Annotated in this window: 47 protein-coding genes (2 of these 47 cut by a window edge); 28 read left to right on the top strand and 19 right to left on the bottom strand. The window is 67.5% G+C overall.

Features of this window, described 5'->3' with window-relative positions; all coding sequences use genetic code 11:
• Positions 1–1389, bottom strand: the 5' portion of a protein-coding gene (locus K2X73_RS02270) for a serralysin family metalloprotease (RefSeq protein ID WP_294108201.1). The gene continues 171 nt to the left of window position 1, outside the view; 1389 of the gene's 1560 nt are visible here — the first part of the coding sequence; it begins with the start codon at positions 1387–1389; its stop codon lies off the left edge, out of view.
• Positions 1390–1527: 138 nt separating this feature from the next.
• Between K2X73_RS02270 and K2X73_RS02265 the strand changes: the two genes are divergently transcribed.
• The 10 genes from K2X73_RS02265 to K2X73_RS02220 all read left to right on the top strand — a co-directional run bounded on the left by K2X73_RS02265 (position 1528) and on the right by K2X73_RS02220 (position 14403).
• Entirely contained in the window at positions 1528–1911 is a 384-nt protein-coding gene (locus K2X73_RS02265) for an AprI/Inh family metalloprotease inhibitor (RefSeq protein ID WP_294108200.1), read from the top strand.
• A 164-nt stretch (positions 1912–2075) separates the two neighbouring features.
• Entirely contained in the window at positions 2076–3806 is a 1731-nt protein-coding gene (locus K2X73_RS02260; RefSeq protein ID WP_294108199.1) for a type I secretion system permease/ATPase, read from the top strand.
• Positions 3803–5161 (top strand): HlyD family type I secretion periplasmic adaptor subunit, encoded by a 1359-nt coding sequence (locus tag K2X73_RS02255; protein WP_294108198.1) that lies wholly within the window; start codon positions 3803–3805, stop codon positions 5159–5161. Before K2X73_RS02260 ends, K2X73_RS02255 begins: the two co-directional genes overlap by 4 nt.
• A 134-nt stretch (positions 5162–5295) precedes the next feature.
• A complete protein-coding gene (locus K2X73_RS02250) occupies positions 5296–6183 on the top strand; it encodes an alpha/beta hydrolase-fold protein (protein ID WP_294108197.1) in 888 nt (295 codons plus the stop codon).
• 186 nt (positions 6184–6369) lie between these two features.
• Entirely contained in the window at positions 6370–7176 is an 807-nt protein-coding gene (locus tag K2X73_RS02245) for a hypothetical protein (protein ID WP_294108196.1), read from the top strand.
• Positions 7076–8623 carry a DNA polymerase Y family protein gene (locus K2X73_RS02240; RefSeq protein WP_294108217.1) on the top strand — a complete coding sequence of 516 codons (1548 nt, stop codon included), beginning with the start codon at positions 7076–7078 and terminating at the stop codon, positions 8621–8623. The genes K2X73_RS02245 and K2X73_RS02240 overlap by 101 nt, the downstream gene beginning before the upstream one ends.
• A 77-nt stretch (positions 8624–8700) precedes the next feature.
• Complete coding sequence (locus K2X73_RS02235; RefSeq protein WP_294108216.1) at positions 8701–12048, top strand: error-prone DNA polymerase; 3348 nt, start codon at positions 8701–8703, stop codon at positions 12046–12048.
• A 62-nt stretch (positions 12049–12110) separates the two neighbouring features.
• Positions 12111–12776 carry a pyrimidine 5'-nucleotidase gene (locus K2X73_RS02230; protein WP_294108195.1) on the top strand — a complete coding sequence of 222 codons (666 nt, stop codon included), beginning with the start codon at positions 12111–12113 and terminating at the stop codon, positions 12774–12776.
• Positions 12773–13594: a 2,3,4,5-tetrahydropyridine-2,6-dicarboxylate N-succinyltransferase gene (gene dapD / locus K2X73_RS02225; RefSeq protein ID WP_294108194.1), complete on the top strand. Its 822-nt coding sequence runs from the start codon at positions 12773–12775 to the stop codon at positions 13592–13594. Before K2X73_RS02230 ends, dapD begins: the two co-directional genes overlap by 4 nt.
• Positions 13594–14403, top strand: coding sequence for a glutaminyl-peptide cyclotransferase (locus K2X73_RS02220; protein ID WP_294108193.1), 810 nt, complete (start codon positions 13594–13596; stop codon positions 14401–14403). The genes dapD and K2X73_RS02220 overlap by 1 nt, the downstream gene beginning before the upstream one ends.
• Before the next feature lie 150 nt (positions 14404–14553).
• Here K2X73_RS02220 and K2X73_RS02215 read toward each other — a convergent pair whose 3' ends face one another.
• Positions 14554–15732, bottom strand: coding sequence for a DNA sulfur modification protein DndB (locus tag K2X73_RS02215; protein ID WP_294108192.1), 1179 nt, complete (start codon positions 15730–15732; stop codon positions 14554–14556).
• Positions 15733–16252: 520 nt separating this feature from the next.
• On the opposite strand from K2X73_RS02215, the gene glpX reads away from it, so the two are divergent.
• Positions 16253–17221, top strand: a complete 969-nt coding sequence (glpX, locus tag K2X73_RS02210; protein WP_294108191.1) for a class II fructose-bisphosphatase — start codon at positions 16253–16255, stop codon at positions 17219–17221.
• Between the two features lie 10 nt (positions 17222–17231).
• Here the strand turns inward: glpX and K2X73_RS02205 are convergent, their stop codons facing one another.
• Positions 17232–18095: a LysR substrate-binding domain-containing protein gene (locus tag K2X73_RS02205; RefSeq protein ID WP_294108190.1), complete on the bottom strand. Its 864-nt coding sequence runs from the start codon at positions 18093–18095 to the stop codon at positions 17232–17234.
• A 95-nt stretch (positions 18096–18190) separates the two neighbouring features.
• Here K2X73_RS02205 and K2X73_RS02200 point away from each other — a divergent pair, with 95 nt between their 5' ends.
• The 6 genes from K2X73_RS02200 to K2X73_RS02175 all read left to right on the top strand — a co-directional run bounded on the left by K2X73_RS02200 (position 18191) and on the right by K2X73_RS02175 (position 24519).
• On the top strand, positions 18191–19573 hold the full coding sequence (locus K2X73_RS02200; protein WP_294108189.1) for a proton-conducting transporter membrane subunit: 1383 nt from the start codon (positions 18191–18193) through the stop codon (positions 19571–19573).
• A gap of 17 nt (positions 19574–19590) precedes the next feature.
• On the top strand, positions 19591–22110 hold the full coding sequence (locus K2X73_RS02195) for a putative inorganic carbon transporter subunit DabA (RefSeq protein ID WP_294108188.1): 2520 nt from the start codon (positions 19591–19593) through the stop codon (positions 22108–22110).
• A 12-nt stretch (positions 22111–22122) separates the two neighbouring features.
• On the top strand, positions 22123–22449 hold the full coding sequence (locus tag K2X73_RS02190; RefSeq protein WP_294108187.1) for a P-II family nitrogen regulator: 327 nt from the start codon (positions 22123–22125) through the stop codon (positions 22447–22449).
• 37 nt (positions 22450–22486) lie between these two features.
• Entirely contained in the window at positions 22487–23278 is a 792-nt protein-coding gene (locus K2X73_RS02185) for a DUF6671 family protein (protein ID WP_294108185.1), read from the top strand.
• Between the two features lie 79 nt (positions 23279–23357).
• Positions 23358–24182 (top strand): TIGR00266 family protein, encoded by an 825-nt coding sequence (locus tag K2X73_RS02180; RefSeq protein WP_294108183.1) that lies wholly within the window; start codon positions 23358–23360, stop codon positions 24180–24182.
• Positions 24175–24519, top strand: a complete 345-nt coding sequence (locus K2X73_RS02175) for a DUF393 domain-containing protein (protein ID WP_294108181.1) — start codon at positions 24175–24177, stop codon at positions 24517–24519. Before K2X73_RS02180 ends, K2X73_RS02175 begins: the two co-directional genes overlap by 8 nt.
• Before the next feature lie 107 nt (positions 24520–24626).
• Here the strand turns inward: K2X73_RS02175 and K2X73_RS02170 are convergent, their stop codons facing one another.
• Positions 24627–25484, bottom strand: a complete 858-nt coding sequence (locus tag K2X73_RS02170) for a hypothetical protein (RefSeq protein WP_294108178.1) — start codon at positions 25482–25484, stop codon at positions 24627–24629.
• A gap of 119 nt (positions 25485–25603) precedes the next feature.
• Between K2X73_RS02170 and K2X73_RS02165 the strand changes: the two genes are divergently transcribed.
• Positions 25604–27163, top strand: a complete 1560-nt coding sequence (locus K2X73_RS02165) for a peptidase S10 (protein WP_294108176.1) — start codon at positions 25604–25606, stop codon at positions 27161–27163.
• Positions 27164–27225: 62 nt separating this feature from the next.
• Here the strand turns inward: K2X73_RS02165 and K2X73_RS02160 are convergent, their stop codons facing one another.
• Positions 27226–27600, bottom strand: coding sequence for an SMR family transporter (locus tag K2X73_RS02160; protein WP_294108174.1), 375 nt, complete (start codon positions 27598–27600; stop codon positions 27226–27228).
• A gap of 63 nt (positions 27601–27663) precedes the next feature.
• On the opposite strand from K2X73_RS02160, the gene K2X73_RS02155 reads away from it, so the two are divergent.
• Together K2X73_RS02155 and K2X73_RS02150 are read left to right on the top strand one after the other, a co-directional pair.
• On the top strand, positions 27664–28881 hold the full coding sequence (locus tag K2X73_RS02155) for a glycosyltransferase family 39 protein (protein WP_294108172.1): 1218 nt from the start codon (positions 27664–27666) through the stop codon (positions 28879–28881).
• On the top strand, positions 28878–30305 hold the full coding sequence (locus K2X73_RS02150; protein WP_294108170.1) for a UbiA family prenyltransferase: 1428 nt from the start codon (positions 28878–28880) through the stop codon (positions 30303–30305). Before K2X73_RS02155 ends, K2X73_RS02150 begins: the two co-directional genes overlap by 4 nt.
• Positions 30306–30346: 41 nt before the next feature.
• Here the strand turns inward: K2X73_RS02150 and K2X73_RS02145 are convergent, their stop codons facing one another.
• From K2X73_RS02145 to K2X73_RS02135, 3 genes are read right to left on the bottom strand one after another with little or no spacing between them, the layout of a single operon-like run.
• Positions 30347–30961, bottom strand: coding sequence for a DUF4893 domain-containing protein (locus tag K2X73_RS02145; RefSeq protein WP_294108168.1), 615 nt, complete (start codon positions 30959–30961; stop codon positions 30347–30349).
• Positions 30939–31724, bottom strand: a complete 786-nt coding sequence (locus tag K2X73_RS02140; protein WP_294108166.1) for a 3-hydroxybutyrate dehydrogenase — start codon at positions 31722–31724, stop codon at positions 30939–30941. The genes K2X73_RS02145 and K2X73_RS02140 overlap by 23 nt, the downstream gene beginning before the upstream one ends.
• 12 nt (positions 31725–31736) lie before the next feature.
• Positions 31737–32906 carry a patatin-like phospholipase family protein gene (locus K2X73_RS02135; RefSeq protein ID WP_294108164.1) on the bottom strand — a complete coding sequence of 390 codons (1170 nt, stop codon included), beginning with the start codon at positions 32904–32906 and terminating at the stop codon, positions 31737–31739.
• A 142-nt stretch (positions 32907–33048) separates the two neighbouring features.
• Between K2X73_RS02135 and K2X73_RS02130 the strand changes: the two genes are divergently transcribed.
• The gene (locus tag K2X73_RS02130) at positions 33049–33960 is read left to right on the top strand and encodes a neutral zinc metallopeptidase (protein WP_294108162.1); all 912 of its coding nucleotides are present in this window, start codon (positions 33049–33051) and stop codon (positions 33958–33960) included.
• Positions 33961–34571: 611 nt separating this feature from the next.
• Here the strand turns inward: K2X73_RS02130 and aceA are convergent.
• Positions 34572–35855 carry an isocitrate lyase gene (gene aceA, locus K2X73_RS02125; RefSeq protein WP_294108160.1) on the bottom strand — a complete coding sequence of 428 codons (1284 nt, stop codon included), beginning with the start codon at positions 35853–35855 and terminating at the stop codon, positions 34572–34574.
• A gap of 186 nt (positions 35856–36041) precedes the next feature.
• On the opposite strand from aceA, the gene K2X73_RS02120 reads away from it, so the two are divergent.
• The 3 genes from K2X73_RS02120 to K2X73_RS02110 all read left to right on the top strand — a co-directional run bounded on the left by K2X73_RS02120 (position 36042) and on the right by K2X73_RS02110 (position 39431).
• Positions 36042–37427, top strand: coding sequence for a helix-turn-helix transcriptional regulator (locus K2X73_RS02120; RefSeq protein ID WP_294108158.1), 1386 nt, complete (start codon positions 36042–36044; stop codon positions 37425–37427).
• Positions 37428–37514: 87 nt separating this feature from the next.
• On the top strand, positions 37515–38924 hold the full coding sequence (locus tag K2X73_RS02115) for a globin-coupled sensor protein (protein ID WP_294108154.1): 1410 nt from the start codon (positions 37515–37517) through the stop codon (positions 38922–38924).
• Positions 38925–39077: 153 nt separating this feature from the next.
• Positions 39078–39431 carry a tetratricopeptide repeat protein gene (locus K2X73_RS02110; RefSeq protein ID WP_294108152.1) on the top strand — a complete coding sequence of 118 codons (354 nt, stop codon included), beginning with the start codon at positions 39078–39080 and terminating at the stop codon, positions 39429–39431.
• A 51-nt stretch (positions 39432–39482) separates the two neighbouring features.
• Here the strand turns inward: K2X73_RS02110 and K2X73_RS02105 are convergent, their stop codons facing one another.
• Together K2X73_RS02105 and K2X73_RS02100 are read right to left on the bottom strand one after the other, a co-directional pair.
• Positions 39483–41582 carry a bifunctional (p)ppGpp synthetase/guanosine-3',5'-bis(diphosphate) 3'-pyrophosphohydrolase gene (locus tag K2X73_RS02105; RefSeq protein ID WP_294108150.1) on the bottom strand — a complete coding sequence of 700 codons (2100 nt, stop codon included), beginning with the start codon at positions 41580–41582 and terminating at the stop codon, positions 39483–39485.
• A gap of 91 nt (positions 41583–41673) precedes the next feature.
• Entirely contained in the window at positions 41674–41979 is a 306-nt protein-coding gene (locus tag K2X73_RS02100) for a hypothetical protein (RefSeq protein WP_294108148.1), read from the bottom strand.
• Positions 41980–42140: 161 nt separating this feature from the next.
• Here K2X73_RS02100 and K2X73_RS02095 point away from each other — a divergent pair, with 161 nt between their 5' ends.
• Positions 42141–42644 carry a helix-turn-helix domain-containing protein gene (locus K2X73_RS02095; RefSeq protein ID WP_294108146.1) on the top strand — a complete coding sequence of 168 codons (504 nt, stop codon included), beginning with the start codon at positions 42141–42143 and terminating at the stop codon, positions 42642–42644.
• 58 nt (positions 42645–42702) lie between these two features.
• Here K2X73_RS02095 and K2X73_RS02090 read toward each other — a convergent pair whose 3' ends face one another.
• Genes K2X73_RS02090 through K2X73_RS02080 form a run of 3 tightly spaced genes read right to left on the bottom strand, consistent with a single transcriptional unit; the run spans position 42703 to position 44634 of the window.
• A complete protein-coding gene (locus K2X73_RS02090; RefSeq protein ID WP_294108144.1) occupies positions 42703–43143 on the bottom strand; it encodes a thioesterase family protein in 441 nt (146 codons plus the stop codon).
• A 34-nt stretch (positions 43144–43177) separates the two neighbouring features.
• Positions 43178–43429 (bottom strand): DUF2061 domain-containing protein, encoded by a 252-nt coding sequence (locus tag K2X73_RS02085; protein WP_294108142.1) that lies wholly within the window; start codon positions 43427–43429, stop codon positions 43178–43180.
• The gene (locus K2X73_RS02080) at positions 43429–44634 is read right to left on the bottom strand and encodes an LL-diaminopimelate aminotransferase (protein ID WP_294108140.1); all 1206 of its coding nucleotides are present in this window, start codon (positions 44632–44634) and stop codon (positions 43429–43431) included. The genes K2X73_RS02085 and K2X73_RS02080 overlap by 1 nt, the downstream gene beginning before the upstream one ends.
• Before the next feature lie 96 nt (positions 44635–44730).
• Between K2X73_RS02080 and phaC the strand changes: the two genes are divergently transcribed.
• The 3 genes from phaC to clpS all read left to right on the top strand — a co-directional run bounded on the left by phaC (position 44731) and on the right by clpS (position 48086).
• Positions 44731–46473 (top strand): class I poly(R)-hydroxyalkanoic acid synthase, encoded by a 1743-nt coding sequence (phaC, locus tag K2X73_RS02075; RefSeq protein WP_294108138.1) that lies wholly within the window; start codon positions 44731–44733, stop codon positions 46471–46473.
• A gap of 120 nt (positions 46474–46593) precedes the next feature.
• A complete protein-coding gene (locus K2X73_RS02070; RefSeq protein WP_294108136.1) occupies positions 46594–47382 on the top strand; it encodes a phasin family protein in 789 nt (262 codons plus the stop codon).
• A gap of 380 nt (positions 47383–47762) precedes the next feature.
• Positions 47763–48086, top strand: coding sequence for an ATP-dependent Clp protease adapter ClpS (gene clpS, locus K2X73_RS02065; protein ID WP_294108215.1), 324 nt, complete (start codon positions 47763–47765; stop codon positions 48084–48086).
• Between the two features lie 76 nt (positions 48087–48162).
• Here the strand turns inward: clpS and K2X73_RS02060 are convergent, their stop codons facing one another.
• The 5 genes from K2X73_RS02060 to K2X73_RS02040 form a co-directional block, all read right to left on the bottom strand.
• Complete coding sequence (locus K2X73_RS02060; RefSeq protein WP_294108134.1) at positions 48163–49971, bottom strand: DUF885 family protein; 1809 nt, start codon at positions 49969–49971, stop codon at positions 48163–48165.
• Positions 49968–51869 carry a CocE/NonD family hydrolase gene (locus tag K2X73_RS02055; protein WP_294108127.1) on the bottom strand — a complete coding sequence of 634 codons (1902 nt, stop codon included), beginning with the start codon at positions 51867–51869 and terminating at the stop codon, positions 49968–49970. Before K2X73_RS02055 ends, K2X73_RS02060 begins: the two co-directional genes overlap by 4 nt.
• 142 nt (positions 51870–52011) lie before the next feature.
• The gene (locus K2X73_RS02050; RefSeq protein ID WP_294108125.1) at positions 52012–52314 is read right to left on the bottom strand and encodes a hypothetical protein; all 303 of its coding nucleotides are present in this window, start codon (positions 52312–52314) and stop codon (positions 52012–52014) included.
• An 11-nt stretch (positions 52315–52325) separates the two neighbouring features.
• Positions 52326–55133 carry a pitrilysin family protein gene (locus K2X73_RS02045; protein WP_294108121.1) on the bottom strand — a complete coding sequence of 936 codons (2808 nt, stop codon included), beginning with the start codon at positions 55131–55133 and terminating at the stop codon, positions 52326–52328.
• A gap of 50 nt (positions 55134–55183) precedes the next feature.
• Positions 55184–57216: the 3' portion of a penicillin acylase family protein gene (locus tag K2X73_RS02040; RefSeq protein ID WP_294108119.1), read on the bottom strand. It continues 124 nt past the right edge of the window; only the last 2033 of its 2157 coding nucleotides appear in the window; the start codon falls outside the window, past its right edge; its stop codon occupies positions 55184–55186.

Raw genomic sequence — 57216 nt, 5'->3', positions numbered from 1 at the left:
GTCTCCGGTCACATTGGTCCGCGCGTCGATCCGCGATAGGTCGATCCGGTCGCTTCCCGAGGTGAAATCGAAGATGCGATCGATCGCGGTGGGCGACGAGTCCGAGAGCTGATCGAACAGGAAGGTATCCGCCCCGGTGCCGCCATAGAGCGAGTCCGCGCCGGCATTGCCATCGATCACGTCATTGCCAGCGCCGCCGCGGATCGTGTTGGCGGCTTCGTTGCCGATGATCGTGTCCGCGCCCGACCCGCCGATCGCATTCTCGATGGTGACGCCCACCGCGATCGCGACATTGCCGATCAGCCCGCCGACATTGGAGAAATTGCCGTCGTTCAGATCGATCCGCTGGTTCTGGGTATAGCCCGAAAAGTCGAACGTGTCGTTGCCGCCGGCGTCCCATACCGCGAAAATCACCGGCGTGGTCGCCGACGTGGCCGAGTAATAGTCGCGGCCCGTGGTCGAGTTGAAGCCGTAAACGTCGTTGCCAGTGCGCGTGGTGGTATTGGCCCCGTAGAGACGCTGGATCGCGGCGATATCGTCGAGCAGCGGCGCGGCCGAGTAATAGCCGCCATTATTACCGCCCGTGTTCGCCTCCGACCAATAGCTCATGATCGTGTACTGCCGCGTATCCTCATAATAGACGGCGCTGTTGGCATAGGTCGGGGTGCCGTTGCCGGCGTTATAGTCGCCCGGATGATTGAGGCCGAGCGCGTGGCCGATCTCGTGCGTCACCGTCTGGCGGCCATAGTTGAGATTGGCCGGGCTGACATTGTAGCTGAGGGAGCTGTTGATCCACACATCGCCGCCGATCCCGGTGCCGGGGAAATAGGCGAAGGCGGCGGCGCCCGCCGCGCCCGTCGCGTAATTGCCGAACAGGATCTGGGCGGAATTGCTGTAGCCGTCGGCGTTGCTCACCCGGCTGAAGGTGATGCGCGCGACATCGGACCAGCTTTGCAGCGCGCGCTCGGCCTGGGTGATCTGGGTCGCGTTGAAGCGGCTGAAACCGGCGGTGTCGTCCGGCATCGTCGTCGGCGCGGTGGAGCGGAAGGCATAGGTGACGCTCGCCGCCTGGCCCAGCACGCCCGAGCCGTTCCAGGTGATGTTGTTCCGCCCGATCTGCGCCCCGGCCTCGGCGTTGGTGAGCGACGGCTTGTTGTTCGGCCCGACGCCGCCCCGCTGATCCTCGTTCAGCGCGGCGAAGCCGGTGACCCCGCCGCCCGCGCCACCGCCACGCCCTGGCGCGGCGAAACCGAACAATGTATCGGCGTGAAACGTGCCAGAATCGATCGTCGCAAATCCCATATTATTGGCGAGCGATCCTGAAAAGCCGTTCAGCTGGCCGAAACCAGCGTCAAACGAAAAGTTATAGTCTTGATCAGTTCCGATCAATCTAGCAGGTCTCATATACAGCTCCACATGGTTAGGACGACAACGATGCTCCTTGGACCTCAGGTTAATCGCATTGTAATTAAGGACCGGAAGGGATTATCGCGTCGCCATTGTGAAGGGATCATAATGAGCCTTATGGTGGCAATCATCGATCAGCCGCTCATGGCACGAGGAGCCGAAATGCAAGACGAAACGCCCCGAATTAGCGCCAGCCTGCGGCTCGCCGAACCCAAAGAGATTGCCGGCATGTGGAAAATCAGTGGTTCAGGTCGATCGGATTGCCTTTTACGATTGGAGGCGAAACGAATTGATTCGGTAAATGCGTATAGCCTGAGCGATCCTTCGGGCTGTTTGACCGCGCTCGTCGGCACCGCGATCGCCGGCTGGCGCCCGTCGCCGGAGGGCATCGAACTGGCGGGGAGCGACCGTCTCACGGTGTTGCTGTTCGCCTATGGCGACAACGGCGCGGCACAGGCGACGGCGGCGGACGGCACGCTGCTCCTGCTGACACGGGTAAAATAGGTTTTTCCGATGCCATGAAAAACCGTTCTTATTTCACCTGGTGTGCCAATAATGATATTAAACCTAAGGTAAAGCGACGATGAACTTCAAATTCATCTAGACTTATCGCGCGTTACCCAATTAAAGAAACGAGCTTATGTCTTCGCCCGCTTTGGAGTATTTTCATGAATAACGCTCCCGCGGCCGATGTCATGAGAGTCGCGCTGCGCCAGTGCCGAAGGCATTTGCTGGCGGCGGGGTTGTTCAGTGCGCTGATCAATCTGCTCTATATCGCGCCGACGCTCTACATGCTGCAGGTTTATGACCGTGTCGTCCCGACCCAGGGGTTGCGGACGCTGCTGTTCCTCACCCTCGCGCTGTTGTTCGCGCTGGCGACATTGGCGTTGCTCGATCGGGTGCGCAGCCGCTTGCTGGTGCGCGCGGGCGTGCAGCTCGATCGGACGCTCGCGCCGCTGATCCTCGATGCGGCGATCGAGCGGCCCGATCTGCCGATCGCGCGCCAGGCGCTGCGCGAGTTCGATACGGTCCGCGGGGCGCTCACCGGCGGCGCCGCGCTCGCCTTGTTCGACGCGCCCTGGTTTCCGCTCTACATTCTGGTCTGCTTCCTGGTGCATCCATGGATCGGGCTGGTGGCGCTCATCGGCTGCACCGCGCTGCCGCTGCTTGCCTGGGCGACCGAGCGCGCGATCCGCCAGCGGCTCGACCGTGCGCAGGCGAGCGCCGCCGCCTCCTACGCCAACCAGGACGTGCTGCTCGCCGCGAGCGACAGCGTGCGCGCGCTCGGGATGCGCCGGGCGATGGTGGCGCGGCAGCGCCGCCAGCGGGGGGCGATGCTGATCGCCCAGACCGAGGCGAGCTTCGCGGCGAGCGGCTATCTCACCGTCACCAAATTCACCCGGCTCGCGTTGCAATCGCTGGCGCTGGGGCTGGGGGCGTTGCTCGCGGTGGACAATCTGATCTCGGCCGGCGCGATCTTCGCCGCGTCCTTCCTGATCGCCCGGGCGCTGGCGCCGATCGAGCAGCTGGTCGGCACGTGGAAAACGATCGTCCAGGCGCGGCAGAGCTACCGCGCGATCGCCACGCTGGTCGAAGGCGCCGCCGCCACGGGCGAGCCGACCCGGCTGCCCCGCCCGCGCGGGGCGGTGACGCTCGATGGCGTGACGATCCTGAACGACACCCGCGACGGCGCGATCCTGAACGGCATCGCGCTGCGGATCGAACCCGGCGAGGTGGTGGCGGTGATCGGGCCGAGTGGGGCGGGCAAATCGACCCTGGCGCGCGCCATCGCCGGCGCCCAGCGTCCCGATCGCGGCGCGGTGCGCTTCGACGGCGCGGATGCGCGCGACTGGAATGCCGAGGAGCTGGCCACGCATATCGGCTATCTGCCGCAGGACGCGGTGCTGTTCGCCGGCACGGTCGCCGAAAACATCGCCCGGTTCGAGGGCGAGCTTGGCACGCCGCGCGCGGCGATCGACGCGGGGGTGGTCGCCGCCGCCGAGAAGGTGGGCGCGGACGCGCTGATCCGCGCGCTGCGGGGCGGCTATGATCATGAGCTGAAGCTGGGCGGGCGCGGCGTTTCGGCGGGGCAGGCGCAGCGTATCGGCCTGGCGCGCGCGTTCTACGGCGATCCGGCGGTGCTGATCCTCGATGAGCCCAACGCGCATCTCGATCAGGAAGGCGATCAAGCGCTGATCGCCGCGATCGCCGCCGCCAAGGCGGAAAAGCGCACCGTGCTGGTGGTGTCGCACAAGCTGGGCATCCTGCCCGTGATCGACCGGATCCTGGTGCTGCGCGACGGGCGAGTCGAGATGTACGGCCCGCGCGACGAGGTGTTGGCCAAGATCATGCCCCAGAATTTGCGTCCCGTGCCGGCGACCCGGGAGGCGGCGCGATGAACGCGACGATGCTTGCCCCGACGGACGCACCCGATTTCGACCTTCCCGCCGTCGCCGATCCGGGGCGCGAGATCAGGACGGGCACGATCGCCGCGCTGCTGTTCTTCGTGCTGTTCCTCGGCTGGGCGGCGATCGCCCGGCTCGATGCCGCGGCCTTCGCGCCCGGGCAGCTCGCCGTATCGGGCCAACGGCAGACGGTGCAGCACCGTGACGGCGGCGTGGTCGCGCGGATTCTGGTGCATGAAGGCCAGCGCGTGGCGCGCGGCCAGCTGCTGATCGAGCTTGGCGGCGCGGAGGTGCGCGCGCAGGAACGCGCGCTCGCGGCGCAGGCGATCCGCCTGCTGGCGCAGCGCGCCCGGCTGGAGGCCGAGCAGCTGGGCGCGCAGCGGATCGTGCCGCCGGCGCAATTCGCGTCCCTTACCCAGGAGGATCGGCGCGAGGCCGAGCTCGCCCTGAAGCTTCAGCAGACCGAGTTGACCGCGCGTGCCGCCGTGCTCGCCGCGCAGCGCGGGGCGTTGGGCGAGCGCGCGGGCCAGTCCGCCGAACAGGGGCGCGGCTATGGCGAACAGGCGGCGGCGGCGCGCGAACAGCTGCAATTGATCGACCAGCAGATCGCGATGATGCGGCCGCTCGCCGAAAAGGGCTTCGTCTCGAAGACGCGGATGCGCGAGCTGGAGCGCGCCCGGGCCGAGGTGCAGGGGCAGGGCGGCCAATTCAGCGCGAGCGTCGCGCAGATGCAGGGCGCCCGGCGCGAAAGCGCGCTCCAGGCGCTCGAAGCCGAGCGTAGCTTCCGCGAGCGGATCGCCGCCGATCTGCGCGAGGTCGAGGTGCGGCTGGGCGAGGTGATGCCGAAATGGGTCGCCGCGCGCGACCAGCTCGCGCGCACCGCCATCCTCGCCCCGGCGACGGGGGCGGTGGTGGGACTGTCCGTGTTCACCCCCGGCGGGGTGATCGCGCCGGGGCAGAAGCTGATGGACATCGTGCCCGAACGCGCGCCGCTGGTGATCCAGGCGCGCTTCCTGCCCGACGAAGCGGATGACCTGGCGGTGGGGCAGATCGCCCAGGTGAAGCTGACCGGCCTGCATGAGCGCAACCTGCCCGATCTGCGTGGCCGGCTGACGCATCTTTCCGCCGATAGTTTCACCGACGAGAAGAGCGGGCAAAGCTTCTTCACCGCCGAAATCACGGTTCCTTATGATCAGCTGCGGCTGATTCGAAACGTGCGCGGGCCGCGCTTCGCCTTGCGCGCCGGGATGCCGGTGCAGGTGCTGATCCCGCTGCGCCCGCGCACCGCGCTCGACTATGCGCTCGAGCCGCTCGTCGGCAGTTTCTGGGCGTCGTTCCGCGAGCATTGAGGGCGGGCACTCGATCGTCCCGGGCGAGCAACCGAAGCGGCCCGAGCGAGAATGGCGTCAGCCCGCGAACGGGCAGGGCCGGCGCGCGCGAAGGCGATTGACGGTTGGGCACCCCCGGCAGCTATGGTGGCCCGATGAGATATGGGGTGCGATCGGTCGGCTTCCTCGCCCTGCTGGCGCCGGCCGCGCTGGCGGCGCCGTCGTCCCCGCCACCACCACCACCGCTACGACCACCAACGGCGCCGATCGAGCAGCCGGGCGATGTGCCGATCACGATCGGCTTTGGCCGCGATCTGCCCTCGCGGGTGCTGGGCGGGACGCGGCGGATCAATGTGCATGTGCCCGAAGGCGCCGATCAGCCGGGGAGTCGCCCCGTGGTCCTCGTGCTGCTGGACGGGGGCGTGAAGGAGGATTTCCTCCACATCGCCGGGCTGACCGACCTGATCGGCGCCTATGGCGCGGGGCCGCGGATCGTCGTGATCGGGATCGAGGGGGTCGATCGCCGCCACGACCTGACCTCCCCGTCGTCGGTGCCTTCGGATGTGAAGGCCGCGCCGACGTCGGGCGGCGCCGATGCCTATCGGCGCTTCCTGGCCGAGGAACTGAGGCCTTGGATCGACACGCGCTTTCCGGGGCATGGGCGCGTCGCGCTGATCGGTGAATCGCTCGCCGGCCTCTTCACGCTCGAAACTTGCCTCAAGGGAGGTGCGGGCTTCGACGACTTCATCGCGGTGAGCCCGAGCCTGTGGTGGAACGATGGCGGCCTCGTCCGCGCGGCGCCCGCTCTGCTCCGCGCGAAGGGCGCGGCTGATCGGCGGTTGTGGATCGGCTTCGACACGCCTGCGCCGCCACCGAATCTGGCCAGGCGGGAACGCGCGCTGCAGGACGCGCTGGTCGGTGCGCTGCGCGCCGCGCCAAAGGGCATGGTTTGGAGCGCGCGGCGGCTGCGGGAGGGGCACGCGACCGTTTATCACCCGGCCGCGCTGAAGGCGTTGCGCCAGCTCTACCCGGCCGCTCCTTAGGGCGATGTCGAGGCAGGCGGAGTCACCTGCCGGCTTGGAAATCGCGTGGGAGTGGGCTGGCGCCGATCCGGCGAAGCTGAAACCGACTCTAGCCGCATCGGCGGGCGGTGCCGTGGCCGAACAGCGTCGAGCGGGCCGCCTTCGTAACCGTTGACGGAAAAGACCAACGGAACATAATAGGAACATATGAGCGAGTCGCTGCGCCTCGTCCGGCATCGGATCGGCTTGATCGAACGTCACGCCACGGCGGCGGTCCCGCCCGCCCACGCGCTCGCCCCGTCGCTCGTGGCGACCGGGCATGGGGCGATCGACCAGGCGCTTGGCGGCGGGGTGATGCGCGGACGGGTGCATGAGGTGCTCGGCGAGAATGGAGAGGCGGGCAGCGCTTCGGGCTTCGCGGCGCTCCTCGCCCGGCTGATCGGGGGCGAGATGCTGTGGCTGGGCGAGGAAGCGGCCTGGCGCGGGGCGGGCGCGCTTTGCCCCGCCGGGCTCGCCGCGATCGGGCTCGATCCGGCGCGGCTGATCGTCGGCGTGCTGCCCGATGCGGTGGCGGTGCTGCGCGCGGCGGTGGACGGGTTGCGCTGCCCGGCGCTGGGCGGGGTGGTGATCGCGCTGGCGGGCGATCCGCGCGCGCTCGATCTCACCGCGAGCCGCCGGCTGGCGCTGGCGGCGGAGGCGCATGGGGTAACCGCGATCCTGCTGCGGCTGGGCGGCCAGGCGACGCCCAATGCCGCGCAGACGCGCTGGCGGGTGGCGGCGGCGCCCTCGCTGCCGCGCGCCACCAATGCTCCCGGCGATCCGGCCTGGGAGGTGGAATTGCTTCGCCAGCGCGGGCGCCCCGATGGCGGCCGCTGGCGCGTGGAGTGGGACAGTGAGCAGGGACGATTATGCGATCGGCACGAAACCGGCGGGGCGGCGCTTCCTGGCGCTGTGGCTGCCCTTCCTGTCGACCGACCGGCTCGTCCGCGCGCAACCTTGCGCCAGGCGGGATGATGGCCCGCTCGTCCTGACCGACCGCCAGCGCGGCGCGATCCGGCTGGTCGCCTGCGATGCCGAGGCGCTGTCGCTCGGCCTGTCCCCCGGGATGACGCTGGCCGACGCGCGGGCGCGGGTGCCGGCGCTGATCGCGGTGGAGGCCGATCCCGCCGCCGACCGCCACTGGCTGGAACGCATCGCCGATGCGTGCGACCGCTTCACCCCGCTGGTCGAGACCGAGCCGCCCGATGGCCTGGTGCTCGACATGACCGGCTGCCTGCATCTCCACGCGAGCGAGGCGGATTTGATCGCCGCGGTGGAGGCGGCGATGCGGCGCTGGGCGAGCCGGTTGCGGCTGGCGATGGCGGCGACGCCCGAGGGCGCGCGCGCGCTCGCCCGGTTCCAGTCCGCCCCGGCGCGCGACGAGGCGGCGGCGCTGCGCCGCCTGCCGGTCGCCGCGCTCGAACTCGAGGCGGAGGCCGAGCGGGCGTTGCGCCGCGCGGGGCTGAAGACGCTGGGCGATCTCGCCGATCGCCCCTCGGCCCCGCTCGCCGCGCGGTTCGGGGCCGAGGCGACCGACCGGCTCGACCGCGTGCTGGGGCGCAGCGACAGCCGGATCACGCCGCGCCGCGCGCTGCCCGCGCTGATGCTCGAACGCCGCTTCGCCGAGCCGATCACCACCGCCGACACGGCGATGGCGGTGATCGGCGATCTGGCGGGCGCTGCGGCGGGGGTGCTGGAGGAGCGCTGCCGGGGCGGGCGCCGCTTCGTCGCGCGGCTCTATCGCAGCGACGGGCATGTGATCGATCTGGCGGTCGAAAGCGGGCTGCCGCTGCGCGATCCGGCGCGCATCCAGCGCCTGTTCGAGGAGCGGGTGGGGGCGCTTGCCGATCCGATCGATCCCGGCTTCGGGTTCGACATGATCCGGTTGGCGGTGCCGCGCGACGAGCCGCTGGCGGCGGCGCAGCTCGCATTGGAAGGGGGCGCCGCGCGCGAGGAGGCGGTGGCGGCCCTGATCGACCGGCTGAGCACCCGCGTCGGGCGCCGCCGCGTCCGCCGCTTCGTGCCGCGCGACAGCCATTTGCCCGAACAGGAATCGCTCGCGCTGCCCGCGATCGACCTGCCCGATCCCGCCCCCTGGCCGCCGGCCGAAGCGGGTGAGCCGCCGCCGCGCCCGATCCATCTGTTCGATCCGCCCCAGCCGATCGAGGTGATCGCGGGCCTGCCCGATGGCCCGCCCCAGCGCTTCCGCTGGCGGCGCACGCTGCACGAGGTGCTCCGCGCCGAAGGGCCGGAGCGGATCGGCGCGCAGTGGTGGCGGCGTCCGCCGGGCGATCCGGGGCTGACGCGCGATTATTACCGGGTGGAGGATGTGCGCGGCCGCCGCTTCTGGCTGTTCCGCCACGGCCTGTACGGCGATGAATGCGCCGATCCGCGCTGGTACATGCACGGCCTGTTCGCATGAGCGACGCGCGCTCGGAGACCTGCGATCCCCGTATCGTCCGCCTGGTCCGCGCGGACCCGGCGGACCCGCGCGCGGACATGGCCCCGCCGCCTTTCGCCGAACTGGTCGCCGCGACCCATTTCTCGTTCCTGCGCGGCGCCTCGCACCCCGCCGATCTGATCCTGCGCGCGGTCGATCTGGGGCTGGCGGGCATCGGCATCGCCGATCGCAACACCGTGGCGGGCGTCGTCCGCGCGTGGAGCGCGCTGAAGCGGGTGCGCGAGGCGCAGGCCGAAAGCGGCGATCCGCGCCCGTTGCCGCGCTTCGTCGTCGGCGCGCGGCTGGTGTTCGCGGATGGCACGCCCGACATCGTCGCCTATCCGGTCGATCGCGCCGGCTGGGGGCGGCTGACCCGGCTGCTCACCACCGGCAATCTGCGCGCCGAAAAGGGCGATTGCATCCTGCGGCTCGCCGATCTGCTCGCCTTTCAGCAGGGGTTGCAGCTGATCGTGCTGCCCGAAACCACCGCGACGCCGCAGCGCCTTCGCCCCAACCCGGTGGCGCATGACAGCGCCGATCCGGTGCCGCCGCTCGCGCTGGTCCAGCCCGAGGGGCTGGCGGTGCTGCTCGCCCGGTTGGGACGGATCGCGCCCGGCCGGGTGTGGCTCGGCGCGGCGCTGCACCGGCGCGGGCGTGACGCGCAGCGGCTCGCGACGCTCGCGGCGCTGGCGGCGCAGGCGGGCGTGCCGCTGATCGCCACCAACGACGCGCTCTACGCCGCCCCGCACGAGCGCGCGCTGCACGATGTGCTCACCTGCATCCGCGAAGGCGTGACGATCGCCGAGGCGGGCCGCCGGCTGCAGGCGAACGCCGAGCGCCATCTGAAGCCGCCCGCCGAAATCGCCCGCCTGTTCGCCGATCACCCCCAGGCGCTGGCGGAGACGATCCGCTTTGTGGAGGGGATCGCCTTCGATCTCGGCCAGCTCGCTTATGAATATCCGCACGAGCCGGTGCCGGCGGGGTGGGAACCCCAGGCCTGGCTGGAGCATATCGTGCTGGCGGCCGCGCATGAGCGCTATGGGCCAAATCTGAACCCCGATGTCCGCCGCCGGCTGGACGAGGAATTCGCGCTGATCCGCCAGCAGAATTTCGCCTGCTATTTCCTGACGGTGCACGATCTGGTGGCGTTCGCGCGCCGGCAGGCGCCGCCGATCCTGTGCCAGGGGCGGGGGAGCGCGGCCAATTCGATCGTCTGCTTCCTGCTCGGCGTCACCTCGGTCGATCCGAGCGAGCATGACCTGCTCTTTTCGCGCTTCGTCTCCGAGGAGCGCGGCGAGCCGCCCGACATCGATGTCGATTTCGAGCACGAACGGCGCGAGGAGGTGATGCAATATGTCTATCGCCGCTATGGCCGCCACCGCGCCGCCATCGCCGCGACCGTGATCCATTACCGCCCGCGCAGCGCGGTGCGCGAGATCGGCAAGGCGCTGGGGCTGAGCGAGGACATCACCGCGCGCATCGTTGCGACGGTGTGGGGCAGCTTCGGGCGGGAGATGCCCGAACAGCGCTTCGCCGATGCGGGCTTCGATCCCGACGCGCCCGAGATACGCCGGCTGATCGAGCTGACCCAGCAGCTGCTCGCCGCGCCGTTCCCGCGCCATCTGTCGCAGCATGTCGGCGGCTTCATCCTCACCCAGGACCGGCTGGACGAGACGGTGCCGCTGCACAACGCCGCGATGGCCGACCGCACCTTCGCCGAATGGGACAAGGACGATATCGACGCGCTCGGCATCATGAAGGTCGATGTGCTCGCGCTCGGGATGCTGAGCTGCATCCGCCGCGCCTTCGCGCTGATGGCGGCGCACGGGCTGGGCGAACAGACGCTGGAAATCGACATCAAGGCCGACGACCCCGCCGTTTACGCGATGCTGGAAAAGGGCGACAGCATCGGCGTGTTCCAAGTGGAAAGCCGGGCGCAGATGAACATGCTCCCCCGGCTGAAACCGCGCTCGCTCTATGACCTGACGGTGCAGGTGGCGATCGTGCGCCCGGGGCCGATCGAGGGTGACATGGTCCACCCCTATCTGCGCCGCCGCGCCGGGCTGGAGCAGCCGGACTATCCCTCGCCCGGGCCGGGGCATAATCCCAACGAACTGAAGGAGCTGCTCGGCCGCACCTATGGCGTGCCGATCTTCCAGGAACAGGCGATGAAGCTCGCCATCACCGCCGCCGGCTTCACCCCGTCGGAGGCGAACCAGCTTCGCCGCGCGATGGCGACTTTCCGCAACCGCGGCGGCATCGACAAATTCGCCGAAAAGATGATCGGCGGCATGGTGGCGCGCGGCTATGATCGCGCCTTCGCCGAGCGTTGCTACAAGCAGATCGAGGGGTTCGGCAGCTATGGCTTTCCCGAAAGCCACGCGCTTTCCTTCGCGCGGCTGGTCTATGTCTCGGCGTGGATCAAATGCCACCATCCCGGCATCTTCGCCTGCGCGCTGCTCAATTCGCAGCCGATGGGCTTTTACGCCCCGGCCCAGATCGTTCGTGACGCGCAGGCGCATGGCGTGGCGGTGCGGCCGATCGACATCAACCATAGCGGCTGGGATTCGCACATGGAGCCCGATGCGGACGGGCGGCTCGCGCTGCGGCTGGGGCTGCGCCAGATCGACGGGTTCCGCGCCGACTGGGCCGATCGGCTGGTCGCGGCGCGCGCGGCCGGGCGCTTCGGCGCGACCGAGGATCTCGCCCGCCGCGCCGATCTGCCCGCGCGGGCGCTGCGCCTGCTCGCCGATGCCGATGCGTTCGGCTCGCTCGGGATGCGCCGGCGCGAGGCGCTGTGGGAGGCGCGGCGCACGCCCCCGGGGGAATTGCCGCTATTCGCCGCCGCCCGCGCGCGCGAACTGGGCACCGAGCCCGCGCTCACCCTGCCGCCGATGCCGATGAGCGAGGAAGTGGCGACCGATTATCAAAGCTTCCGCCTGTCGCTGAAGGACCATCCGATGACCTTCATCCGCCCGGTGCTGGCGGCGGAAGGGGTGCTGACCTGCGCCGAGACCAGCGCGGCCAAGGCCGGTGCCTATGTTCGCACCGCCGGCGTGGTGCTGGTCCGCCAGCGACCGGGCAAGGGCAACGCCATCTTCATCACCCTGGAGGACGAGACCGGCATCACCAACGTGCTGCTGTGGGCGCGGCTGTTCGAGCGCTTCCGCCGCGCGGTGATGGCGTCGCGGCTGATGCTGGTCGGCGGCGCGGTGCAGCGCAGCCGCGAGGGCGTCGTCCACCTGATGGCGAGCCGGGTCGAGGATCGCAGCGACCTGCTCGGCCTGCTCGCCGAGGAAGCGCCGCGCCCGCCGCTCTGCCCGGTGGACGAGGTGGCGCGCCCGGTGGCGCAGAACCGCCACCCGCGCGACGTGCGCATCCTGCCGGGATCGCGCGATTTCCACTGATCGCGCGCGCCAGCGGCCATCACGTCTTGCTCCGCGCCCGTGCCCGTGCCTAAGGCGGCGCCATGCTCGCGGCGCTCGCCCATGTTCGCAACTGGATCTTCGATCTGGACAACACGCTGTACCCCGCCAGCGTCAACCTGTTCCCGCAGATCGACGCCCGCATCGGCCGCTATGTCGCCGACAAGCTCGCTTTGCCGCTCGACCAGGCGCACGCGCTGCAGAAGCGCTATTTCCATGAGCAGGGCACCACGCTCGCCGGGCTGATGGCCGAGCATGGCGTCGATCCGCACGACTATCTGGGCTTCGTCCACGATGTCGAGATGGACGTGCTCGAGCATGACGCCCCGCTCGTCGCCGCGATCGCGCGGCTGCCGGGGCGCAAGCTGATCTTCACCAATGGCGACGCGCCCTATGCGCGCAAGGTGCTTGGGCGCTTGGGCCTGGGCGAGGCGTTCGAGGCGATCCACGACATCCACGCGACCAACTATGTCCCCAAGCCCCAGCCGCAAATCTATCGCGGCCTATGCGAGGCCTATGATCTCGCGCCGCAAGAGTCGCTGTTCGTCGAGGACATGGCGCGCAACCTGGCGCCGGCCAAGGCGATCGGGATGACGACCGTGTGGGTGAACAACGGTTCGGAGCAAGGCCCCGGCCCGGCGCATGACTATATCGATTACACCGTCACCGATCTCGCGCGGTGGCTGCATCAGGTGATGGAGGACGCATGAGCGATTTGGAAACCGCGATCGAACGCGCCTGGGACGCGCGCGACAGCCTGAGCGCCGATACCGAGGGCGAGGCGCGCGATGCCGTCGAACAAGCGCTGTCCCTGCTCGACAGCGGCGCCGCGCGGGTCGCCGAGCCCGATGGGGAGGGCTGGCGCGTCAACCAGTGGCTCAAGAAGGCGGTGCTCCTCTCCTTCCGCCTGAACGACATGGCCGAGATCGCCGGCGGCCCCGGCGGCGCGAACTGGTGGGACAAGGTGCCGAGCAAATTCGCCGGCTGGGGCGCGGGGGAGTTCCGCCAGGCGGGATTCCGCGCGGTGCCGGGAGCGATCGTCCGCCGCGGCGCGTTCATCGGCAAGGGCGCGGTGCTGATGCCGAGCTTCGTCAACATCGGCGCCCATGTCGGTGAGGGAACGATGGTCGATACCTGGGCCACGGTCGGCAGCTGCGCGCAGATCGGCGCGAACGTCCATATCTCGGGCGGCGCCGGGATCGGCGGCGTGCTCGAACCGCTCCAGGCCGGCCCCGTCATCATCGGCGACGGCGCGTTCATCGGCGCGCGCGCCGAAGTCGCCGAGGGCGTGCGCGTCGGCGAGGGCGCGGTGCTTTCGATGGGCGTTTATCTCGGCGCCTCGACCAAGATCATCGACCGCGCGACCGGCGAAGTCCATCGCGGCGTCGTGCCGCCCTATGCGGTCGTCGTCCCCGGTTCGATCGGCGGGGGAGAGGGGAAGCCGGCGCTCTACTGCGCGGTGATCGTCAAGCAGGTCGACGCGCAGACCCGCGCCAAGACCGGCATCAACGAATTGCTGCGCGACTGATGCGTATACGCGTGTTTCCGTTGCCCCGCCTTGCCCCGCGCCGCACCGCGCTGCGCCGCGCGGGTTTGGCGCTGCTCGGCGCGGTCCCCGCGCTGCTCGGCGCTGCCCCGCCGGGGCCGCCGCTGCCGATCACGCGCGCCGTCGCGGTAGCCGAATACCCGCACGACACCGGCGCCTATACCGAAGGCCTGTTCATCGATCGCGGCGAGCTGTGGGAATCCACCGGCGAGGTCGGCCATTCCTCGGTCCGCCAGGTCGAGCTGAAGACCGGCCGCGTGCTGCGCCAGGTTGCGGTGCCGCGCCCCTATTTCGGCGAGGGGATCGTGCCGTGGCGCGACCAGATCCTGAGCCTGACGTGGCAGCACCATCGCGGCTTCCGCTGGTCGCGCGCCGGGCTCAAGCGGCTGGGAACGTTCGGTTATTCCGGCGAGGGCTGGGCGCTGACCAGCGACGGCACCCGCCTGATCATGTCCGACGGCACCCCCGAGTTGCGCTTCATCGACCCCGCCAGCTTCAAGGAGCTGGGCCGGGTGCGGGTAACCGCGAACGGCCAGCCGGTGCCGCGCCTGAACGAGCTGGAATATGTGAACGGCGAAGTGCTCGCCAATGTGTGGCTCACCGACCTGATCGTGAAGATCGACCCCGCGACCGGCGCGGTAACCGGCGTGATCGACCTAAGCGACCTCCACGCCAAGGCGGGAACCGACGGCCGCGACGATGTGGCGAACGGGATCGCCTGGGATGGGGTCGCTAAGAAGCTGTACGTGACGGGGAAGAGGTGGCCGGTTTTGTTTGAGGTGGGGGTTTGAAGGGGGGGGCTGCTGTCAGAGCGGCTTGTCCGGCTGAAATGAGGCCGGTTGAAGTCACGCAGTCAGCACGCTTGTACACTTTGGTTGAGCAGGTAAATCTCAGGAGTTATCCCAATAGTCGGGGGAGATTTTACCCTCCCCCGACTTATCTCAAGCTGCCTTCGCGACAGGCTGAAGATGGCGAATCTGACGGAAGTTGTGCTCCGAAGCGTCAGTCAACGCTTTATAAGCGATAGAACCGGAATCCTTCGCGCCGCCCGCAAAGCTATAACCGCCATCGTTGGTTTGCTTAACAGCAATCCCAATCCAATGACCGCCCTTCTTCCAGTCCACGCCATCAAGCTTAGCTAGGAGACCGTCAGCAACGTTCTCCAGCATAGTAGTGTCCATCACCTGTGGGTCGCAAACCGGTTTACCGAGGGCTCCAAGCGCTGCCCAAATCGCTGGGGAACTTGCGACGTAGTTTTCCCGATCCTGCATATAGGGGCCGACCTTCTCGATCAGTCGACCAAACCAAATCTGGGTTCGCCGCGCAAAATCTTCCTCGGAGATCCCTTCGGGAAGCGAAGCTTGTGGCATTTGAACGCCTCCGATCCCGTGAGCGAAGCACGCGGTTGCCGTTCGCAGGAACGAGGCTGTTGCCACATGATCCTTCCCCTTCTGCGGCATCTGACGCGACCGCCAAAGTATCTTGCCGCGGACGTTAGTGTCGGCTTCTTCAAGCTTCCGAATTGCCGTGATAAACGGATCACGAGTATCCATTGCCATAGCGACCCCTACAGCCGCCCGACGCTGGAACGCGTTGCGATCATGGAAGCACTGACGGGCGTGTTCTACGGGCTTGCCGTGAGTGATTGTAACGATCACTGGCATTGCCTTGGTTTCGATATCGCTGTTGGCCGCAAGAAAACGAGCAGCCAACTGCGTTTCTCCATCGAAGGGAACCGCGACCAAGTCGTAGGGCCACAGAATTTTATTTTTACCCTGATGGAGCGGGAGCTTTTTTGGACTGTATAGATCAATTGTCGGTGTATCGCCGTTTGCTCCCCCTTTGAGGCGGATGATATAATCCGAATAGCTGACGGCATTGTCCTTCTTACCTTTGTCAAATGCACGCTGAATTTCTTCGTGCAGCTTAAAATATTCAGACAGGGTGGAGTTGGACTCGCGGAGCTTTGGATTCGATGCCAACATCGGATTCGTCACTAGCCGCTCCAATCTTGAAAACGGCATGACGGCAACAAACCGGTTCTCGTCAACATACAAGCCTGAAACGACCTGTCCGTAAGACTCAGTGTCATCCCAATTAATTGTTTCCTCAGTAACCATCTTCAGGTCCTTTTCATGGTTGGACCCTCGAACCGTTTTGCCTTATAAAAGCTGGTGTCCGGGCGCTTTGAAAGGCGTTCGAGGGGCCGACTGTTTAATCAGTCGGCCCCGTCCATATACATAACCGCGGATAAGACGGCAATACCCGCGGCTGCGTTTGTCACTACCGCGGTGATAGCTTTCGTATGCCGCGGAACTTATTGGAAATTCCGCGGGTTGCGGTAGGTCTGCTAAGGCTTTCTCATCCACATGTTTTTGTACCCGCGGGTACTGCAGCGACGTTATTTTAGCTCCACTCTGAGCGTCGCTTACCCGATTCGTTCTCCTCGAGTCCCAAGCGCACCACCTTCAGGAAGAATTGATGCGGCGTTTGCATGTTGTGATAGGGCAATGCGTCTCCAACACCCCAGCCACTCCAACCCCCCCGCCACCCCCCGCCTAGGCAACCTTCGCAACCTTCCCCCACCCTCGACAATCCCCGCACCACCCCCTATCGCCGCCGCAAAACAGGGGAGTAGCCATGCCCAAGGCCAGCAAAGTTCTCGATCGCGTGCTCGTGCTCGAAATGGTGCGCGTCACCGAGGCGGCCGCGATCGCCGCCGCCAAGCTCATCGGTCGCGGGGACGAAAAGGCCGCCGATGCCGCCGCGGTCGAGGCGATGCGCGAGGCGCTCAACGGGCTCTACATGGACGGCACCGTCGTGATCGGCGAGGGCGAGCGCGACGAGGCGCCGATGCTCTATATCGGCGAGAAAGTGGGCTCGGCGATCGGCAAGGGGCCGGCGATCGACATCGCGCTCGATCCGCTGGAGGGCACGACGATCACCGCCAAGGCCGGGCCGAACGCGCTCGCGGTGCTGGCGATCGCCGAGCAGGGGTGCCTGCTCAACGCGCCCGACGTCTATATGGAGAAGATGGCGATCGGCCCCGGCTATCCGGCCGATCTGATCGATCTCGACGCCCCGATCGCGACCACGATCAAGAAGCTCGCCAAGGCCAAGGGGGTGAAAGCCAAGGACATCATGGCGTGCGTGCTCGATCGCCCCCGCCACGAAAAGCTGATCAAGGAACTGCGCAAGCTCGGCTGCGGCATCACCCTCATCCCCGATGGCGACGTGGCGGGCGTGATCGCGACGACCAATCCGGAGACGGGGATCGACATCTATATCGGCCAGGGCGGCGCGCCCGAGGGCGTGCTCGCGGCGGCGGCTTTGCGCTGCGTCGGCGGGCAGTTCAAGGGCCGGCTGGTGTTCCGCAACGATGACGAGCGCGCGCGGGCGCGCAAATGGGGCATCGCCGATCTCGACAAGCAATATGATCTGAAGGAACTCGCGCGCGGCGACTGCATCTTCGCGGCGACGGGCGTCACCGATGGCTCGCTGCTCGCGGGCGTGAAGCGGCAGGGGACGCGGCTGACGACCGACAGCGTGGTGATGCGCGCGAGCTCGGGCACGGTGCGCTGGGTGAAAGGCGAGCACCGGCTGGGGTGACGCTGGAGGTTCAGAGCCGCTCCAAAGCCGCGGCGATGTGCTGGGCGAAGCGGTGCGCGGTCACCGAGGCGCCCGGCGCCTCGATCAGCGCGATCTCGGTGTCGGCGAGCGCGGGGAGAGCGATGTCGGCGCCGACCGGCTTCAGCCCCGGCGGGCACATCTCGCGTGGCAGCACCGCGACGCCGAGCCCCGCGCGCACCGCCGCCTGCGTGCCCGCGAGCGAGGTCGAGGTATAGGCGATCCGCCAGCGCCGTCCCTGCCCCTCCAGCGCCGCGACCGCGCGGCTGCGATAGACGCACGGATCGGGCGAGACGATCAGCGGCAGCGGTCCCTCGGCGGGCACCGAGAGCGCATCGCGCGCGACCCAGATCAGCGGTTCGCGCCACACCCGCATCCCCTCCACGACGACGCCCGGCTCGCGCTTCAGCAAGACGAGGTCGAACCCGCCGCCGCGGAACTTGGCCTGGAGATTGAGCGTCAGGTCGCAGGTCACCTCCAGCTCGACCTTGGGGTGCGCGTCGGTGAACTCGGCGAGCACCGTCGGCAGATGCGCGGTCGCGAAATCCTCGGGCACGCCGAGGCGGACGAGCCCCGCCACCTCGGGCTCGGTCAGTTCGGCGAGCGCGGCGTCGTTCAGCCGCAGCATCGCCCGGGCATGGTGGAGCAAGGTCTGCCCCTCGCTCGTCAGCCGCAGGTGGCGCGGGGTGCGCTCGAACACCGGCCGGCCGCCGAGCGAGTCCTCCAGCCGCTTGATCTGCAGCGAAACCGTCGACTGGGTGCGGCCGAGCAGCGCGCCCGCGCGGGTGAAGCCGCCGCAATCGGCGACGGTGACGAAAGCGCGCAGGAGGTCGAGGTCGAGCGTACGGTGCGGCATATCACCATTGTGATTATCAATCGATAAGATTGCAACTACTCGTTTTGCAAATGATCCTCCAATCGTCATGGGGCGTGGAACGATTGGAGGATGGAATGATCTTGCTGCTTCCCGCCCTGATGGCCGTGCTCGCCGCGCTCGCCGCCACGCAGGTGCCCGCCTCGCTCGCGATTGGGCGCGCCGCGGGTGGCATGGGCGTCGCGTTCGCGATCAGCCTGGCGCTCGCCATCGCCGCCGGCACGGGGGCGATCGCCGCCCCCGGGCTGAGCCTGGCGCTGCTGGTGCTGACGAGCTTCGTCGCGACGATCGTGCTCGCCTTTTCGCAGCGTTATCTGCGCGCCGACCGTGCCCCGCGCCGCTTCGCCGCGATGGTGGCGGCGCTGGCCGCCAGCGTGCTCGCGGTGGTGGTGCTCGACAATGTCATCGCCTTCGCCGCAGCCTGGCTGCTGAGCGGGCAGTTGCTCGCGCGGCTGATCGGCCATGTTGATGGCTGGGCGGAGGCGCGCGCCGCCGCCGCCCGCGCCCGCCGCGCCTTCATCTTCGGCGATGTCGCGCTGCTCACCGCGCTGGCGCTCGCCGCCGCGCACGCCGGCAGCCTGAGCCTGGGCGTGATCGTCTCCGCCGAGACCAGCTTCGAACCCGAAGTGCTGATCGCGATCGCGGCGCTGGTGCTGGTCGCGGCGATGGCGCGCTCGGCGCTGCCACCGTTCGAAAGCTGGCTGATCGGCTCGATGACCGCGCCGACCCCGGTTTCGGCGCTGATGCACGCCGGGCTGGTCAACGCCGGCGGCTTCCTGCTGATCCGCTTCGCGCCGGTGATCGAGGCCGCGCCGGCGGTGCAGCTCGCCGCGATCATCGCCGGCACGAGCGCCGCCTTGTGGGGCACGGGCATCGCGCTGGTGCGCCCCGATATCAAGCGCGCGCTCGCCGGATCGACCGTCGCGCAGATGGGATTCATGATCCTGTCGTGCGGCCTGGGCGCCTATGGCGCGGCGCTGTGGCATCTGATCGCGCATGGCCTGTTCAAGGCGTGGCTGTTCCTCGCCTCGGGATCGGCGATCGGTACCCCGAGCGCTCCGGCGCTGCGCCGCCCCGATGCGACGGTGGCCGGCGCGGTCGCGGTGCTGGTGCTTGGCCTGGGCGGGGTGATGCTGTGGACCGGCGGGGCAAGCGCGACGCTGCTCCCGCTGATGCTTGCAACCGCGACCGGCGTGATGACGCTGGTGAGCGCGGCCAACGCCACGACGCCGCGCTGGCCGCAGCTGATCGGGCTCGGCGCGCTGCTTGCCGCCGGCCATGCCGCCGGGCTGCTGCTGATCGAGCGGGCGGTGCCGCAGATCGGCACCGCGCCCGTTACCGGCCCGCTGGTGCTGGTGCTCGCGCTGCCCTTCCTCATCCTCTGGGTGTGGCAGGCGCGCCGCGCGACGCTGCCGCCATCGCTCTACGTCCGCCTGCTCAACGCCGGCCTCGCCGCCTGATTTAGGAGCTGCTTGCCATGACCATCGCTTTCCCCCCGCTGCGCGTGCAACCGCAGCAGCAGCGCGCCGAGATCGAGCTCGCGATCAACCTGGCCGAGGGCATCGTGCCGCCGCTCTGGCCGCTCGACGGCGCGATCGCGGTCAACCCGCTCGCCGGGTTCGAGGAACTGGCCTTCGAGCAGGCGCTTGAAGAAGGCGCCGCGCTGTTCGACGCGCGGACGACGCTGCCGGTGTCGATCTGGCGCAAGCTGCTCGCCGCCGGTCGGCTGACGCGCGAGGCGCTGCGGCGCGCCGCAATCGAGGCGCTGGGTGGCTATAGCGAAGCGTTCGTGATGGTCGGCCCCGATGTCTCGCGGCTGGATTGCCTGATGGCGCGCCTCACCGAGTTGCCGCCGCCGGTGCCCCACGCGACGCCCGAGGATCCGGCGATGGACCTGGTCGCCAAATGGTGCGCGGCGTTCTTCGATGGCGGCACCGCGTCGGTCACTATGCCGGGGCGGGCCAAGGGGTTGTATCGCGCGGTACTCGCGCTGATCGGGCATGACGCGCAGCTGACCGCGCTCGCGCAAGGGACGCCGCGCGCGCTGCTCGCCGAGGTGCCGCGCGATCCGATCGACGCAGTGGCGCAGGGGCTCGACGTGCTCGCGGTCGCGGAAGGGGAGCGGATCGCATTCCTGCGCGGCCTGATCGCGCGGCTGCCAGGTTGGGCGGGGCATATCCGCTGGCGCCAGCACCATGCCGATGCCGCGCTGGTCGAAGCTGCCCCGGCGACGATGGCCGACCTGCTCGCGCTGATGCTGCTCGTCGTGCGCGCGGCGCCGGCGACGCGGGCGCGGCCGCGTGTCGCGCCGGTCATCGCCGATGTCACGGGGCAGCTCGCGCGGCATTTCGCCCTGGAACGCGAGCGGTTCGATACTGGCCTCGAAGCGGTGACGACCGCCGACGAAGCCGCGCTGTCGGCGATTTTCCAGCGCGCGGCCGAAGTCGTCTATCGCGACACGCTGGTACCGCGGCTCACCCCACCCGCCCCCGCCGCCGAGGATCGCCCCGCGGCGCAGCTCGTGATGTGCATCGACGTGCGCTCCGAACCTTATCGCCGCGCGTTCGAGGCACAGGGTCGGTACGAAACCTTTGGCTATGCCGGCTTTTTCGGGCTGATGATCGCGGTCCATACCCCCAATCAGCCGCGTCAGCGGATGCTGCCGGTGCTCGTCGCGCCGCAACAGGATCTGACGATGGTCGCCGCGCCGGGGCAGGAGGCGCAGGCGGCCGAGGCGATCGCGCTCGAGCGCCGCGCCGCCGCCACGCGCGATCTGTTCGGCACGCTGAAAGGGGGTGCGGCGACCGCGTTCAGCACCGCCGAGGCGGTCGGCCCGCTCGCCGGCGCGATGATGGTCGCGCGCACGCTGTTTCCGCGCGCGGCGGAAGCGGTCGGGCGGCGGCTAAAGGGTGATCCGAGCGCGCTCGCCCCCTCGCTCGACGCCGATTTGCCGGGGCGTGGCCTCGCCTTCGCCGAGCGGCTCGCTTATGCGCGCGCGCTGTTCGCGCTCACCGGCATGAAGCGCCACACCGCGCGGCTGGTGGTGCTCGCCGGGCACCGGGGGCAGACGGTCAACAACCCCTATGGCGCGGCCTATGATTGCGGCGCGTGCGCGGGGCATGGCGGGGCGGCGAACGCGCGGGCGATGGCGGCGATCATGAACGATCCGCAGGTCCGCGCCGCGCTCGCCGAGGATGGCGCGGGCGTGCCCGAGGACACGATCTTCGTGCCCGCCGAGCATGACACCACGCTCGATGAAGTGACGCTGTTCGACACCTGCTGCCTGCCCGCGAGCCACGCCGAGGATCTCGGGCAGCTCAAGGCTGCGCTGGCACGCGCGGGCGAGGCCAATCGCGCCCGGCGCGCGGGCCTGCTCCACCGCCCGGCGGCGGACCTGGAGATCGGCGCCAAGCATTGGGGCGAGGTGCGCCCCGAATGGGGCCTGGCGGGCAACGCCGCGTTCATCGTCGCCCCGCGAGCGCTCACCGCGCCGGTCGATCTGGAGGGGCGCGCCTTCCTCCACAGCTATGACTGGACCGGCGACAAGACCGGCGAAGCGCTGGCGACGATCCTCACCGCGCCGATGGTGGTCGCACAGTGGATCAACTGCCAGTACAACTTCTCCACCGCCGACAACCGCCGCTTCGGCGCGGGCGACAAGACGGTCCACAACCCAGTCGGACGGCTGGGCGTGTTGCGCGGCAATGGCGGCGATCTCGCAGTCGGCCTGCCGCTCCAGGCGCTGTTCCATGACGATGGCACCCCGGCGCATGTGCCGCAGCGGCTGCTGACGATCGTCTATGCACCGTTCGCGCTGGTCGAGCAGGTGATTTCGACGCAAGCCGTGTTGCGCCGGCTGTTCGGCAATGGTTGGGTGCAATTGGTGGTGATCGATCCCGATACCGGCGCCGCGCGCCGCTGGCGGGGCGATCAGGAGATGCAGCGCGACGCGAGCGGATGCTCGGCGTTCGAGGCGCTTGAAGAAATCATGGCTTAACAGGGGACTGACATGAACGAGTTTCTGCACAAGATGCGCAAGATCGAAATCGTCGTCGAAGCCGAGGACGTGAAGCTGGTGGAAGACGCGCTGCGTGACGCGGGCCTCGGCGGTTGGACGATTTTGCGCGATGTCGCCGGCATGGGGCATGGCGGTTTCCACCAGGCGCGCACCATTTTCAACGACCAGACCGGGCTGGTGATGTTCGTAGGCGTCGGCCCCGCAGAGGCGATCACCGCCGCGACCCAGCGCGTTGGCAGCATCTTCCGCCACAAGCCGGGCGTGCTGTTCGTGTCGGACGTCGAGGTGCTGCGTTCTGACTATTTCGTCGCCGCCTGATTTCGATTGGCACGGGCGGCGCGCGGTCGCCGCGACGATGCACGCCAAGGAAGCGGCGCTGGCCGAGGGGCTGGCGCCGCTTTGCTTGACTTGGCTGGCCACGCCTACGCTCGACACCGATCGCTTCGGCACCTTCACCCGCGAGGTGCCGCGCGCCGGCACCCAGCTAGAGGCCGCGCGGGCGAAGGCGCTGGCGGCGCTTGCCGCTTGTCCCCAGGCCGAGCTGGCGGTGGCGAGCGAGGGTGCGTTCGGGCCGCATCCCGCGCTGCCGATCGTGCCCGCCGGGCGCGAGCTGGTGCTAGTTCTCGATCGGCTCGGCGGCGAGCTGGTGGGCCATGATCTGACGATCGATACCAACTATGCCCAGGCCGAGGTCGAAAGCATTGGCGAAGCGCTCGATTTCGCCGCGCGCGCCGGTTTTCCCGAGCATGGCGTGTTGCTGATGGCGCCGGGAGGGGGGCCACCGGTAACGCGCGACCTGGGCGACGTGGCGGCGCTCGTGGCGGCGGTCGAGGCGCGCTTGAACGAAGCGGGGCGGCTTTGGATCGAGACCGATATGCGCGCCCACCGCAACCCGCGGCGTCAGGCCGCGATCGCGCGTGCCGCCGCCGACCTCGCCCGGCGCTGGGCGGCGCGCTGCCCGGCCTGCGCGCGCCCCGATTTTACCGCGCGAACCGCGCCCGGGCGCCCTTGTGCCTGGTGCGGCGGCGCGACCGACGAAGCCTGGCGCGCGGTCGCCCGCTGCGCCGGTTGTGGCCATGAACATGTCGCGCTGATCGACCCCGAGCGCCGCGCCGATCCGGGGAGCTGTGCGCACTGCAACCCGTGAAGCGTAACGCTGCGCGCAACGCTTGGCTTTCCGCGCGCCAAGCCTAGAACAGAGCCGACCGAGCGAGGGAGAGCCGACCATGCCCAACAGCCCCTGGAGCCACAGCCGCAGCGGCGCCGATGACATCGATTTCGAGATCAAGGGTCAGGAACTGCAATTCGTCGAGATCGAGCTCGATCCCGGCGAAAGCGCGGTCGCCGAGGCTGGCGCGTTCGTGTGGAAGGACGCGAGCATCGAGCTCACCACCGTGTTCGGCGACGGCTCGGGCGGCGGTGGCGGCGGGCTGATGGACAAGCTGATCGGCGCGGGCAAACGCCTGCTCACCGGCGAGGGGCTGTTCATGACCCTGTTCACCCATCGGGGTCAGGGCAAGGCGCGGGTCGCCTTCGCGGCGCCCGTGCCCGGCGCGATCCTGCCGATCCGTCTCGCCGATGTTGGCGGGACGCTGATCTGCCAGAAGGATGCCTTTCTCGCCGCCGCCAAGGGCGTGCAGGTGGGCATCGCCTTCCAGCGTCGGGTGATGACCGGGCTGTTCGGCGGCGAGGGCTTCGTGATGCAGAAGCTCGATGGCGATGGCTGGGTGTTCGTGCAGATGGGCGGCACCGTGGTCGAGCGCGAACTGGCGCCGGGCGAGGTGCTGCACGTCGATACCGGCTGCCTCGCCGCCTATACCCCCAGCATTGATTTCGATCTGGAGATGGTGCGCGGGGTGAAGAGCATCATCTTCGGCGGCGAAGGCTTGTTCTTCGCGCGGCTGCGCGGGCCGGGCAAGGTGTGGATCCAGTCGATGCCGTTCGCGCGGCTCGCCGGGCGGGTGCTCGCCAATGCCGCGGGCGGGGGGCAGAATCGCGGCGAGGGATCGCTGCTCGGCCAGCTGGGGCATTTCATCGACGGCAATGAATAGGCTGACGGTCTGGTATGATGGCGCTTGCCCGCTGTGCACCCGCGAGATCGCGCTGATCCGCCGGCTCGATCGGCGGCGCGCGATCGAGTTCATCGATGTCGCCGGCGAAGACGCCGCCTGCCCGATCGATCGCGCCATGTTGCTCGCGCGTTTCCATGCGCGCGAGGGCGGGGTGCTGCTGTCGGGCGCGGCGGCGTTCGCGGCGATGTGGCGCGCGGTGCCGCTGCTCCGCCCCTTGGGGCTCGCCGCGCGCCTGCCGGGCGCGTTGTGGCTGCTCGAGCGCGCCTATCGCGGTTTCCTGCGCGTGCGCCCCGCGTTGCAGCGGCTCGCACGCTAGAGCGGCGATCCGATTGCATCGGATCGCCGCTCTAGATTGTTGGTTTGCCGCGATTTCCGAGCCGGCAGGTGATTCCACCTGCCTCGAAATCGCTCTAGGCCAAGGGCTTACTTGCCCTCCAGCCGCGCCGCGAGCGCGTTGGTGACGGCGATGCGATGATAAAGGCCATCACGTTGGTCCTCGGTCTTGTAAACGGTTTCCAGCAGCGCCGCGTCGGTGAAGCTGGGCGCGACCGGGCAACTGCTCTCGTCGCACAAGGCAAGCACCGAATAGGGCGGCGCCTGTTTGGGTGCCACGATCTCCGCGAGCCCGACAAAGGCGGCATAGGCGCTGAGCGTATCGTACGGCACGCCGAGCAGCTTGCGGCGGTCGATCACGATCAGCGCCGCGCTGATCGAGCGCACGGCCGGTACCTTGATGCGCGGCGTTTCATTTGGCTGGAAGACGATCGGTTGGCCGTCACTCGCCCCGACCGGCGACGGTAAGAAGCCTCCCCCAGGCGCGCTGATGCCAAACCTGTACCACCAGCGGATCGGAGCGTCGTCATGCAGCAGCTTACGAAACGCGATCGGATCGAGCGTTGAGGGCGGCGCAGGAACGTTGCGCTCGATCTTGTCGATCAGTTTAGTCGAATCGTCTGTCAAGATGACGATGAAATTGGCGTTACAGTTAGCGAACTGTGCCGCCACCCCAAGCGGCCTGGCGATCGCTGCGATCCGCCGCATAAAGCGTTTGGCTTCTTGCTCGGGCGCACCAATGACTTTCGGGCAGATCGGGCCATGCCAGCGGCCAAGCTGCTTGCCTGAATTCGCGATCTGGAGCTGGCGGACAAAGCTGTCCGCCCGTTCGCGCGCTGCCTGTTCGGTGAGCTTGGTCCCGGTAACCGTGACATCGTCAGTCGTCGCGCGGGCCGCGCCGACACCGGCGAGCATTGCCGCCGCAAACACCAGGATCAACGCGCGCATCGGCACCTCCCTTGCTTGATGAATACCAATATATCTTGACGCCGCCGCACCGTCTATTGCGCACGGTGCGCCGGGCGCCATAATCGGTGTCGGAAAAACGATAAGGGGGAAGCCGTTCCATGCTGAAAACACGCTCGTCTCTTGCGCTCGCGCTGCTCGCTACTTGCGCCACGCCTACGCTCGCGCAGGAGAAGAAGGTCGATCCGCCCAAGCTGCAGGGGCACCGCGAGGCGATGGCGGCGGAGGCCGATGCCGGCTGGCCCAAGCCTCCGGTCGAGGAGCAGGCCTTCACCAGCAAGGGCAGCGTCACCGTGAAGGGCGCGCCGATCGCCTATACCGCGACCGCCGGGACGCTGACGATCCGCGACGATGACGGCAAACCGACCGCGAGCGTGTTCTACACCGCCTATACCAGGGATGGCGGTGGCAAGCGACCGGTGTCGTTCCTGTTCAACGGCGGCCCCGGCTCGGCGAGCCTGTGGCTGCATATGGGCAGCTTCGGCCCCGTCCGGGTGCAGACCACCAACCCGGAATATGTCGCCCCCGGCGCGGGCGGCATCGCGCCCAATCCCTATTCGCTGCTCGACAAGACCGACCTCGTCTTCATCGACGCGATCGGGGCGGGCTGGTCGCGGCCGCTCGGCGACAAGACCGGCAAGGATTTCTGGGGGGTCGACCAGGACGCCGACGCCTTCGCCCGCGCGATCATGCGCTATGTGACCAAGTATAACCGCTGGGGTTCGCCCAAAATCCTGTTCGGCGAAAGCTATGGCACGTTGCGCTCGGGGGCGGTCTCCGCGCTGCTCGAACAGCGCGGGATGAGCCTGAACGGGGTGGTGCTGCTGTCGACCATCCTCAACTACGGCGTGCGCCAGCCGGGCTATGACCAGAATTACATGGTGCTGTTCCCGGGCTTCGCCGCGACCGCCTGGTATCACCAGCGCGTGCCCAACCGCCCGGCGGACCTGAAGGCGTTCCTCGCCGAGGTGCGGCAATGGGTGAGCGGGCCCTATGCCGCCGCGCTCGCCAAGGGATCGGCGCTGCCGGCGGCCGAGGCGCAGGCGATCGCCAAGCAGATGGCGGCTTATACCGGCCTGTCGGAGGCGTTCATCCTGCGCGCCAATCTGCGGATCGATCTCGGCCATTTCCAAACCGAGTTGCTGCGCGACCGCCGCGTCGCGACCGGGCGGCTCGATTCCCGCTATCTGCTGAACGTCGCGGACGCGAACGCCGATTCGCCCGACGATGATCCCGCCTCGACCGCAATCACCGGTGCCTATGTCTCGGCGTTCATGGACTATGCGGCGCGAACGCTCGGCTACAAGACCGAACTGCCGTATAAGGTTTCGGCACGCGAAAGCGGCTTCGATTGGGATTGGCGCCACCGCGCCCCTGGCCAGCGCGGCGCGCAGACCAGCCCCAACACGGCGGTCGATCTCGCGTACACGATGCGCACCAATCCCTATATGAAAGTGCTGTTCCTGAACGGCTATTACGACATGGCGACACCTTTCTACGGCGCCGAGTTCGATGCCAACCACATGCTGTTGCCCGAAAACCTGCAGAAGAATGTCAGCTTCACTTATTATGAAAGCGGACACATGATTTACCTGAACCCGCAGGCGCTGGCGCAACTGCACGACGATCTGGCGCGCTGGTATGACGAGGTGGCGCGGTAAGCGTGCTTCACCCAACGCCGCCATTCCTGCCTGCGCGGGGATGGCGGCGTCGCGGGGTTCGACTACCCGCGCGCGACCAGCACCGCGCCGCCGGCGATCAGCAAGGTTCCCGCCAGCCGCCCCGCGCTCGCGGGCTCACCCAGCAGCAGGACCCCGATCAGGAAAGTGACGACGAAGCCGAGCCCGACGAACGGATAGGCGAGCGACAGATCGAGCTTCGACAGCACCACGATCCACGCCGCCGCCGACAAAGCATAGACCATCAGCCCGCCGACCAGCGCCGGGGTGGTTGCAAGCGCGAGCAGCCGCTCGCCCGGCGCGCCGCCGGCGATCGCGCCGCGCACCGCGGGTGCGCTCGCCCCCAGCTTCAACAGCAATTGCCCGCTCGCGCTGAGCGCGACGCTCACCAGGATCAGCGACAGGTCGGAAAAGCGCATAGCCGCGCTCTAGCAGCTCCAGCTTAAGCCAATCTCAACGCCGATCGGGCATGGCGCTAAGCCATGACGCGCCGGCATTTTCTGTTGCTGACCATCCTGCTCGCGGGGCTGTTGCTGCGGCTCGCGGCGATGGCGGTGCAGCCGTTCGATCTGAGCGACGCCGATGCGCACAGCTATGCGCTGATGGCGGCGACCGCGTTCGAGGCGGGCGGGATGCGCGACATCTGGGGCAACCATGCCTTTTACAGCCCCGGCTATCCGCTCGCGCTCGCGCCGCTTTTCGCGCTGTTCGGTGCGAACGCGGGCGTGGTACTCGGCGCGAACCTGGTGCTGGCGGCGGCGGCGATCCTGCTCGCCGAGCTGCTCGGGCGGCGCGTGGGTGGCGAGGGCGTCGGCTTGGTGACGGCGGCGTTCACCGCGCTGCTCGCCCCCGCCGCGCTCGCCACGGCGTTGGCTGCGCGCGAAAATCTGTCGGTGCCGCTGCTGCTGGGCTTCGCCATTGCCTGTGTCGCGCTGCTGGAAACGCGGCGACCGCGACTGTGGAGCATCGGCGCCGGGCTCGCTTATGGCGCGGGGCTGCTCGCCGGCGCCTCGGTGATCCTGACCGGCGCGGCGCTGCCGCTCGCGCTCTGGTGGCGGGGCGAGCGTCGGGCGATGCTGCCCGCGCTGGCGCTGTTCGCCGGGGCAACCGGCGCGGTGCTGCTCCCTTGGCTGTGGCACACGCAGGACGTGCTCGGCCGCCCCGTGCTGACGACCAACGCGCCGTTCAACCTGTATGTCGGCAACAACCCCAACGCGACCGGGCGGTTCGTCAGCATGCGCGACAGCCCGCTGGGGGCCGAATGGAAGCGGATGCACGCGCGGCTCGGCGAACTGGCTTCGACCGATGAACTCGGCCGGCTCGCCCGCGCGCATATCGCCGCGCATCCGGGGCAGACGGCGGCGCTGAGCGCGACGAAGCTGCTGCTGTTCTGGCTGCCCGATCCGCCGGGGGCAGGCGATCGGCATGGCGCGCTCGTCACGCTGTTGCGCTGGGGCGAGATTGCGCAGCATCTGCTGCTGCTCGCGCTCGCCGGGGCAACGCTCGTGCGCTGGCGGGGGTTGGGGCGAGGGGCGCGATTGGTCGCTGCCATCATCGCTTTGTTCTGGGCGGTCCATGCCGCCGCCTATGTGATGCCGCGCTACCGGCTGCCGGCGATGCCGCTGGTCGGCGCGCTCGCCGCGCTCGGCCTGGTGCCGCTGCTCGAACGGCGCGCGCCGCGGCGGGAGGTGCTCGCATGAACCTGCACGCCCCGATCGCCACCACCCGGCCGCTCTACGTCGATCTCGATCGCACGCTCACCCCGGCGGACGTGTCGCTGGAAAGTTTCGTGCGCTTCGCCCGGCGCGGATTGTGGCCGGCGCTGCTGTTGGTCTGGTGGCTGCTGCGCGGGCGCGCCGTCGCCAAGGCGATGGTCGCGCGCGCCTGCCCGGTCGATCCCGCGCGGCTGCCTTATCGCGCCGAAGTGCTCGCGCTGATCGCCGAGGCGCGCGCACAAGGACGCCGGGTGGTGCTGGCGAGCGGATCGCACCAGCGCAACGTTGCCCGCATCGCCCGGCATCTGGGGCTGTTCGACGCGGTCGCGGGGGCAAGCGCGCGAGTGAACCTGAAAGGACGGCGCAAGCTCGCCTGGATCGTGGCCGATGCCGCCGGCCCGTTCGATTATCTGGGGGACGCCCCCGCCGATCGCCCGATCTGGCAAGCGGCGACGGGCGCGCTCAGCGTCGATCACGCCCCGGCCGGCGTGCGCCGCATCGCCCCGCGCCCGCGCCCTGCACGCGCGCTGGTGAAGGCGATGCGCCCGCACCAATGGGCGAAGAACGCCTTGGTGTTCGTGCCGCTCGCGACGTCCGGGCTGTGGAGCGATCCCGCGCTGATCGTGCGGGCGGTGGGCGCCTTCCTGTTCTTCTCACTCGCCGCTTCGGGCGTATATCTGGTCAACGATCTGCTCGATATCGAGTCCGACCGCGCGCACCGCACCAAGCGCCACCGCCCGCTCGCGAGCGGCGCGCTGCCGATCCCGCACGCCATTCTGGCCGCCGCGCTGCTGCTGGTCGCGAGCCCGATTGCCGCCTGGGGCACGCTCGGCCCCCGCTTCGCGCTGGTGCTTGCGGGCTATCTGGTGCTCACCAAGGCGTATAGTCTCAGGCTGAAGGCGGTGGTGACGCTCGACGTGATCGTGCTCGCCTGCCTCTACACGCTGCGCATCTTCGCCGGCGCGGTGGCGATCGCGGTGCCGGTGAGCAGCTGGTTGCTGACCTTTTCGATCTTCCTGTTCCTCAGCCTTGCTTACCTCAAGCGTTATGCCGAGCTCGCCCAGCCGAGCGAAGATCCTCGCCGGCTGCTCGGCGGGCGCGGCTATGCCCCGGCGGATGTCGAGGTGGTGATGATGATGGGCGTCGCCGCGGCGATGACCTCGATCCTGGTGCTCGCCCTGTTCATCAGCCATGTCAGCGAGGTTTACGCGCATGGCACGCCGCAACTGCTCTCGGGCCTGTGCCTGATCCTGCTCTACTGGCTCACGCGGCTGTGGACGATGGCGCGGCGCGGCGAGGTGTCGGGCGATCCGATCGCCTTCGCGATCACCGATCGGCGCAGCCTGGCGCTGGGCGCGCTCGCGGCGGTGCTGGTGATCGTCGCGCAGCGCGTCCAGCTCGGGCTTTGACCACTCTTCCCCGGCGCCTCGCCACGCGCAACCGGCCCGCCCTACCCCTCCGGCACCAGCTCGATCACGTCGAGGATCGATTCGAACCGGGGATAGGGCAGCACCACGCGCCAACGCCGCTCGCCAACGCGCTCGACGAACCCCGCCAGGTCACGCTTGGCGTCGGTGCCATAGTCCATCGGGCGCTGCTCCATGCCGAGTTCCAGCGCGCCGAGGAACACGCCGCGCGCGGGCTCGCGGGCGTAGAGCGTGCCCGCTGGACGCTGCTCACCGTCGAGCTTGGCGAAGCCGCGCGCGTCGCCCTGGCCGGTCACCGCGCAGCGCGCGGCCGGATAGGTGGTGAATTCGGCCATCGCGGTGCCGTTCGCGCCGAGCTTGAACACGCGGCAGCGATAAGCGCCGGCGGGCGGCAGCGCGCCATCCTCGAACGCGCGGTCGGCATCGAACAAGGCGCCCTCGGCATCAAGCGTGGCGGCGTTCGCGGGCCGCACGCGCGCGAGCGCTTCCACCCAGGCGTTATGCGCCGAGCGCAGCCGGTCGCGATCGGCGTCGGTGATCAGCTGGTCCCAGCGCGGCACGCTCGCGGCGAGCAGCAGCCCGCCGACCAGCGCCAGGCCAAGCGCCGCGCGGCGCCTATTGCGCGGTCCAGCCGCCATCGATCGACAAGTTGGTGCCGGTGATCGACTTGGCCTCGTCCCGGCAGAGATAAAGCGCGAGCGCGGCGACCTGCTCGCTGGTGACGAATTCCTTGGTGGGCTGGGCATCGAGCAGAACGTCGTTGATTACCTGCTCGCGCGTCAACCCCCGGGTCTTCATCGTGTCGGGAATCTGGTGCTCGACGAGCGGGGTCCAGACATAGCCCGGGCTGATCGCGTTCACGGTGATGCCATGGGTCGCGACTTCGAGCGCAATCGTCTTGGTGAGGCCGGCGATGCCGTGCTTGGCCATCACATAAGCGCTCTTGTTCGGGCTCGCGACGAGCGAATGGGCCGAGGCGGTGGAGATGATCCGCCCCCATTTCTTCGCCTTCATGCCCGGCACCACCGCGCGTGTCAGGTGCCACGCGGCGCTCATGTTAATCGCGATGATCGCGGCGAACTTCTCCGGCGGGAAATCCTCGATCGGTGCGACATGCTGGATGCCGGCATTATTGACGATGATGTCGACCCCGCCGAACTCGGCCGCGGCGCGCTCGGCCATCGCGGTGATCGCCTCGGGCTTCGACATGTCCGCCGCGTCGTACAGCGCCTTGCCGCCGCTCAGCGTGGCGAGGCCCGCGCGCTCCTTCTCGATCGCGTCCGCGTCGCCAAAGCCGTTGATCATCACCTGCGCGCCCTCGGCGGCGAAAGCCTTGGCGATATCGAGCCCGATGCCCGAGGTCGATCCGGTGACGATCGCGCTTTTGCCTTTGAGGAACATGCAGGTCTCCCTTTACTTGCGAACGATCGGTTGGTGCGCGGCGCGATAGGGGCAAATATCGAAGGCCGCGCTGGTTCCGGTAAGGATGTTCTCGGCGATCAGCTGGGCATTGCTCATCGCGTCGTCGATCGCCTTGCGCCCGGCGGCCCAATGCTCGGCCATGGTCCGTGCCGAGAATTCATAATCCCGCGACCCGCCTTCCCAGGCATTGGCGCGGTGGATCAGCTGGACGATGTTGAGCGGCTTGTCCTCGGCGATCGCGGCGAGCCGGGCAACGTCGGCATCATGGCGCAATGCCTCGGGGAGTTTGTCGAGCACGCGGCGGATCGCCTCATGCTCGCGCCGCTTGCGCATCGCCTGGTCGGAGATGAGGCGGGTACGGCTCGAATAGCGGATTTCCTTTTCGCGCGCCTCGACATCGGCCATCGTTTTGGGCCGCGTGTTCGAGGCGGGGAACAGATCGACCTGGAAGGCCAGCATCGATTCGGTCTGATTCTCAAGGATGTGGCTGAGCGGGGTGTTCGAGACGAGCCCGCCGTCCCACCACAGGCAGCCATCGATCTCGACCGGCGGCAGCCCCGGCGGCAGCGCGCCCGATGCCATGATGTGCCGCGCGTCGATCCGCTCTATACTGGTGTCGAAATAGCGGAAATTGCCGCTTTCCAGGTTCACCGCGCCCACCGACAGCCGCACCGCGCCGCTGTTGAGCAAGTCCCAATCGACCAGCGCGTCGAGCGTTTCGATCAGCGGACGCGTGTCGTAATAGCTGAGCGCGTCGGTCGATCCGGGCGGCGCCCATTGCGGCGGCACCAGCCGCGGCGTGAAGAAGCCCGGAACCCCGGCCGCCAGCACATAGCTCGCCGACCAGTCATGCACCCATTCCCGCACCCGGTCGTTGGGGAAGATCGGGAAGCTGGGGAGCGCGCTCGTTACCTTGTCCCAAAAGGCGCGCAGTCGTTCCACTCGGCGCTCGGGCGGGTTGCCGGCGAAGATCGCGGCGTTGACCGCGCCGATCGAAATGCCTGCGACCCAGTCGATCTCGATCGCCGATTCGGCGAGCCCGTCGATCACGCCCGCCTGATAGCTGCCGAGCGCGCCGCCTCCTTGGAGCACGAGCGCGACTTCCTTGGGTAGCGGCATGGCGTTGCCGGCACGGCGCGGGGACGAGTCAAGATCGGCCATGGCGCCCAGATGGGCCGCTTCGCTCCAGCGATCAACGACAGTTTGATGACGCGGCCGCAGTTTGCGGCAGCAAGGCGATACCGGCCTTGCAACAAAGCGCTGGTTTCGCACATTCAGCCAGCGGCCAGGCGAGGGACGGACGATGCGGCTTGATGATTATGATCCCGATATCGAGGTAGGCGATCAGCGCGGCCAAGGCTTTGGCGGCGGCGGCTTCTCGCTAGGCGGCGGGGGCGGTGGGTTGCTGTTCAGCTTACTGCCTTTCGTCATGGGCCGGTTCGGCTGCCTTGGCGTGGCGGTGCTGCTCGGGCTGATGTTTTTCTTTGGCGGGGGACTGCCGATGCTCGCTGGCGGCGGCTCGGGCGGGCTGCCGAGCACGCGCACCGAAACTAGCGCTGCCAAGACCGCCTGCCAGGTGGACGAGGCGAGCTTGGAGGCATGCAAGGCGTTCAGCTCCGCCAACCGCACCTGGCGCCAGTTGTTCCAGCAGGCGCGCGCGCGCTATGACCCGCCGTCGCTGCAATTCTATGGCGGCTCGGGCCGTTCCGGCTGCGGTGCGGCCCAGGCGGCGATGGGGCCATTCTATTGCCCCAGCGACGAGGGGATTTACCTCGACACCAGCTTCTTCAACGAGCTTGCCGGGCGCTTCGGCGCGGGCGGCGATTTCGCGCGCAATTATGTGATCGCGCATGAATTTGGGCATCATATCCAGCATCTGCTCGGCACTTCCGAACGGGTGCAACGCCAGATGCAGGCCTCCGGCGAGCGCGAGGGAAATGCCCTGTCGGTGCGTTTGGAATTGCAAGCCGATTGCTATGCCGGTGTGTGGGGCGCGCAGAACCGCGCCCGGCTCGATCCCGGCGATGTCGAGGAAGGGCTGCGCGCGGCGCAGGCGATCGGCGACGACACGCTCCAGCGCGAGGCGCAAGGCCGGGTGGTGCCGGACAGCTTCACCCACGGCACCTCCGCCGAGCGTATGGCGTGGTTGAAGCGCGGGCTGCAGACGGGCGACCCGAACCAGTGCGACACGTTCAACGGGAGTATCGATCGGTAAGGCAGAGGCGTTCCCACCCTCGCCCTCACTCCGCAGGTGCTGCGAATCTTGGGGGCGTGCCGAGCCTTGCCCGGTGAGGCGTGGGAGCGCGGCGGGTACCCAAACAGGTCTGACAAGACGACGGCGACTGAATCGGCACTGAGATCAAGCAGTGTTATAATGCAAACACGCCTATGGTGATGAAGATCTAAGCGCGCTCGCCGACGCTTATTGCTTTGGTTTGGCGCGCAACCATATTTTGTTGACGGCAAAAAGCGCGCCGCTTGGGTGCTCAGGCGCCTATTCCTTGACATGAATACGGTCGAGCTGGCATTTCAAAAGAAGGAAGCAATCATTATAATAATCGCGCTTGCAGCCGGCGAGCTGAGCGAGGCCGAGGTCGCCGCCTTGCTTCGTGCGTATCTGGTCCCAACCTAGTTCCTCCCCCGCGAAGGCCGGGGCCCAGCGGCGTGGCGCTGCGGCGTTGTACCACCGGATAAGCGACGGGGATGCTGGACCCCGGCCTTCGCCGGGGAAGGGCGGATGTAGGAAGGGCGCTGGCAGGCAGGATAGCACGAAAATGCCCGCCCCCGCGCGCGGCGAGGGCGGGCACCTTTCCTCCCCAGGAACTGTTAGGCGTTCACCGCTTCCTTGATGAACTGCGCGGCTTCGGTCGATTCGGCGAGCGCGGTGGTCGAGCTTTCGCCACCGGCCAGCGTCGTCGCGACCAGATCGAAATAGCCGGTGCCGACCTCGCGCTGATGGCGAGTCGCGGTGTAGCCATTGGCCTCGGCGGCGAATTCGGCCTGTTGCAGCTCCGAATAAGCCGCCATGCCGCGATCCTTGTAACCGCGCGCCAGCTCGAACATGCCGTAGTTGAGCTGGTGGAAGCCGGCGAGCGTGACGAACTGGAACTTGTAGCCCATCGCGCCGATTTCGCGCTGGAACTTGGCGATCGTGTCCTTGTCGAGATTCTTCTCCCAGTTGAAGCTCGGCGAGCAGTTATACGCCAGCATCTTGTCGGGATATTGCTTCTTGATCGCCTCGGCGAAGCGGCGCGCGTCGTTGAGATCGGGGTGGCTGGTTTCCCACCACAACAGATCGGCGTGCTCGGCGAAGGCAAGGCCGCGCTTGATGCAGTGATCGACGCCGGTGCCATCCTTCAGGCGGAAAAAGCCTTCGGCGGTGCGCTCGCCGGTCAGGAATTCGCGGTCGCGCTCGTCGATGTCGCTGGTGATGAGCTTGGCGCTCTCTGCATCGGTGCGCGCGCAGATGATCGTCGGCACGCCGCAGACATCGGCGGCGAGGCGCGCGGCGTCGAGGTTGCGGATGTGCGCCTGGGTCGGGATCAGCACCTTGCCGCCGAGATGGCCGCACTTCTTTTCGCTCGCCAGCTGGTCCTCATAGTGCACGCCCGCGGCGCCGGCGGCGATATAGGCCTTCATGATCTCGAAGCAGTTGAGTGGGCCACCAAAGCCGGCTTCGGCGTCGGCCACGATCGGCGCGAACCAGTCGCGCGTCGCGCCGCCTTCCGAATGCTCGATCTGGTCGGCGCGCTGTAGCGTCGCGTTGATCCGGCGGGCGAGTTCTGGCCCGGCATTGGCGGGGTAGAGCGACTGATCGGGATACATCTGCCCGGCGGTGTTGGCGTCGGCCGCCACCTGCCAGCCGGAGAGATAAATCGCCTTCAGCCCGGCGCGCACCATCTGCATCGCCTGGTTGCCCGACAGCGCGCCGAGCGCGTTGATGTAATCCTCGCTCTTGAGCAGCTCCCACAAGCGGTTGGCGCCTTTGCGCGCCAGCGTATGCTCGATCGCGATCGAGCCGCGCAGCTTGGCGACATCCTCGGCGGTGTAGGGGCGGGTGATGCCGTTGAAACGGCCGGTCGGCGCGGGGATCAGCTCTTCGAAAGTCATTGTCTTATCCTTTACAAACAGTGCCGTGGGGAGGAACGGCCTCACGACGAGGGTGTTGCATCGCAGCAGCGCCAAAAGCGACGGGCGCGGTCGATAAAAGATGTGGTGGTGTCGTATGGCCTTCGGTTAATTTCGGTCATTCTGTAAACAACTTTACATATTGCGGGTGTGGTGCAAGGGAGCGTCATGGCCGAACCCAAACTTCTGGCGGGACTCAAAATTCGCCGATTGCGCCGGCAGACCGGGCTAACCCAGGCGGCGATGGCCGAGGCGCTGGGCATTTCCGCGAGCTATCTCAACCTGATCGAGCGCAATCAGCGCCCCGTGAGCGCGGCGCTGCTCGTCGCGCTGGCCGATCGCTTCGATTTCGACCCCCGCAGCCTGGCCGCCGCTGAGCCGGGCGGGGGCGAGGCGGCGCTGCGGCGGCGGCTGGCCGACCCGATCTTCGCCGATCTCGAGATCGACCGCGCCGAACTCGCCGAATGGCTCGCCGCCGCGCCCGGCGGGGCGGAGGCGTTCGCCCGCGCTTATGATCGCCTGGCCGGCGCCGTCCCCGCCGCGGCGGCGCCGGGTGATCCGATCAGCGCCGTGCGTGCCGAAATCGAGCGCTGGCGCGGCCATTTCGCCGATCTCGACGCCGCCGCCGAAGCGCTCGCCGACGAACTCCGACTCGGCGCCGCCGATCTCTATGGCGCGGTCGCCGAGCGGTTGCGGGTGAAGCACCAATTGTCGCTCCGCATCCTGCCGGTGGAGGTGATGCCCGACGCGTTGCGCCGGCTCGATCTCCATGCGCGGCAGCTGCAACTCTCCGAACTGCTCGATCCTGCCTCGCGCGCGTTCGCCGCCGCCTATCAGCTCGCGTTGATCGAGGCACGGGTCGAAATCGAGGCGCTGGTTCGCGGCGCGGCGTTCGCCGATCGCGCGGCGGAGCGCCTCTATCGCCGCCACCTCGCCAGCTATTTCGCCGCCGCGCTGATCATGCCCTATGCCCGCTTCCTGCGCGCGTGCGAGGCAACCGGCTATGATATCGAATTGCTCCAGCGCCGCTTCGGCGCGGGGTTCGAGCAGGTGGCGCATCGGCTGACGACCTTGCAGCGCGTCGGCGCGCGGGGGCTGCCCTTTTTCATGCTGCGGATCGATCGCGCCGGCCAAGTGTCCAAACGGTTCGCCGGCGCGAGCGCCGCGCCGCTCGCCGAGACCGATGGCGGGTGCCCACTTTGGGCGGTGCACGGCGCGTTCGAGAAGCGCGGCGCCTTGGTCGTGCAACTGGTCACGATCGAGGAGGGTGGGCGCTGGCTGACGATGGCGCGCAGCGTCACGCCGCAGGGCCGGCGTTATGGCACGCTTGCCGCCGAGTTCGCGGTCGTGCTGGGAGTAAGTGCCGAGCTTGCCGCGACTTTGGCGGCGGCGCGCGGCATTGATCTGGGCGGGGAGGCGGCGCCGATCGGGCTCGGTTGCCGCCGCTGCCACCGCCCCGCCTGCCCGCAACGCTCGCTGCCGCCGCTCGGTCGGGCGCTGCTGGTGCGCGAGCAGGAGCGCGGGCTGTCGCCGCTCGACTTCGCCGGGGAGTGACTACGGGGCGGTGGAACTACCACCGCCTTCGCCACCCCGTTCTTAACCATGCGCCGCGTTATGCTCGGGTCGACAGGAGGACGCAGCATGGCCGACGATGCTTTGACGATCGAAACCCGCCGGGAGATTTTTGGCCTCGGCAAACTTGGCACGCGGGGGGACGCGGCGGCGGCCAGCGCGGTGAAGCGCCACGCCCCGGGGGCGATCAAGGGCTTTTACCAGCTCGTGCGGGCGACACCCGCCTTCGCGCGCTTCTTCAAGGGCGAGGCGGCAATGACGCACGCCGCGGCCAAGCAGCTCGATCACTGGCGCGATCTGATGGCGCGCCCGCTTGACGACGATTATGCCAATCGCGCGCGGACGGTGGGGGGTACCCATGCGCGCATCGGCCTGCCGCCCAGTTTCTATATCAGCGGCTATGCGGCGATGCTCGACATCGTGCTCGCCCGGCTGTTCTTCTGGTGCGGCGGCGCGCCGCGCGCCCGGCGGATCGTGAAGCGCGTGCTGCTCGACATGGATGTCGCGCTCGACAGCTATTTCGCCGCGCAACAGGCCGAACGCGCGGCGGTGATCAGCGAACTGGGCCGCGCGCTCGATCGCCTGGCGCAAGGCGATTTCACCGCGCCGCTACCGAATCTGCCAGCGGGTTATGAAGCGCTGCTCGCCGATTTCGAGGCGATGCGCGGCCGCGTCCGCACGACCTTGTCCGAAGTCGCGGTGGTCGCGGGCGACATCGATAGCGGCGCCGCCGAAATCAGCGCCGCATCGAGCGATCTCGCACGGCGGACCGAAGTGCAGGCCGCCTCGATCGAGCAGGCCGCCTCCACCCTGTCCGGCATCACCCGCGGCATGGAAGAAGGCGCCAAGGCCGCGACCGGGGTCGCCAAGTTCGTCCGCGAGGCGCAGAGCGACGCGCGCAGCGGTGGCGCGGTCGTCGACGAAGCGGTTGCGGCCATGAGCGCGATCGCCGAGGTCTCGCGCGAGATCGGGCAGATTGTCGGCCTGATCGACGGCATCGCGTTCCAGACCAATCTGCTCGCGCTGAACGCAGGCGTCGAGGCGGCACGTGCCGGTGACGCCGGGCGGGGCTTCGCGGTTGTCGCCAGCGAAGTGCGCGCGCTCGCCCAGCGCTCGGCGGAAGCGGCCAATGAGATCAAGGCGCTGATTTCGCGCAGCGGCGAGCAGGTGGCGCGCGGGGTCGATCTCGTCGGCGCGACCGGCGACACCATCCGCCGCACGCTCACCCGCGTCGATGAGATCAGCCAGCTGATCGCCGACATCTCTACCTCGGTCGAGACCCAGGCGCGCGATATCAAGTCGATCGACCAGGCCGTCAGCGGCATGGATCGCTCGACCCAGCAGAACGCCGCGATGGTCGAGGAGTCGGACGCCGCCGCCCGCGCGCTAAAGCAGCAGGCGGAGCAACTCGCCCAGCTGGTGCGCTTCTTCAACCTCACCAACGCGGCCCCCGACACCGGCTGGCGCCGGGCGGCCTGAGCTCCGGCGCCGCCCCAATATGGGTGGCGCCGGTCCGACCCCTGCGTTCACAACGACTTGACCGCCTGTAACTGATTCGTCATTCTCATGTCACAAAAGTGAAACTTGGGCGTTCGTGCCGAGGTCGCTTTTGTGATTGGAAGGAGAAGAATGATGATTCACTTGCTTGTCGCGGCCGCCCTGGCCGGCTCGGTCGGTGGGGCGGAACCGCAGGATTTTTCAGGCGCCGCGCCCCTGATGCAGGGTGATTACGCCGCCGCCGAACGGGCGATCGACCGCGAACTGCGCATGTTCCCGGGTAGCCCCGATCTGCTGCTCAACCTCGCGATCGTCTATGCGCGCACCGACCGCGCCGATCAGGCCCGCCGGCTCTATGCGCAGGTGCTGGCCCAACCCGATGAAATGCTCGATAGCGGTCGCGCGACGATGAGCGCGCACGCGATCGCCAGGCGTGGGCTCGCGGTGATGGCCGCCCGCGCGACACCCGGCTTGGCCGCGGTGAAATAATCGTCCGGCGGCGCGGGCCGATCGACCTCGATCGGCGCCCGCGCCAAGGGATCAGGCGCGCTCGGCCGAGCTAACCGCCTCGGCCGCGCGCAGCCCGCCGACCAGCCGGGTAAGGTGCACCACGTCGCGCACCTCCACGTCGAAGATGTTGGTGTGATAGCCGGTATCGCGGTTATCGAGCCGCATATTGATGATGTTGGCCTGATGCGCGCCGATGATCGTGGCGACCACGCCCAGCGCGCCGGGCTCGTTCTTCAGCTGCACCGAGAGCCGCGCGATCGCTCCCTCGGTCCGCTCACCCCAGGCAAGATCGACCCAATCGGCGTCGTCCGAGTCGATCAGCCTTGGGCAATCGATGCGATGGACCTCGATCCCCTCGTTCGGGCGGCGCAAGCCGACAATGCGGTCGCCGGGCACCGGATGGCAGCATTCGGCGAGATCGAACGCCACGCCTGGGGTTAGCCCCTTGATCGAGATCGCCACATTGGTCGGTACCGACACCTGATCGGTGCCGCGCGTAAGCCCTTGCGCGCTGCCGGGCATCAGCGCTTCCATCACCTCGAAATCGGTGAAGCGGCGCCGCGCGATCGCCTCCATCAGCGCGGCCTCGTCAGGCAGTTTCAGCCGTTTGACCGCGGCGTCGACTGCGCCGTCGCCGAGCACGGCGGGTAACTGCTTGACGATCGCCTCGTAGAGTTTGCGCCCCAGCGCCTGGCTCTCGCTGCGTTCCTTGATTCGCAAATGCCGCCGGATTGCCGCACGCGCCTTGCCGGTGATCGCGAAGTTCAGCCAGCCCGGCTGCGGCCGCTGCGCCTTGGAACGCAGGATCTGCACTTGATCGCCATTGTCGAGATGGGTGCGTAACGGCACGACCCGGCCGTTGATCTTCGCCCCCACCGCTTGATCGCCGACATCGGTGTGGAGCGCATAGGCGAAGTCGATCGGGGTCGCGCCCTTGGGCAGCTGGATCAGCTCGCCGCGCGGGGTGAAGGCGAAGATGCGATCGGCATACATCGCCATCTTGGTGTGTTCGAGCAGCTCCTCGGGGCTTTCCGCCGCCTCCAGGATCTCGACGAGATCAGCGATCCAGCGCACCTGCGTATCGGGGCGGACCTTGCTGCTCTTATACGCCCAGTGCGCTGCCAGGCCATGCTCGGCCTCGGCGTGCATTTCGGCGGTTCGGATCTGGATTTCGACGCGGGTATTCTCGGCGTGCATCACGCTAGTGTGGAGCGAGCGATAGCCGTTGCGCTTGGGGGTCGAGATATAGTCCTTGAACCGGCCCGGCACCATCGGCCAGCGGCGGTGAATCAGGCCGAGCGCGCGGTAGCAATCCTCCTCGTTCGGCACGATCGCGCGGAACGCCATGATGTCGGACAATTGCTCGAAGCTGATGTGGCGCTCGCTCATCTTGCGCCAGATCGAATAGGGGTGCTTCTCGCGCCCGAAGACGCGCGCTTCGACGCCGTGGCGCTGAAGCAATTGCTCGAGCGAGGCGCCGATCTTGGCGATACGGTCCTCGTCGCCTTCGTGGAGCAGCTCCAGCCGGCGGGTGATCGAGGCATAGGCCTCGGGCTCAAGCTCGCGGAACGCCAAGCTCTGCATCTCGCGCATGAACTCGTACATGCCGATCCGCTCGGCGAGCGGGGCATAGATATCCATCGTCTCCTTGGCGATGCGCCGCCGCTTCTCGGGCTTGGGGATGTGATGGAGCGTGCGCATGTTGTGCAGCCGGTCGGCGAGCTTCACCAGCAGCACGCGGATGTCGTCGGACATTGCCAGCAGGAATTTGCGCAGATTTTCGGCGGCGCGCTCGCTTTCGGTCTGCGCCTCGATCTTCGACAGCTTGGTGACGCCATCGACGAGCCGGGCGACGCTGGCGCCGAACAGGCGGTGGATTTCCTCGGGGGTCGCGACCGTGTCCTCGATCGTGTCGTGCAGAATCGCGGTGGTGATGGTTTCGTCGTCGAGCTTCAGGTCGGTCAGGATGCCGGCCACTTCGATCGGGTGGCTGAAATAGGGATCGCCGCTCGCGCGCTTTTGTGATCCGTGCGCCTGGAGCGAGAACACATAGGCACGGTTGAGCATCGCCTCATTGGCATGGGGGTCGTAGCTTAGGACCCGATCGACCAGTTCATATTGGCGTAGCACTGGCGCTATTTGGGGGCGGCTCGTGCCGCTTTGCAACATGAAAAGGGGCGCGGCCACGGCCACGCCCCTTCATAATCCGGACGAAATCGACTCAGCCGGCGCGCGAATTGCACTCGGCGAGTTCGGCGGCGCCGAAGGGCTGGCCATTGACGCTGAACGACTTGAGCGCGCCGATGCGCTGCACGACCAGCTGGCACATGATCGCATCACGTTGCGTGCTCTTGGGCGCGCTGCACGCCGGGCCGGTGCACTTCCAGAGCGTGCCCGAGGTGATCACCGAGTTCTTGGCGGGCGCGGCGACCGGCACCGCGTTATAATAGGTGCCCCCTTGCGCGAACGCGGCGGGAGCGATCATCAGGCCAGCGACTGCGGCGGCGACGGAAAGCAAGCGAGTCATTCGATCCTCTCATCCTTTTGCCTTGCGCTACTGGCACCGCGCGGCCGTTCGCAAGCGCAAAATACGTTGCAAGTTGCTACTTACCCCATTAGGTTGCCGGTTGCAACCTGAATAGTGCGTGAACTCTTATAATCTGACGGGAAATGGTTTAGGAAGAGATGATGGAGGGCAAATCGCGCCATCCTTTACGCGAACCCCTGCGCGATCTGGCCGCCTGCAGCCTGCCGGCCGCGCTCGAAGCGATGGGTGAGCGCTGGTCTTTCCTGATTTTGCGTGCCGCTTTCAATGGCTTGCACCATTTCGAAGAGTTCCAGATGGAGCTCGGCATCGCGCGCAACATTCTCGCCAACCGGCTCGCGCGACTGGTCGATCACGGGATTTTGGCGCGCGTCGCGCTGCCCGAGGACCGCCGCAAGATCGAATACCGGCTCACCGACAAGGGCCAGGCGCTGCTGCCGACGATGGTCGCGCTGCGACAATGGGGCGAGCGCTGGGAAACCGGGGTCGCGGCGACGCCGGTGCTGGTCGATGCGCGCGATCGCCGCCCGATTCGCGCGGTCGAGGTGCATGGCTGGGACGGGCGGGTGCTGACCAAGGGCGACCTGCTCTGGGCGCTGCCAGAAGATGTCGCAAGCGACGTGCCGATCGCGCAAGCGGCGGAATAACCGGCGGGCGGCGGGCCGACGACGGAGACCTCGTGATTCTACGCGAGCGGCCTTGGGCTCAAGCCAGCGCGCGCTCTCCCGCCACCAGTCGTTCGAGCGCCACGCGTACCGCGCCCGTGATCGGCTTGGGCCGACCCGCTTCCAGATCGACATGGACGATCACCATCTCGATCACGCAGTGCAGCTCGCCCGTCCTTGCGTCGCACAGCTCGAAGCGCTGGGTCAGGCTGGTGCCGCCGATCCGCGCGATACGGACGAACGCCTCGATCTCGTCGCCATAGGAAAAGGGCTTGAAATAGTCGATTTCGGTATGGCGGACGTTGAACTCCGCCTCGGTCCACTCATGGCCGAGTGCCCCCATGCCAGACCATTCCCAGAACTCGCTCACCGCATAATCGGCATATTCGAGGTAGCGCGAGTTGAAGACGATCTTCTGCCCGTCGATCTCGGCATAGCGGACCTTGAAGCGGGTGGAGAATTGAAATCCGGGGCGCGTCATGCGCGCACCCGATGCCCCCGCGGCGCCCGCTTCGTCAACCTTCGCCCGACTGATCGGGCGCGTGGTAGCGGCGATGGCCCCAAGGGATCGTCGCCCACAGCCGCTCATGCCCGTAGAACAGAATGATCTTGGTGATCACCTCGGTTCCCGCGATCGCGCCCGCGGTCTTCATACTGCCCGAGAAGATCAGCCCCAGCACGAAGGTGTCGACGCTGCCCAGCGCGCGCCAGCTCACCGCCTTGGCGAAGGAGCGGGGGTGGCTCTCGATGCCGCGGAACAGGAACATCAGCCGGTGCGCGCCGGGGTGTTGACCCCCATGCTCGCCAGATAGCGCTTCACGTTGCGCGCCGCCTGGCGCAGCCGCTGCTCGTTCTCGACGAGGGCGATGCGCACATAACCTTCGCCATTCTCGCCATAGCCGACGCCGGGCGCGACCGCGACCTTGGCATGGGTGAGCAACTGCTTGGCGAACTCCAGACTGCCCAAATGCGCGAGCGCGGGCGGCAGCGGCGCCCAGGCGAACATCGAGGCGGCGGGCGGCGGAATCTCCCACCCGGCGCGGCCGAATGCCTCCACCAGCACGTCGCGCCGGTGATGATAGAGCGCGCGGTTCTTCTCGACGATGTCCTGCGGGCCGTTGATCGCCGCGACCGCCGCCGCCTGGATCGGGGTGAAGGCGCCGTAATCGAGATAGCTCTTCACCCGGGTGAGCGCCGCGATCAGCGTGGGATTGCCGACCGCGAAGCCGATCCGCCAGCCGGCCATCGAATAGGTTTTGGACATCGAGGTGAACTCGACCGCGACCTCCTTCGCCCCCGGCACCTGCAGGATCGAGGGCGTTGGCTTCCCGTCGAAATAAATCTCCGAATAAGCAAGGTCGGAGAGCACCCAGATCTTGTGCTCGCGCGCGAACGCCACCACGCGCTCGTAGAAGGCGAGATCGACCGTCTCGGCGGTGGGGTTGGAGGGATAGCCCATCACCAGCACGCTCGGCTTGGGGACGGTGAACGCCATCGCGCGCTCCAGCGCCTCGAAATAGCGTTCGTCGGGCGTCGTCGGCACGCTGCGGATCGTCGCGCCGGCGATGATGAAGCCGAAGGTGTGGATCGGATAGCTGGGGTTGGGGGCGAGCACCACGTCGCCCGGCGCCGTGATCGCCTGGGCAAGGTTCGCGAGGCCCTCTTTGGAGCCGAGCGTCACCACCACCTCGCACTCGGGATCGAGCTCCACCCCGAACCGCCGGGCATAATAGGCCGCCTGCGCGCGCCGCAGTCCCGGAATCCCCTTCGATGCCGAATAGCCATGCGCATCGGGCTTGGCGGCGACTTCGGCGAGCTTTTCGATCACATGCGGCGGCGGCGGCAGATCGGGATTGCCCATGCCGAGGTCGATGATGTCCTCGCCGGCCGCCCGCGCAGCGGCGCGCATCGCGTTCACTTCCGCGATCACATAAGGCGGCAGGCGGCGGATGCGGTAGAATTCGTCAGTCATGGCGGTCCCTTGCTGCCAAATGCGGGCCGGCGCGCATAAGCGATGACGGATGCTAATCCGCGCGTTACAGGAAATGCAAACGCGCAAGAGGATGCCATGGCCGAAAACGACGCCCCGACGCTCCCGCCGCTCCCCAGCCTAGAGGATATGCAGCATTGGACCTGGGTGATGGGTCGCGCCCAGCAGATGATGCTGGAGGCGGGGCTGAAGACGCTGGAGGACAATCCCGCGCTTCCCATCATCCCCGGCTTCACCGACCCGCAGACGATCGCGCGCGCCCGCGACTTCTGGGCGGAATCGATGCGGCTGTGGCAGCGTCTCATCGTCCCCGAACTGGCCGAGCCCGCCGAGGAAAAGCCCGAGCACGCGCGCGACAAGCGCTTCAAGGCGCCGCAATGGCGCGACAACCCGGTGTTCGACTGGATCCGGCAGAGCTATCTGCTGATCTCCGATCACCTGCTCGCCAATGTCGATCAGCTCGAGGGGCTCGATCCCAAGCAGCGCGAGCAGATGCGCTTCGCGATGCGCAACATCGTCGAGGCGATGAGCCCGTCCAACTTCCCCGCGACCAACCCGCTCGTCATCGAAAAGACGCTCGAAAGCGGCGGCGAGAATCTGCTCGCGGGTCTGAAGAACATGCTGAGCGACATCGCCAAGGGCCAGCTGACGCATACCGACGCCAAGGCGTTCGAGGTGGGCCGCACGCTCGCGACCACGCCTGGCAAGGTGGTGAAGCGCACCACGCTCTATGAGCTGATCCAATACACCCCCACCACCGAGCAGGTGCTGGAGGTGCCGCTGATCATCTTCCCGCCCTGGATCAACCGTTATTACATCCTCGATCTGAGCCCCGAGAAGAGCTTTATCAAATGGGCGGTCGACCAGGGGGTGACGGTGTTCGTCGTCTCGTGGCGTTCGGCGGACGCGACGATGAAGGGCGTCACCTGGGACGATTATGTCGAAGCCGGCCAGATCGACGCGATCGACACGGTGCGCGCGCTGCTCGGCGTGCCGAGCGTCCACACGATCGGCTATTGCGTCGCCGGCACCACGCTCGCCGCGACGCTCGCGGTGCTGACGGCGCGGGGGCAGGCGGACAAGGTGAAGAGCGCGACCTTCTTCACCGCCCAGGTCGATTTCACCCGCGCGGGCGAATTGCTGAACTTCGTCGACGACGAGCAGCTGCGGCTGATCGAGCAATTGTCGCCCGAGGGCTATCTCGACGGGCGCTACATGGCCGCGACCTTCAACCTGCTGCGCGGGCGCGACCTGATCTGGAATTACGTCACCAACAATTATCTGCTCGGCCAGGATTATGCGCCGTTCGACCTGCTCTATTGGAACGGCGATACGACCAATCTGCCCTCCGCCTGGCATCTGAGCTATCTGCGCGATCTGTACCGCGACAATCTGCTGGTGAGGCCGGGCGCGCTGTCGATCCGCGGCACCCCGATCGACATTGGCCAGGTGACGACGCCCACCTATGTCCAGGCCGGGCGGGAGGACCATATCGCGCCGCCTGAAAGCGTCTGGCGGATCACCGAGCATTTCAAGGGACCGCTGAAGTTCGTGCTGGCGGGTTCGGGGCATATCGCCGGCGTGGTCAACCCGCCGGCGGCGGGCAAATATCAATATTGGACCAATGACCGCGCCTGCGCGACGCTCGCCGATTTCGTCGCCGGTGCCCATGAGACCAAGGGCAGCTGGTGGCCCGATTGGATCGATTGGCTGCGCACGCAGGACGCGGCGCAGGTGCCCGTCGCTGGTGCGCGGCGGCCGGGCGATGGCGCATTGCCTGCCCTGGCCGAAGCGCCGGGCGATTATGTGCGAATGCGATAAAAGGTTTTTTCAATAGGTTAACTGGCAATGCTGCACCCATGTTGCAGCGCACAATTTTTCTTGCATCTTCGGGAACCTTATTCTATATCGCAGCGCAGCAAATGTAGGAGCGCTGTAGCCATGGCGACCAAGGGTCCAAAGAACGATGGCGTGCCGACCAAGCCCGCCCCCCGCAAGCCCGGCGCACGGGTGAAGAAGCCGGCGGCGCAGGGTGCCGCCATTCTGGCGACGCCCGTGGCCGAGCCCGCCGCCATTATCCCGCCGGCCGTGCTGCCGCCGGTCGCCGAAGCCCCGGCAGTCGTCGCGGCTGCGCCAGTCGAGGCTCCCGCCGCCCCGGTGCCCGCGCCCGTGATCGAAACCCCGGCCCCCGTGGCCGCGACCGCCGCCCCGGCGCCGGTCCAGCCTGCTGAACTTCCCACTCCGCCGGTCTCCGCGCCGTCGGCTTTTACTGCCCGCAAAAAGGAACTGACGATGGAAAACACGCTGCACGCCACTGCCGAGAAGACTCAGGCGATGTTCGCCGACATGAACAGCCGCACCAAGGAAGCGATGGAGAAGAGCACCAAGCTGTTCGCCGACATGAACGAGTTCGCGAAGGGCAATGTCGACGCGGTCGTCGAGTCGTCGAAGGTCGCGATGAAGGGCTTCGAGTCGCTGAGCCAGGAAGCCGCCGACTATACCCGTCGCAGCTTCGAAACCGCGACCGCCGCGATGCGCAACCTCGCCGCCGTCAAGACCCCGGCCGAGCTGATGAAGCTGCAGAGCGACTATGTCCGCCAGACTTTCGACAGCATGGTCGCCGAAACCAGCAAGCACACCGAAGCGATGATCAAGCTGGCGAGCGATGTCGCTCAGCCGATCTCGAACCGCGTCGCGGTCGCTGCCGAGAAGATCAAGGTCGGCGCGTAAGCCGATCCCGCCTTCACGGGCGGATTGCTGACAAGAGCGGCGGCTCCGGTTGGGGGCCGCCGTTTTTTTTGCGTGCGCTGGGGTGGGGGCGGTTCTGGGCATCGACCCACCCCTACCCCTCCCTTTCAGGGAGGGGTGTGTTGCTCAGGGTCTTAGCCCCTCCTGGGAAGAGTTTCGGGTCGGTCATGCCCCCGGCATGACCTAAGCAGTCCGGGGGACTGCTTACCCGAAACCGGGTTGGGGTGGGTACGGCGCCCTGCCTCTCCCACCGCCACCCACCGACCGCCCGCGATTTCTCATCGTCTCGCCTCTTGCGGGCGAGGGGGCGCGTGGCCTATTTTCCAGCTTCCATGACATCAACAACGACACCAATGGTCGCGATGGCCGAGCGCCGCGACGAAGACGAAGGGCCCGGCCTGGGGGTCGCCACCCGCACCCGCGCGCGCACCAAGAAGCCGACGCCCTACCGCGTGCTGATGCTGAACGACGATTACACCCCGATGGAGTTCGTCGTCCTCGTCCTCCAACGCTTCTTCAACATGAATATCGAGGATGCGACGCGGGTTATGCTCCATGTCCACCAGAAGGGCGTGGGGGTGTGCGGCGTGTTCACCTATGAAGTCGCCGAGACCAAGGTGAGCCAGGTGATCGATTTCGCCCGGCAGAACCAGCACCCGCTGCAATGCACGCTGGAGAAGGCTTGAGGGGCTTTTCGGTCTAGGCCTGCTCGCGATCAATTGTGACCAATCCTCCTCATCAACGGGGAGGAGTTGGGTCAGCTCAAGCCCCCGCCAACCACCGCCGCGTTTCGGCCTCCAAAATCTCCAGCGGCACTCGGCCCGTGCCCAGCACCGCCTCATGGAAGTCGGGAAGCGCGAAGCGCGCGCCCAGCTTGGCCTTGGCCTCCTCGCGCAGCTTCACGAACACCGAATGGCCGATCTTATAGCTGCACGCCTGGCCCGGCGTCGCGCAATAGCGATCTACTTCGCGCGCGGCGAAACCGGGCGCCTCGCCCTCCTGGTCGACGAAGCGGGCGATCGCCTGCGCGCGCGTCCAGCGATAATGATGGATGCCGGTATCGACCACGCAGCGATTGGCGCGGAACAGCTGGAACTTGAGGTAACCCAGCCGCCCCAGCGGATCATCGTCATACATGCCGAGCTCGTCGGCCAGCTGCTCGGCATAGAGCGCCCAGCCCTCGCCATAGCCCGAAAAGCCGCCGGTCTTGCGGATCAGCGGCAGGTTGGCGTTGGAGAGCGCGAGCCCGCCCTCGAACTGGTGGCCGGGCAGGCCTTCGTGGAACACGGTCGTCGCCAGGCAGAATTTGGGCCATTCGGCCGCATCGCGCAGGTTGAAGTACACCAGCCCCGGCCGCTTGCCGTTGAGCGAGGGCGGCTGCGCGAAGGCGGACGCGGCGCCCGCCTCATTCTCCACCGGTACCCGGCGTACCTCGAAGGCATATTGCGGCTGCCGCTTGAACGCGCGCGGCAGGCGCGGGCGGATCGCGGCGAGGCGATCGTTGCAATAGGCGATCGCCTGGCGCTTGCCCTCGTCGGTATCGGGGTAGAGCTGTGCCGGATCCTTGTAGAGCGCCGCCATCCGCGCGCCGATGCTGCCCTTGGTGAACCCCTGCGCCTTGAGCAGCGCGTCGAGCCGCGAGGAGATGGCGGCGGCTTCGTCCAGCCCGAACTTGTGGACATCCTCCGGGGTCATCCGCGTCGTCGTCGTGCCGGCGAGCGCGACCGCGTAGAATTCGGGGCCTTCCTTGAACTTCCATACCCCGGCGTCGCTTGTCGCCTTGGCGCGCAAGTCCTTTACCAGTGCGAGCTGCGTCTGGAGCGCGGGGAAGACGCGCGTGCCGTAGAGTTGCGCCGCGCGCGCGCCGAAGCGGGGATCGAGGCCCTTCGCGGCCGCGCGCCGCTCGAGCGAGGTGACGACGGTTGCTTGGGCACCCGGCACCGCGGTCTTGGTCAGCTGGTCGATCGTCGCGTCGAGCAGGAAATCGGGCGGCACGATGCCACGCGCCGATTGATCGCGCAGATCATTGGTGTTGGCGTTGAGCTGATCGGCGAATTGGCCAAGGCGCGAGAGATAGGCCTCGGCGTCGCTCGCATTCTCGATCGGGTGCTTGGTGTCGAGGAAGCTCGGCGTCGATTGATAGGCGCCGGTCAGCTGGCTGACGACATAGGGCGAGCGGCTGTACGAAGCGCCGCCGAAATCGAAGCGCTGCGCCGCCGCCTGCTGGCGCTTGGTGTAGAGCACCACGTCGTAATTGCGCTTGTCCTCGGCGCTCAGCTTGTCGGTGTTGAACGCCTCCAGCAGCGCGATGTGGCGCGCGGTGAGCGTGCGCGCCGCCTGCCGCCCCGCCGGGCCTTCGTCGCCCAGTTGCGCGCGCAGATCGGCATTTGCCCCCGTGTCGAGCCCCAGTTGCGTCGCGCCTTCGGGGTTCAGCCGCAACTGCTCGGCAAACATCCGGTCGAACAGCGCGCCGAGCGCCTCCCCCGGCTCCTGCGCCGAACCCCGCGCGGGCAGCGCCGCGACCGCGCCGAGCGCGACGCCCGCCTTCAACACATCGCGACGATCGATCATTGCGCTTTCTCCTGGCTGATGATGGGCAGGGCGATGAAACTCGCCTGCGCGCCCGCGACACTCACTCGCTGCGTCGCCTTCTGATAATCGGCGGGCTTGGCGAAGAAGATGTTCGGCACGAATTTCTGCGGGTTGCGATCATAAAGCGGGAACAGGCTCGACTGGATTTGCACCATGATGCGGTGGCCGGGCTTGAACACATGGTTGGTCTGCGGCAGCGCGAAGCGATAGCTGAGCGGCTTGTCGGCGGCGATCGGCTGCGGCTTGTCGAGGCCTTCGCGATACCGGCCCCGGAAAATGTCGAGCGCGACCGCGAACTGGTAGCCGCCCATTTTCTGGTCGCCCGCCACCTGTTCCGGATAGACGTCGATCAGCTTAACCACCCAGTCGACATCGGTGCCACTGGTCGCCGCGGTCAAGTTCACCTCGGGCGCGCCGGCGATGGTGACGGGCTTGTCGAGCGGTTCGGTGACGAAGCTCAGCACGTCGGGCCGCGCGGCGGCGGGACGCTGGTCGGTCGTCAGCCAGGCCTTCCAATGGTCGTCCGCATAGCCGGTCGGCGCGATCGGGCGCGGGGTGAAGGGCACCGGATGCGCCGGATCGCTCACATAATCGGCGGTCGCCGTCCCCTCGGCGCGGGTGAAGCCGAGCTTGCCCTCGGGCTGCAGATAGAGCGGGGTCGCCGCCGGCGCGGTCGGCCAGCTGGTCAGCCGCTGCCAGCGATTGGCGCCCGACTGGAACGCGGTTACCGGCGCCACGTCCATCGGCTCGTCCTTCAGATAGTGCGCGAGGAACGGGGCGAGGACTTCGTGGCGCCACCATTTCGCGGTGTCGGCATCCCAGTTGATGTTGCCCAGACGGTCACCCTTGTCGATGCCCTGGCCGTGATACCAGGGGCCCATCGTCAGATAGACCATGTCGTTCCGCGCATCCTTGGGCTCGAGCGCTGCATAGACGGCGGGGGCGCCGTAAATGTCTTCCTGGTCCCACAGCGAATGGACCAGCATCACCGGCACCTTCAGCGGCTGGCGGGCGAGGATCTTATCCATCGCCTGTTCCTGCCAAAAACTGTCGTAAGCGGGGTGCTGGGTGATCTTCTGCCAGAAGCCGATCTGATCGAGCCCGTGCTGCCGCCCAAGCTCGCCCGCGCTGCCGGCGGCGAGATAGGCGGCATAATCATCGGCATGGGTGTTGACCCAGGGGATCGAATTGTCGGCGGTCGCGACCTGCTCCCAGATATAGGGCGCGCCGGTCTGGCGGAAGGCACCGTTATGGAACCAGTCGTCGCCGCGCCAGCCATCGACCATCGGGTTCATCGGCACCGAGACTTTGAGCGCCGGGTGCGGATTGATGAGGGCGACCAGCGGTTCATAGCCATCATAGCTGATACCGATGATGCCGACGCGGCCGTTCGATTCGGGCAGATTCTTCACCAGCCAGTCGATCGTGTCGTAGCAATCGGTCGAATCATCGACCTTGGTGGGATTGAGCGACGTTCCGACCAACGGGCGGTTCATCACATAATCGCCCTTGGAGCCGTATTTGCCGCGAACGTCCTGGATCACGCGGATATAGCCGCCTTCCGCGATCACATCATAGGCATTGTCATAGCCTTCGAGCGCGGTTGCGAGATCGGCCGCCTTGCTGTTTGCCGAGAGTCCTTCGGCGTTATACGGCGTGCGGGTGAGCAGTACCGGCGCGTTCTTCGCGCCCTTTGGGATCAGGATCACGGTGTGGAGCGTCACCCCGTCGCGCATCGGGATGTCCACCACCCGGCGCGTGTAGTTCCACTGCGCTTGCGGCAGCTGAGGGTTGGCGGGTCGCTCGGTATAGCTTTGCGCGAGCGCGCTGCCCGAGCCGAGCAGGACCGCGGCGGCGGCGAGCTTCCAACGCTTCATGGCTTATCCCCCAATTGATTTTGCCCAGAGCATGGCGCGCGGCGGGGGGACCGACAAGAGCGAAACGCCCGCCAAACCGGGGGTTTGGCGGGCGTAACTCGTGGAAATTTCCCAATCAGCGCTAGGCTGATCGAGGCGTGGTTCAGCCGACGCGATTGCCGCTCAACGGGAAGCTACCGAACGCGCCCGCGCCGATCGAGCCGGTGATGGTGTCGCCATCGACGGTCGCCTCGCAGGTCAGCGTCATCGGCATCGGCACCGTCATCTGCATCGTCCACTTGATGGTGTTGCCCGAAATCGTCCCATCGGTGATCTGGGTCGATCCCATCGCGCCGGTGCTGGTGCCGGTCCAGGTGTCGCCATTGCTCTGGACGACGATCGTCGACTTCTGGTCGCCGAGCGGCGACTTCGTCACGGTTTCCCAGGTGCCATCGACTGCGGCCATCTTCGCTCTCCTTACTTCGCGCCCAGAACGGACGCGGCTGGCACCACCTCGACCGGCAGCCCGAGCGAGTCAAGCTGGCTGCGGACGACCTTGGCGTCGCCGACCACCACCCAGACGAACTTGCTGGGGTCGATCGCCGAGCGTGCCGCAGCGTCAAGCTCCTCCCGCGTCATCGCGCGATATTTCGCGGTGATCGTCGAATAATAATCGTCGGGACGCTTATACTGGTCGTTATCGAGCATCGCGTTCAGCACGTCGCTCGCGGTTTCGAATCGCCCGGCGAGTTCGCGGGTGGCGCCGTTGATCGTGCGGGTGAATTCCTCGCTCGTCACGCCCTTGGGGCCGAAGAAGTCCTTCAGGTCCTGCTGGATCGAGGCGATCGAGGGGCCGGTCTTGTCGGCCTGCACCGGCGCGCTGACGGTGTAGGTGACATAGGTCTGGTTCTGGCCGACGCCGCCGCCCGCGCCATAGGACCAGTGCTTGGTCTCGCGCAGGTCCATGTTGATCCGCGAGAGGAAGCTGCCGCCGAGCACGTCGTTGGCGGTGCGCAGCTTGAGCACGTCGCTGCCGCTGGGCAGGCCGGTCAGCTGGCCGGCGAGGATCAGCGATTGCGGCGAGTCGGGCCGATCGACCAGCACGATCTTCGGCGCCACCTGCTGCGCGGGGGTGTCGACCGCCTTGGCGCCGGCGGTGCCGGTGCCGCGCCAATCGCCGAACTCCTTTTCGAGCAGCGGCTTGAGCGTCGCGAGCGGCTGATCGGAGACGATGAAGAGCTTCGCCTTTTCCGGCCGCAGCCACGCCTGATAAAAGCCGACGACATCATCGCGCGTCAGCTTCGCCACCGCCGCCGGATCGCCGCTTGCCGAGGCGGCTTTCGCATAAGGCGAGGCGCCATAGACCAGCTTGGGCAGCACGCGATTGGCGAGGCCCTGGGGCTGGGTGATTTCCTGCTGGATCCCCGCCAGCTGGGTGGTGCGCAGCCGGGCGATTTCCTTTTCCGGGAAGGAGGGGGTGCGCACGATATCGCCGAACAGATCGATCGCCGGGGCGGCGTTGGCGCTGGGCGCGGTCATGCTGATATAGGTCCGGTCGGCGCTGCTGCCGCCGCCGAAGTTCAGGCCCAGCCGCTCGCGTGCTTCGGCGATGCCGACGCCGTCGAGCTTGGCCGTGCCCTCGTCGATCGCCGACAGGGTGAGCTGTTGCAGGCCGAGCTTGTCGCTGGGATCGGCGACGATACCCGCGTCGAACGAGATCAGCGCCCGCGTCACCGGCACCGCGGTGCGCTGCGCATAGACGACTTCGATGCCGTTGCTGAGCTTGGTCCGCTCCACCTTGGGGAAAGTGAGGTTGCCGACCGCGCCGACCGCCGGGGCAGGCTCGGCGCGCGAGTTGGCGGGCTTCAGCTCGGGTGCGGCGGGGACGGGCGCGGCTTCCTTCGCCACATCGGTCGAGGCTTCGCGCGGCCCGGGCACGACATTGATCGCATAGACCGGGCGGGTGAGCCACTTTTGCACGGCCGCCTTCACGCTTTCCGGCGTTTGCGCGGCGAGCGCGGTGAGCTGCTTTTTGTAGAAGCCCGGATCGTTCTGGTAGAGCGCGCCTTCCGCCAGCGCGACGGCCTTGCCGCCGAACCCGCCGACCGATTCAAGCCCGTCGATCCGCCGTGTCGCCGCGGTGGTCACCGACCGTTGCAGCTCGTCGGCGGTCGGGCCGTTCTTCACGAAATCGGCGATCACTTCGTCGAGCCGCTTCTCGGCCTGGGCGACATCGGCGCCAGGGCGCACGACCATGATGACCTGGAACACGCCGATCTGCGCGAAGCTGGAAACGCTCGCGCTCGCCTGCACGGCCAGTTTGTCCTCGCGCACCAGCGTCTTGTCTAGCCGCGACGAGGCGAGCCCGCCGAGCACGCTCGCCGCCGCGTTGAGCGCGGGCGCATCCGCCTCGCCGAGCCCCGGCACCGCCCACAGCCGGGTGACGAGCGTCGCCGCGACCCGGTCCTTGATCTCGACCTTCTTGGGCTGATCGAGCGTTGGGATCGTCACCGTCGGGCGCACCGATTTGGGACCGGCTTTGATCTTGCCAAAATATTTGGTGACCAGCGTCTTGGCGGTCGGCACGTCGATGTCGCCTGCCAGCACCAGCACCGCGTTGTTGGGGCCATAATGATCGCGGAACCAGCCCTTCACATCGTCGAGGCTCGCCGCGTCGAGATCGGCGAGCGAGCCGATCGTGGTGTGGCCATAGGGGGTGCCTTGCGGGAACAGGCCGCCGAAGATCGAATATTGCAGCAGACCATAGGGGCGGTTGTCGCCCTGGCGCTTTTCATTCTGCACCACGCCGCGCTGCTCATCGAGCACGGCTTGCGTCACCGCGCCGAGCAGATAGCCCATGCGGTCGCTCTCCAGCCACAGCGTCTTTTCGAGCGCGGCGGTGGGCACGGTCTCGAAATAATTGGTGCGATCGAAGAAAGTCGTGCCGTTCAGATCGGTCGCGCCGACCTGCTTTAGCGGCTCGAAGAAATCCCCCGGCGCGTTCTCGCTGCCGTTGAACATCAGATGTTCGAACAAATGGGCGAAGCCGGTCTTGCCCTTGGGCTCGTGCTTCGAGCCGACATCATACCATACGCTCACGGCGACCACGGGTGCCTTGCGGTCGGTATGAACGATTACCCGCAAGCCATTGGGCAGGGTGAACTGCTGATAGGGAATGTCGACGCGCTTGACGAGATCGGCAACGGGCGCGGCCGTCTGGGCGTTGAGCGGCGCCGCGAGCGCGGCGAGCGCGACGGTGGTGGCAAGGTGAAGCTTCATGGGCATCCTCTTTCTCATAATTCATTGGCGATTAGTAACGAAAACAGGCGTAAACACTAGGGGCGATAAGTGCGTTCGGTGTGTTTCGCGAGCTCGGCGGGATCGAACCACACGGGCTTGAGCTGGTGCCGCGCGAACAGCGGCGCCTGATCGGCATAATGGGGCGAGTTGGGCCGGGTGGTCGCCGCGCCATAGGGCTGGATCGATTGCGAGTTGACGCGGCCGGCTTTGTCCCAGGCCATGAACATCACGAAGCTGTCGCCATGCTTCACCACCAGCCGGCCATCGGGTGCCTCGTCCCAATTGCTGGTCGCGCGCAGTGTGTCGGCGCCGCCGTCGAGCGGCAGGTCGACCGTGCCGTGCCGCAGCCGCAACACCTGCGCGAGTGGCGGATCGAGCCGGCCGAAATGCTTGGTCAGATACTCGCCCGCGTCCTTCAGCACTTGGCGGGGATCGGCGGACTCCTTGCGCGGATAGTGCCAGCGATTGCCGACGCGCAGCACGATCGCCGCGAGCGCATCGGCGCCGCCTTTGCCGTCGAAGTTCCAGTCCCAGCCTTTGAGCAACCTCACCGCCTGCGCCAGCCGCGCGTCGCCCTGCGGCTCGACCGCCATCAGTCGTTCGAACCAGCGCGCGGCCCAGCTCTGCCGGCTGACCGCGCTGTCGAACTTGATCGCGTGCCATTCGGCCTCGCTCACCTTGGGATCGGCGCCGAGCAGCTCGATCGCGCGGGTGGCGCGGTTGGTGGTGTCGGTCTCGATGCCGAGCAGCGGGGAATAGTCCTCGGGCTTGATCTCATAGCCCGCGCCCGCTGCCTGATAGGGGGTGTTGTTGGCGTTGATGATGAAGCCCGATCCCGGGTTCACGTTGCGGGGCACCTGCGCCCAGGGCACGGTGCCCTGCGCCAGATCGCGCGATGTGTCGCCGGGCAGCACGCGGGCATAATCAAACCCGGCTTTGCGCACCGGGAACATCGCGTTGTAGAAATGGGCGATGTTGCCGGCGGCGTCGGCATAGATGAAATTGGTCGCGGGCACGCCCTGGATCGCGAGCGCGCGCTGCCATTCGGCGAAATCGCGCGCGCGGTTGAGGCGGTAATATTCCTCGACCATTTTCAGCTGCCCGGCGCCCGCATAATGCAGCGCATAGGCGCCCGATTTGTTGACGATCACCGGACCATGGACCGAGCGATACAGCGTCTTGGGCACCGGCAGCACGAACGGCCCCCACAGCTTCACCGGCAGCCACACCGTCTGCGCCTCCAGCGGGCGCCAGGCGCCGTCGAAGCGATAGCTTTTGCCGTCGGCGCTGAGGGTCAGCTTGTAGAGATCGGTCAGGTCCGGGCGGTTGACGGTGTTGGTCCAGCCAAGCGTCCTGTTGTGGCCGAGCAGCGGATAGGGCGCGCCGGGGAAGGTCGCGCCAGCGAAATCCCAGCCGGTCTTGCTGTGGACGACCAGTTCATACCAGGCGACCGGCCCCGCCCAGGGCTGGTGCGAATTGGAGATCAGCCGCGTTACCCCTTCCGCCGAGCGCGCCGGGGCGAGCGCGAAGGCGTTCGAGCCATTCTCGGTGCTCGCGCGGGGCTCGGGCGCGCCGATCGGGAGGGCGACGGGATCGGGGCTGTCGGGCGCCGGGCCGGCGCTTTCGCGGGGCAGCGGTTTGTCCTGCGTAAGGGCGCCGAGCACCGCGTCGAGCCCGAAGAAGAAGGGTGAGCGCAGCACGAAGCCCGCAGCGATGTCGCGCCCATTCACCGGGAACAGGCGCGAAAGCCGCACTTCATCGGGGTGCTTCTCGGCATAGAGGTTCAGCCCGGCCGCATAGCCATCGAGCAGCGCGCGGACATCGGCGGGCTGCTTGTCATAATCGCGCGCCACCACTTCGCGCGCCCGGGTCAGGTGCAGCGCGAAATCGACCGCGGCGCCTTCTTGACCCTTCAAGGCGCCGAACCGCCCGCGCGTCATCGCCACGACGTGCTGCAGCGTTTCGAAATCATCCTCGGCATGGGCATAGGCGATGCCATAGGCGACATCGGGGTCGGTCGCGCCGAAGATATGGGGTGTCCCGAAGCTGTCGCGGACGATGCGGGTGT

Origin of the sequence: Sphingomonas sp. (genome assembly GCF_019746665.1) — a bacterium.
In the GTDB taxonomy this organism is placed as follows: Bacteria; Pseudomonadota; Alphaproteobacteria; order Sphingomonadales; family Sphingomonadaceae; genus Sphingomonas.
Note: the sequence above shows the minus strand (reverse complement) of the source record. Positions and strands in the feature narration are given on the sequence as shown.

Coding starts and splice junctions, on each gene's coding strand:
- K2X73_RS02200 (WP_294108189.1), top strand. CDS start 18,191: ATGATCTTGCTGCTTCCCGCCCTGATGGCCGTGCTCGCCGCGCTCGCC.
- K2X73_RS02235 (WP_294108216.1), top strand. CDS start 8,701: ATGGCCCCGCCGCCTTTCGCCGAACTGGTCGCCGCGACCCATTTCTCG.
- K2X73_RS02205 (WP_294108190.1), bottom strand. CDS start 18,095: ATGCCGCACCGTACGCTCGACCTCGACCTCCTGCGCGCTTTCGTCACC.
- K2X73_RS02045 (WP_294108121.1), bottom strand. CDS start 55,133: ATGCCCATGAAGCTTCACCTTGCCACCACCGTCGCGCTCGCCGCGCTC.
- K2X73_RS02060 (WP_294108134.1), bottom strand. CDS start 49,971: ATGATCGATCGTCGCGATGTGTTGAAGGCGGGCGTCGCGCTCGGCGCG.
- K2X73_RS02165 (WP_294108176.1), top strand. CDS start 25,604: ATGCTGAAAACACGCTCGTCTCTTGCGCTCGCGCTGCTCGCTACTTGC.
- K2X73_RS02190 (WP_294108187.1), top strand. CDS start 22,123: ATGAACGAGTTTCTGCACAAGATGCGCAAGATCGAAATCGTCGTCGAA.
- K2X73_RS02180 (WP_294108183.1), top strand. CDS start 23,358: ATGCCCAACAGCCCCTGGAGCCACAGCCGCAGCGGCGCCGATGACATC.
- K2X73_RS02120 (WP_294108158.1), top strand. CDS start 36,042: ATGGCCGAACCCAAACTTCTGGCGGGACTCAAAATTCGCCGATTGCGC.
- clpS (WP_294108215.1), top strand. CDS start 47,763: ATGGCCGAGCGCCGCGACGAAGACGAAGGGCCCGGCCTGGGGGTCGCC.
- K2X73_RS02155 (WP_294108172.1), top strand. CDS start 27,664: ATGACGCGCCGGCATTTTCTGTTGCTGACCATCCTGCTCGCGGGGCTG.
- K2X73_RS02095 (WP_294108146.1), top strand. CDS start 42,141: ATGGAGGGCAAATCGCGCCATCCTTTACGCGAACCCCTGCGCGATCTG.
- K2X73_RS02195 (WP_294108188.1), top strand. CDS start 19,591: ATGACCATCGCTTTCCCCCCGCTGCGCGTGCAACCGCAGCAGCAGCGC.
- K2X73_RS02170 (WP_294108178.1), bottom strand. CDS start 25,484: ATGCGCGCGTTGATCCTGGTGTTTGCGGCGGCAATGCTCGCCGGTGTC.
- K2X73_RS02135 (WP_294108164.1), bottom strand. CDS start 32,906: ATGGCCGATCTTGACTCGTCCCCGCGCCGTGCCGGCAACGCCATGCCG.
- K2X73_RS02130 (WP_294108162.1), top strand. CDS start 33,049: ATGCGGCTTGATGATTATGATCCCGATATCGAGGTAGGCGATCAGCGC.
- K2X73_RS02145 (WP_294108168.1), bottom strand. CDS start 30,961: ATGGCGGCTGGACCGCGCAATAGGCGCCGCGCGGCGCTTGGCCTGGCG.
- K2X73_RS02160 (WP_294108174.1), bottom strand. CDS start 27,600: ATGCGCTTTTCCGACCTGTCGCTGATCCTGGTGAGCGTCGCGCTCAGC.
- K2X73_RS02250 (WP_294108197.1), top strand. CDS start 5,296: ATGAGATATGGGGTGCGATCGGTCGGCTTCCTCGCCCTGCTGGCGCCG.
- K2X73_RS02220 (WP_294108193.1), top strand. CDS start 13,594: ATGCGTATACGCGTGTTTCCGTTGCCCCGCCTTGCCCCGCGCCGCACC.
- K2X73_RS02080 (WP_294108140.1), bottom strand. CDS start 44,634: ATGACTGACGAATTCTACCGCATCCGCCGCCTGCCGCCTTATGTGATC.
- K2X73_RS02090 (WP_294108144.1), bottom strand. CDS start 43,143: ATGACGCGCCCCGGATTTCAATTCTCCACCCGCTTCAAGGTCCGCTAT.
- K2X73_RS02150 (WP_294108170.1), top strand. CDS start 28,878: ATGAACCTGCACGCCCCGATCGCCACCACCCGGCCGCTCTACGTCGAT.
- K2X73_RS02215 (WP_294108192.1), bottom strand. CDS start 15,732: ATGGTTACTGAGGAAACAATTAATTGGGATGACACTGAGTCTTACGGA.
- K2X73_RS02140 (WP_294108166.1), bottom strand. CDS start 31,724: ATGTTCCTCAAAGGCAAAAGCGCGATCGTCACCGGATCGACCTCGGGC.
- K2X73_RS02055 (WP_294108127.1), bottom strand. CDS start 51,869: ATGAAGCGTTGGAAGCTCGCCGCCGCCGCGGTCCTGCTCGGCTCGGGC.
- K2X73_RS02245 (WP_294108196.1), top strand. CDS start 6,370: ATGAGCGAGTCGCTGCGCCTCGTCCGGCATCGGATCGGCTTGATCGAA.
- K2X73_RS02050 (WP_294108125.1), bottom strand. CDS start 52,314: ATGGCCGCAGTCGATGGCACCTGGGAAACCGTGACGAAGTCGCCGCTC.
- K2X73_RS02185 (WP_294108185.1), top strand. CDS start 22,487: ATGCACGCCAAGGAAGCGGCGCTGGCCGAGGGGCTGGCGCCGCTTTGC.
- glpX (WP_294108191.1), top strand. CDS start 16,253: ATGCCCAAGGCCAGCAAAGTTCTCGATCGCGTGCTCGTGCTCGAAATG.
- K2X73_RS02070 (WP_294108136.1), top strand. CDS start 46,594: ATGGCGACCAAGGGTCCAAAGAACGATGGCGTGCCGACCAAGCCCGCC.
- K2X73_RS02175 (WP_294108181.1), top strand. CDS start 24,175: ATGAATAGGCTGACGGTCTGGTATGATGGCGCTTGCCCGCTGTGCACC.
- K2X73_RS02110 (WP_294108152.1), top strand. CDS start 39,078: ATGATTCACTTGCTTGTCGCGGCCGCCCTGGCCGGCTCGGTCGGTGGG.
- phaC (WP_294108138.1), top strand. CDS start 44,731: ATGGCCGAAAACGACGCCCCGACGCTCCCGCCGCTCCCCAGCCTAGAG.
- aceA (WP_294108160.1), bottom strand. CDS start 35,855: ATGACTTTCGAAGAGCTGATCCCCGCGCCGACCGGCCGTTTCAACGGC.
- K2X73_RS02260 (WP_294108199.1), top strand. CDS start 2,076: ATGAATAACGCTCCCGCGGCCGATGTCATGAGAGTCGCGCTGCGCCAG.
- K2X73_RS02230 (WP_294108195.1), top strand. CDS start 12,111: ATGCTCGCGGCGCTCGCCCATGTTCGCAACTGGATCTTCGATCTGGAC.
- dapD (WP_294108194.1), top strand. CDS start 12,773: ATGAGCGATTTGGAAACCGCGATCGAACGCGCCTGGGACGCGCGCGAC.
- K2X73_RS02115 (WP_294108154.1), top strand. CDS start 37,515: ATGGCCGACGATGCTTTGACGATCGAAACCCGCCGGGAGATTTTTGGC.
- K2X73_RS02085 (WP_294108142.1), bottom strand. CDS start 43,429: ATGTTCCTGTTCCGCGGCATCGAGAGCCACCCCCGCTCCTTCGCCAAG.
- K2X73_RS02100 (WP_294108148.1), bottom strand. CDS start 41,979: ATGACTCGCTTGCTTTCCGTCGCCGCCGCAGTCGCTGGCCTGATGATC.
- K2X73_RS02255 (WP_294108198.1), top strand. CDS start 3,803: ATGAACGCGACGATGCTTGCCCCGACGGACGCACCCGATTTCGACCTT.